Annotated in this window: 61 protein-coding genes and 1 tRNA gene (1 of these 62 running past the window's edge); 29 read left to right on the top strand and 33 right to left on the bottom strand. The window is 58.9% G+C overall.

What is annotated here, in order from left to right; all coding sequences use genetic code 11:
- Both minD and minC read right to left on the bottom strand, forming a co-directional pair.
- Positions 1-547, bottom strand: the 5' portion of a protein-coding gene (gene minD, locus N8H71_RS25795) for a septum site-determining protein MinD (protein WP_085690474.1). It extends 266 nt beyond the left edge of the window; 547 of the gene's 813 nt are visible here — the first part of the coding sequence; it begins with the start codon at positions 545-547; its stop codon lies off the left edge, out of view.
- A 169-nt stretch (positions 548-716) separates the two neighbouring features.
- A complete protein-coding gene (gene minC, locus N8H71_RS25790; RefSeq protein ID WP_262196156.1) occupies positions 717-1,454 on the bottom strand; it encodes a septum site-determining protein MinC in 738 nt (245 codons plus the stop codon).
- Between the two features lie 117 nt (positions 1,455-1,571).
- Here minC and N8H71_RS25785 point away from each other — a divergent pair, with 117 nt between their 5' ends.
- Both N8H71_RS25785 and N8H71_RS25780 read left to right on the top strand, forming a co-directional pair.
- Positions 1,572-2,504 (top strand): lipid A biosynthesis lauroyl acyltransferase, encoded by a 933-nt coding sequence (locus N8H71_RS25785; protein WP_262196155.1) that lies wholly within the window; start codon positions 1,572-1,574, stop codon positions 2,502-2,504.
- Between the two features lie 35 nt (positions 2,505-2,539).
- The gene (locus N8H71_RS25780) at positions 2,540-3,712 is read left to right on the top strand and encodes a patatin-like phospholipase family protein (RefSeq protein WP_262196154.1); all 1,173 of its coding nucleotides are present in this window, start codon (positions 2,540-2,542) and stop codon (positions 3,710-3,712) included.
- Between the two features lie 116 nt (positions 3,713-3,828).
- Here the strand turns inward: N8H71_RS25780 and N8H71_RS25775 are convergent, their stop codons facing one another.
- From N8H71_RS25775 to puuE, 8 genes are all read right to left on the bottom strand, one after another.
- On the bottom strand, positions 3,829-4,614 hold the full coding sequence (locus N8H71_RS25775) for an outer membrane protein OmpK (protein WP_102718282.1): 786 nt from the start codon (positions 4,612-4,614) through the stop codon (positions 3,829-3,831).
- Between the two features lie 372 nt (positions 4,615-4,986).
- A complete protein-coding gene (locus tag N8H71_RS25770; RefSeq protein WP_262196153.1) occupies positions 4,987-5,772 on the bottom strand; it encodes an outer membrane protein OmpK in 786 nt (261 codons plus the stop codon).
- A 151-nt stretch (positions 5,773-5,923) separates the two neighbouring features.
- Positions 5,924-7,282, bottom strand: a complete 1,359-nt coding sequence (locus tag N8H71_RS25760; RefSeq protein WP_262196152.1) for a nucleobase:cation symporter-2 family protein — start codon at positions 7,280-7,282, stop codon at positions 5,924-5,926.
- A 170-nt stretch (positions 7,283-7,452) separates the two neighbouring features.
- Entirely contained in the window at positions 7,453-8,766 is a 1,314-nt protein-coding gene (locus N8H71_RS25755) for a urate hydroxylase PuuD (protein ID WP_064378710.1), read from the bottom strand.
- A 51-nt stretch (positions 8,767-8,817) separates the two neighbouring features.
- Positions 8,818-9,321 carry an ureidoglycolate lyase gene (locus N8H71_RS25750; protein ID WP_027613342.1) on the bottom strand — a complete coding sequence of 168 codons (504 nt, stop codon included), beginning with the start codon at positions 9,319-9,321 and terminating at the stop codon, positions 8,818-8,820.
- 117 nt (positions 9,322-9,438) lie between these two features.
- Positions 9,439-10,434 (bottom strand): allantoicase, encoded by a 996-nt coding sequence (gene alc, locus N8H71_RS25745; RefSeq protein ID WP_007960036.1) that lies wholly within the window; start codon positions 10,432-10,434, stop codon positions 9,439-9,441.
- 87 nt (positions 10,435-10,521) lie between these two features.
- A complete protein-coding gene (uraD, locus tag N8H71_RS25740; RefSeq protein ID WP_262196151.1) occupies positions 10,522-11,037 on the bottom strand; it encodes a 2-oxo-4-hydroxy-4-carboxy-5-ureidoimidazoline decarboxylase in 516 nt (171 codons plus the stop codon).
- On the bottom strand, positions 11,034-11,960 hold the full coding sequence (puuE, locus tag N8H71_RS25735) for an allantoinase PuuE (RefSeq protein ID WP_262196150.1): 927 nt from the start codon (positions 11,958-11,960) through the stop codon (positions 11,034-11,036). The genes uraD and puuE overlap by 4 nt, the downstream gene beginning before the upstream one ends.
- A gap of 430 nt (positions 11,961-12,390) precedes the next feature.
- Between puuE and uraH the strand changes: the two genes are divergently transcribed.
- On the top strand, positions 12,391-12,744 hold the full coding sequence (gene uraH / locus N8H71_RS25730; protein WP_262196149.1) for a hydroxyisourate hydrolase: 354 nt from the start codon (positions 12,391-12,393) through the stop codon (positions 12,742-12,744).
- 104 nt (positions 12,745-12,848) lie between these two features.
- On the opposite strand, the gene N8H71_RS25725 is transcribed toward uraH, so the two are convergent.
- The 4 genes from N8H71_RS25725 to N8H71_RS25710 form a co-directional block, all read right to left on the bottom strand.
- Positions 12,849-14,489: a hypothetical protein gene (locus tag N8H71_RS25725; RefSeq protein WP_262196148.1), complete on the bottom strand. Its 1,641-nt coding sequence runs from the start codon at positions 14,487-14,489 to the stop codon at positions 12,849-12,851.
- Positions 14,490-14,647: 158 nt separating this feature from the next.
- The gene (locus N8H71_RS25720) at positions 14,648-15,277 is read right to left on the bottom strand and encodes a LysE family translocator (protein ID WP_262196147.1); all 630 of its coding nucleotides are present in this window, start codon (positions 15,275-15,277) and stop codon (positions 14,648-14,650) included.
- An 87-nt stretch (positions 15,278-15,364) separates the two neighbouring features.
- Positions 15,365-16,714: an NCS2 family permease gene (locus N8H71_RS25715; RefSeq protein ID WP_007960018.1), complete on the bottom strand. Its 1,350-nt coding sequence runs from the start codon at positions 16,712-16,714 to the stop codon at positions 15,365-15,367.
- Positions 16,715-16,910: 196 nt separating this feature from the next.
- Positions 16,911-17,354, bottom strand: coding sequence for a MarR family winged helix-turn-helix transcriptional regulator (locus N8H71_RS25710; protein WP_011333199.1), 444 nt, complete (start codon positions 17,352-17,354; stop codon positions 16,911-16,913).
- Positions 17,355-17,436: 82 nt separating this feature from the next.
- Between N8H71_RS25710 and N8H71_RS25705 the strand changes: the two genes are divergently transcribed.
- Positions 17,437-18,603: a PLP-dependent aminotransferase family protein gene (locus N8H71_RS25705; RefSeq protein WP_262196146.1), complete on the top strand. Its 1,167-nt coding sequence runs from the start codon at positions 17,437-17,439 to the stop codon at positions 18,601-18,603.
- A 33-nt stretch (positions 18,604-18,636) separates the two neighbouring features.
- Here the strand turns inward: N8H71_RS25705 and N8H71_RS25700 are convergent, their stop codons facing one another.
- The 7 genes from N8H71_RS25700 to N8H71_RS25670 all read right to left on the bottom strand — a co-directional run bounded on the left by N8H71_RS25700 (position 18,637) and on the right by N8H71_RS25670 (position 23,880).
- Positions 18,637-19,008 (bottom strand): glutathione S-transferase N-terminal domain-containing protein, encoded by a 372-nt coding sequence (locus N8H71_RS25700; RefSeq protein WP_007960011.1) that lies wholly within the window; start codon positions 19,006-19,008, stop codon positions 18,637-18,639.
- A 102-nt stretch (positions 19,009-19,110) separates the two neighbouring features.
- A complete protein-coding gene (gene folE, locus N8H71_RS25695; protein ID WP_010456659.1) occupies positions 19,111-19,656 on the bottom strand; it encodes a GTP cyclohydrolase I FolE in 546 nt (181 codons plus the stop codon).
- Between the two features lie 392 nt (positions 19,657-20,048).
- Positions 20,049-20,990, bottom strand: a complete 942-nt coding sequence (locus N8H71_RS25690) for an acyltransferase family protein (RefSeq protein WP_262196145.1) — start codon at positions 20,988-20,990, stop codon at positions 20,049-20,051.
- Positions 20,991-21,039: 49 nt separating this feature from the next.
- Positions 21,040-21,981: an acyltransferase family protein gene (locus N8H71_RS25685; protein ID WP_262196144.1), complete on the bottom strand. Its 942-nt coding sequence runs from the start codon at positions 21,979-21,981 to the stop codon at positions 21,040-21,042.
- Positions 21,982-22,206: 225 nt separating this feature from the next.
- A complete protein-coding gene (locus N8H71_RS25680; protein ID WP_039769915.1) occupies positions 22,207-22,764 on the bottom strand; it encodes a Smr/MutS family protein in 558 nt (185 codons plus the stop codon).
- A 73-nt stretch (positions 22,765-22,837) separates the two neighbouring features.
- Positions 22,838-23,158, bottom strand: coding sequence for a hypothetical protein (locus N8H71_RS25675; protein WP_007960009.1), 321 nt, complete (start codon positions 23,156-23,158; stop codon positions 22,838-22,840).
- A gap of 131 nt (positions 23,159-23,289) precedes the next feature.
- The gene (locus tag N8H71_RS25670; RefSeq protein WP_085690494.1) at positions 23,290-23,880 is read right to left on the bottom strand and encodes a cysteine hydrolase family protein; all 591 of its coding nucleotides are present in this window, start codon (positions 23,878-23,880) and stop codon (positions 23,290-23,292) included.
- A 239-nt stretch (positions 23,881-24,119) separates the two neighbouring features.
- On the opposite strand from N8H71_RS25670, the gene prmB reads away from it, so the two are divergent.
- Entirely contained in the window at positions 24,120-25,028 is a 909-nt protein-coding gene (gene prmB, locus N8H71_RS25665) for a 50S ribosomal protein L3 N(5)-glutamine methyltransferase (RefSeq protein WP_007960007.1), read from the top strand.
- A 124-nt stretch (positions 25,029-25,152) separates the two neighbouring features.
- Here the strand turns inward: prmB and N8H71_RS25660 are convergent, their stop codons facing one another.
- Together N8H71_RS25660 and N8H71_RS25655 are read right to left on the bottom strand one after the other, a co-directional pair.
- Positions 25,153-25,944 carry a hypothetical protein gene (locus N8H71_RS25660; protein ID WP_007960006.1) on the bottom strand — a complete coding sequence of 264 codons (792 nt, stop codon included), beginning with the start codon at positions 25,942-25,944 and terminating at the stop codon, positions 25,153-25,155.
- A gap of 96 nt (positions 25,945-26,040) precedes the next feature.
- A complete protein-coding gene (locus N8H71_RS25655) occupies positions 26,041-26,994 on the bottom strand; it encodes an alpha/beta hydrolase (RefSeq protein ID WP_262196143.1) in 954 nt (317 codons plus the stop codon).
- A 130-nt stretch (positions 26,995-27,124) separates the two neighbouring features.
- Here N8H71_RS25655 and aroC point away from each other — a divergent pair, with 130 nt between their 5' ends.
- The 5 genes from aroC to mtnC all read left to right on the top strand — a co-directional run bounded on the left by aroC (position 27,125) and on the right by mtnC (position 31,341).
- Positions 27,125-28,216: a chorismate synthase gene (aroC, locus tag N8H71_RS25650; protein ID WP_102718276.1), complete on the top strand. Its 1,092-nt coding sequence runs from the start codon at positions 27,125-27,127 to the stop codon at positions 28,214-28,216.
- A 31-nt stretch (positions 28,217-28,247) separates the two neighbouring features.
- Positions 28,248-29,393, top strand: coding sequence for an MFS transporter (locus N8H71_RS25645; protein WP_262196142.1), 1,146 nt, complete (start codon positions 28,248-28,250; stop codon positions 29,391-29,393).
- Positions 29,390-30,016, top strand: a complete 627-nt coding sequence (locus N8H71_RS25640; protein WP_262196141.1) for a methylthioribulose 1-phosphate dehydratase — start codon at positions 29,390-29,392, stop codon at positions 30,014-30,016. The genes N8H71_RS25645 and N8H71_RS25640 overlap by 4 nt, the downstream gene beginning before the upstream one ends.
- A gap of 91 nt (positions 30,017-30,107) precedes the next feature.
- A complete protein-coding gene (locus N8H71_RS25635; RefSeq protein ID WP_007959995.1) occupies positions 30,108-30,653 on the top strand; it encodes a 1,2-dihydroxy-3-keto-5-methylthiopentene dioxygenase in 546 nt (181 codons plus the stop codon).
- Between the two features lie 4 nt (positions 30,654-30,657).
- Positions 30,658-31,341 carry an acireductone synthase gene (gene mtnC / locus N8H71_RS25630; protein WP_262196140.1) on the top strand — a complete coding sequence of 228 codons (684 nt, stop codon included), beginning with the start codon at positions 30,658-30,660 and terminating at the stop codon, positions 31,339-31,341.
- A gap of 130 nt (positions 31,342-31,471) precedes the next feature.
- Here mtnC and N8H71_RS25625 read toward each other — a convergent pair whose 3' ends face one another.
- Entirely contained in the window at positions 31,472-31,750 is a 279-nt protein-coding gene (locus N8H71_RS25625; RefSeq protein WP_127797383.1) for a DUF3509 domain-containing protein, read from the bottom strand.
- A 389-nt stretch (positions 31,751-32,139) separates the two neighbouring features.
- On the opposite strand from N8H71_RS25625, the gene N8H71_RS25620 reads away from it, so the two are divergent.
- The 10 genes from N8H71_RS25620 (at position 32,140) to N8H71_RS25575 (ending at position 41,209) form a co-directional block, all read left to right on the top strand.
- A complete protein-coding gene (locus tag N8H71_RS25620; RefSeq protein ID WP_262196139.1) occupies positions 32,140-33,978 on the top strand; it encodes a long-chain-acyl-CoA synthetase in 1,839 nt (612 codons plus the stop codon).
- Between the two features lie 97 nt (positions 33,979-34,075).
- Positions 34,076-34,594, top strand: coding sequence for an ankyrin repeat domain-containing protein (locus N8H71_RS25615; RefSeq protein WP_262196138.1), 519 nt, complete (start codon positions 34,076-34,078; stop codon positions 34,592-34,594).
- 90 nt (positions 34,595-34,684) lie between these two features.
- On the top strand, positions 34,685-35,215 hold the full coding sequence (locus N8H71_RS25610; RefSeq protein ID WP_262196137.1) for a hypothetical protein: 531 nt from the start codon (positions 34,685-34,687) through the stop codon (positions 35,213-35,215).
- 71 nt (positions 35,216-35,286) lie between these two features.
- Positions 35,287-35,478 (top strand): PLDc N-terminal domain-containing protein, encoded by a 192-nt coding sequence (locus N8H71_RS25605; protein ID WP_007959984.1) that lies wholly within the window; start codon positions 35,287-35,289, stop codon positions 35,476-35,478.
- A gap of 253 nt (positions 35,479-35,731) precedes the next feature.
- The gene (gene speE, locus N8H71_RS25600; protein ID WP_007959983.1) at positions 35,732-36,607 is read left to right on the top strand and encodes a polyamine aminopropyltransferase; all 876 of its coding nucleotides are present in this window, start codon (positions 35,732-35,734) and stop codon (positions 36,605-36,607) included.
- A gap of 156 nt (positions 36,608-36,763) precedes the next feature.
- Positions 36,764-36,997: a hypothetical protein gene (locus tag N8H71_RS25595; RefSeq protein WP_262196136.1), complete on the top strand. Its 234-nt coding sequence runs from the start codon at positions 36,764-36,766 to the stop codon at positions 36,995-36,997.
- Between the two features lie 207 nt (positions 36,998-37,204).
- Positions 37,205-37,552: a ribonuclease E inhibitor RraB gene (locus N8H71_RS25590; RefSeq protein WP_169429533.1), complete on the top strand. Its 348-nt coding sequence runs from the start codon at positions 37,205-37,207 to the stop codon at positions 37,550-37,552.
- A 478-nt stretch (positions 37,553-38,030) separates the two neighbouring features.
- Positions 38,031-39,440, top strand: coding sequence for a circularly permuted type 2 ATP-grasp protein (locus tag N8H71_RS25585; protein ID WP_085690507.1), 1,410 nt, complete (start codon positions 38,031-38,033; stop codon positions 39,438-39,440).
- Between the two features lie 12 nt (positions 39,441-39,452).
- On the top strand, positions 39,453-40,403 hold the full coding sequence (locus tag N8H71_RS25580; RefSeq protein WP_007959974.1) for an alpha-E domain-containing protein: 951 nt from the start codon (positions 39,453-39,455) through the stop codon (positions 40,401-40,403).
- Positions 40,400-41,209 (top strand): transglutaminase family protein, encoded by an 810-nt coding sequence (locus tag N8H71_RS25575; RefSeq protein WP_007959971.1) that lies wholly within the window; start codon positions 40,400-40,402, stop codon positions 41,207-41,209. The genes N8H71_RS25580 and N8H71_RS25575 overlap by 4 nt, the downstream gene beginning before the upstream one ends.
- 144 nt (positions 41,210-41,353) lie before the next feature.
- On the opposite strand, the gene N8H71_RS25570 is transcribed toward N8H71_RS25575, so the two are convergent.
- Positions 41,354-42,133, bottom strand: a complete 780-nt coding sequence (locus tag N8H71_RS25570) for a c-type cytochrome (RefSeq protein ID WP_262196169.1) — start codon at positions 42,131-42,133, stop codon at positions 41,354-41,356.
- Between the two features lie 624 nt (positions 42,134-42,757).
- Between N8H71_RS25570 and N8H71_RS25565 the strand changes: the two genes are divergently transcribed.
- From N8H71_RS25565 to N8H71_RS25555, 3 genes are all read left to right on the top strand, one after another.
- A complete protein-coding gene (locus N8H71_RS25565; protein ID WP_127797387.1) occupies positions 42,758-43,963 on the top strand; it encodes an acetyl-CoA C-acetyltransferase in 1,206 nt (401 codons plus the stop codon).
- Positions 43,964-43,980: 17 nt separating this feature from the next.
- Positions 43,981-46,125, top strand: coding sequence for a 3-hydroxyacyl-CoA dehydrogenase NAD-binding domain-containing protein (locus N8H71_RS25560; protein ID WP_262196135.1), 2,145 nt, complete (start codon positions 43,981-43,983; stop codon positions 46,123-46,125).
- 96 nt (positions 46,126-46,221) lie between these two features.
- Positions 46,222-46,944, top strand: a complete 723-nt coding sequence (locus tag N8H71_RS25555; protein ID WP_262196134.1) for an amidotransferase — start codon at positions 46,222-46,224, stop codon at positions 46,942-46,944.
- A 42-nt stretch (positions 46,945-46,986) separates the two neighbouring features.
- Here the strand turns inward: N8H71_RS25555 and N8H71_RS25550 are convergent, their stop codons facing one another.
- The 3 genes from N8H71_RS25550 to N8H71_RS25540 all read right to left on the bottom strand — a co-directional run bounded on the left by N8H71_RS25550 (position 46,987) and on the right by N8H71_RS25540 (position 49,721).
- The gene (locus N8H71_RS25550) at positions 46,987-47,958 is read right to left on the bottom strand and encodes a magnesium and cobalt transport protein CorA (protein ID WP_011333223.1); all 972 of its coding nucleotides are present in this window, start codon (positions 47,956-47,958) and stop codon (positions 46,987-46,989) included.
- A 134-nt stretch (positions 47,959-48,092) separates the two neighbouring features.
- A complete protein-coding gene (locus tag N8H71_RS25545) occupies positions 48,093-48,815 on the bottom strand; it encodes a 1-acylglycerol-3-phosphate O-acyltransferase (RefSeq protein WP_262196133.1) in 723 nt (240 codons plus the stop codon).
- Between the two features lie 216 nt (positions 48,816-49,031).
- Positions 49,032-49,721 (bottom strand): crotonase/enoyl-CoA hydratase family protein, encoded by a 690-nt coding sequence (locus tag N8H71_RS25540; RefSeq protein ID WP_011333225.1) that lies wholly within the window; start codon positions 49,719-49,721, stop codon positions 49,032-49,034.
- Between the two features lie 297 nt (positions 49,722-50,018).
- Between N8H71_RS25540 and N8H71_RS25535 the strand changes: the two genes are divergently transcribed.
- A tRNA-Ser gene (locus N8H71_RS25535) sits at positions 50,019-50,108 on the top strand.
- 153 nt (positions 50,109-50,261) lie between these two features.
- Positions 50,262-50,582, top strand: a complete 321-nt coding sequence (locus N8H71_RS25530) for a YbjQ family protein (RefSeq protein ID WP_064594651.1) — start codon at positions 50,262-50,264, stop codon at positions 50,580-50,582.
- Between the two features lie 42 nt (positions 50,583-50,624).
- Here the strand turns inward: N8H71_RS25530 and N8H71_RS25525 are convergent, their stop codons facing one another.
- Positions 50,625-50,903: a hypothetical protein gene (locus N8H71_RS25525; RefSeq protein WP_262196132.1), complete on the bottom strand. Its 279-nt coding sequence runs from the start codon at positions 50,901-50,903 to the stop codon at positions 50,625-50,627.
- A 241-nt stretch (positions 50,904-51,144) separates the two neighbouring features.
- On the opposite strand from N8H71_RS25525, the gene N8H71_RS25520 reads away from it, so the two are divergent.
- The 4 genes from N8H71_RS25520 to N8H71_RS25505 all read left to right on the top strand — a co-directional run bounded on the left by N8H71_RS25520 (position 51,145) and on the right by N8H71_RS25505 (position 52,860).
- Positions 51,145-51,333, top strand: a complete 189-nt coding sequence (locus N8H71_RS25520; RefSeq protein ID WP_085690513.1) for a hypothetical protein — start codon at positions 51,145-51,147, stop codon at positions 51,331-51,333.
- Between the two features lie 310 nt (positions 51,334-51,643).
- Entirely contained in the window at positions 51,644-52,012 is a 369-nt protein-coding gene (locus N8H71_RS25515) for a glycine zipper domain-containing protein (RefSeq protein ID WP_039769955.1), read from the top strand.
- 137 nt (positions 52,013-52,149) lie between these two features.
- Complete coding sequence (locus N8H71_RS25510; protein WP_262196131.1) at positions 52,150-52,578, top strand: glycine zipper domain-containing protein; 429 nt, start codon at positions 52,150-52,152, stop codon at positions 52,576-52,578.
- Between the two features lie 123 nt (positions 52,579-52,701).
- Positions 52,702-52,860, top strand: coding sequence for a hypothetical protein (locus tag N8H71_RS25505; RefSeq protein WP_262196130.1), 159 nt, complete (start codon positions 52,702-52,704; stop codon positions 52,858-52,860).
- Positions 52,861-53,049: 189 nt separating this feature from the next.
- Here the strand turns inward: N8H71_RS25505 and N8H71_RS25500 are convergent, their stop codons facing one another.
- The 4 genes from N8H71_RS25500 to N8H71_RS25485 all read right to left on the bottom strand — a co-directional run.
- A complete protein-coding gene (locus N8H71_RS25500) occupies positions 53,050-53,454 on the bottom strand; it encodes an immunity 50 family protein (RefSeq protein WP_262196129.1) in 405 nt (134 codons plus the stop codon).
- Between the two features lie 127 nt (positions 53,455-53,581).
- Positions 53,582-54,010: a DUF6896 domain-containing protein gene (locus N8H71_RS25495; RefSeq protein ID WP_262196128.1), complete on the bottom strand. Its 429-nt coding sequence runs from the start codon at positions 54,008-54,010 to the stop codon at positions 53,582-53,584.
- Positions 54,011-54,075: 65 nt separating this feature from the next.
- Complete coding sequence (locus tag N8H71_RS25490) at positions 54,076-54,468, bottom strand: hypothetical protein (protein ID WP_262196127.1); 393 nt, start codon at positions 54,466-54,468, stop codon at positions 54,076-54,078.
- Positions 54,465-55,199, bottom strand: a 735-nt coding sequence (locus N8H71_RS25485; RefSeq protein ID WP_279309718.1) for an RHS repeat-associated core domain-containing protein, incomplete at its 5' end; no start/stop codon positions are given. The genes N8H71_RS25490 and N8H71_RS25485, both read right to left, overlap by 4 nt.

Here is a 55,199-nt window from a genome sequence, read left to right as displayed (position 1 = left end):
GGTAGCGAGTGATCAGCAGGTGTTCCTGGATCGGCTCTTCGCCTTTTTCGGCGCGACGGGACTTGCTGGCCAGCAGGCCGAGCATGCGGTCGGAGTCACGTACCGAGGAGACTTCCGGGTTGGTCACGACGATCGCTTCGTCAGCGAAGTACATGGCCAGGTGGGCGCCTTTTTCGATACCCGCCGGGGAGTCGCAGACGACGAACTCGAATTGCTCCTTGAGCTCCATCAGGACTTTTTCCACGCCTTCCTGGGTCAGCGCGTCTTTGTCGCGGGTCTGGCTGGCGGCCAGCACGTAGAGGTTTTCCAGGCGCTTGTCTTTGATCAGGGCCTGTTGCAGGTTGGCTTCGCCGTTCACCACGTTGACGAAGTCATACACCACGCGGCGCTCGCAACCCATGATCAGGTCAAGGTTACGCAAGCCCACGTCGAAGTCGACGATCACTGTTTTGTGGCCACGCAGAGCGAGGCCGGTACCGATAGCGGCGCTGGTGGTGGTCTTACCCACACCACCCTTGCCGGATGTAACCACGAGAATCTTGGCCAAGGTGTTTCACCCCTAAGGAAGAAGGACTGTTCAGCCCCTGAAAAACATCTCTTGAAAACTACTGCAGTCGGACAGCCTTGGCTGGAATTTGGCTTTTGGCCTTTTTCCTACTTCGTTTGAGCCGTTTTCGCTACGTTTTAGAGATGCTTGGAAAATGCGGCAGTATCCGTTAAAGCCGAATGATGTTCAACACGTCGCCCGACAGGCTGACCTGTACGCCCGAACCCCACATCGGATCGCGACGCAGGTCTTCGGAAACCTTGTAATGGCCTGCGATGGAGATCAGTTCAGCGCTCAATTGCTGACAGAAAATCCGCGCCTTGGTGTCGCCCTTGACCCCGGCCAGCGCACGACCGCGCATCGGGCCGTATACATGGATGTTGCCATCGGCGAGAAGTTCCGCCCCCGGACTGACCGAGGAAACCACGACCAGATCGCCACCTTGCGCATATATCTGTTGGCCACCACGTACTGGCGTGGTGATGACGCGGGTCGGTTTGACGGCTGGCTCCGGCGGCTTTTCCGGCTTCTTCGGTGCGACGGGCTCGGCAGTTTCAAGCGGTCGCTCACGGGCGCCGGACGGCGGCAGCACCGGGATATCGATGGCGATGGCGGCGGCGATGTCTTCAATGCGGCTGGCGCGAATCGCCAGGGTACGCAGGCCGTGCTGACGGCACACGCGCATCAGGCCCGGCAGGTCGACGGCGCCTTCGTTTGGCGGCAATTTGTCCAGCGCCAGAACCAGCGGCGCGTTGCTGAAAAAATTCGGTGCCTGGGCGACTTTGGCGGCCAATTGCCGATCGAGGCTGTCCAGGTCGTTGCGGGACAGCTCCAGCACTGTAATGGCGAGCATGCTGCCCTTCAGCTGGAACACGGGATCTTGGTCTTTCGGTTCGGTTTGGCTCATGTCGGCATACAACGGCTTGTCACTAAAAGTGCCGAGACTTATAACGAGAACGCCCGCAGGCCGCAAGCCGGGTCGAACGATGTAGAATGCGCGGCCACTGTATTTACGGAAGCTTTAATGGATCGCCCGCGTTTTCGAAAAGCATTTCTTGCCCCACGCTTCTGGCCGCTCTGGTGCGGCCTCGGGCTGTTGTGGCTGATCGTGCAGCTGCCGTATCCGGCCTTGCTGGCCATCGGTCGTTTTCTTGGTGCCTTGATGTATCGCTTCGCCGGCGACCGGCGGCGCATCGCCAAGCGCAATCTGGAACTGTGTTTCCCGGAAAAGTCCGCCGCCGAACGCAAGCGCCTGCTCAAGGAAAACTTCGCCTCCACCGGCATCGCCTTCTTTGAAATGGCGATGAGCTGGTGGTGGTCGCGTCAGCGCCTGGCGAAACTGGCCAACGTCGAAGGTCTTGAGCATTTGCAGAAGGCCCAGCGCGAGGGCAAGGGCGTGATTCTGATGGCGGTGCACTTCACCACCCTGGAAATCGGCGCGGCGCTGCTCGGCCAGCAGCACACCATCGACGGCATGTACCGCGAGCACAAGAACCCGCTGTTCGACTTCGTCCAGCGTCAGGGCCGCGAGCGGCACAACCTCGATTCGCTGGCGGTGGAACGTGACGACGTGCGCGGCATGCTCAAGCTGCTGCGCGCAGGCCGGGCGATCTGGTACGCACCGGATCAGGACTACGGCGCCAAGCAAAGCATCTTCGTGCCGCTGTTCGGCATTCAGGCCGCGACGGTCACCGCCACCAGCAAGTTCGCCCGACTGGGCAAGGCGCTGGTGGTGCCGTTCACTCAGGAGCGTCTGGCCGACGGCAGCGGTTATCGGCTGGTGATTCATCCGCCGCTGGAAGGTTTCCCGGGCGAGACCGAAGAAGAAGATTGCATCCGCATCAATCAGTGGGTCGAAGGCGTGTTGCGTGAGTGCCCCGAGCAATATCTGTGGGCACACCGGCGCTTCAAGAGCCGGCCACCGGGCGAGCCGAAGCTGTACGCCAAACGCGGTTGATTGACCCATCCCCACAAGCACCACGGAGCGTTGCGATGAGCCCAGCTGAACCGGTCACAGGTTTGATTCTTTCCGGCGGCGGGGCTCGGGCGGCGTATCAGGTGGGGGTGCTGGCGGCGATTGCCGAATTGCTGCCGCTGGGGGCGGACAATCCGTTTCCGGTGATCGTCGGCACCTCGGCCGGGGCGATCAACGCGGTGAGCCTGGCCAGCGGTGCGACGGATTTTCGCGCTGCCATCGAACGCCTTACGCTGTTCTGGCAAGGCTTTCGCAGCCATCGCGTGCTGCGCAGCGACTGGCCGGGGGTGATCCGCCAGGCCAGTCGTTTCGTCAGTCACAGCCTGCTGGGCATGGGCCGGCAAATGCCGGTGGCGCTGCTCGACAGTTCGCCGCTGCGTCATCTGCTCAATGAAAAACTGCACATACCCGGCATCGCCGAGTCCATTGCGCGCAAGCAATTGCACGCGGTGGCGGTGACGGCGTTCGGATACGAGTCCGGGCAAGCCGTGACCTTCTATCAGGGCGGCGGCACCATCGACTCATGGCTGCGTCACCGGCGCATCGGTGTGCCGACGCAGTTATCGGTGGAGCACTTGCTGGCCAGTTCAGCGATCCCGCTGCTGTTTGCGCCGGTGAAAATTGGCGATGAGTATTTCGGCGATGGCGCGGTGCGGCAATCGGCACCGATCAGCCCTGCGCTGCACCTGGGCGCGAGCCGGGTGCTGGTGGTGGGTGTCAGCGGCAACCCGCGCGGTTTCGATCCGGCGCAACCGCTGGAACGCACCTACACCGGGCAGCAGCCGACGCTGGCGCAGATCGGCGGGCACATGCTCAACAGTACGTTCATCGACAGCCTGGAAAGTGACATCGAGCTGCTTCAGCGTCTGAACCAGTTCAGCCGTCTGATGCCCGACGGAACGCCGACGCGTGCTTTAGGCGTGGCGCCAGTTGAAGTGCTGGTGATTTCGCCGAGTCAGCCGATCGATGAAATCGCGGCGCGGCATCGCCAGGAACTGCCGGCGGCGTTGCGGCTGTTTCTGCGCGGGCCGGGAGCAACCAAAACGAGCGGGGCAGGGGTGTTGAGTTACTTGCTGTTCGAGGCGGGGTATTGCAGCGAATTGATCGACCTTGGACGGCGCGATGCCCTGGCCAAGCGCGATGAGCTGTGCCGGTTTTTGGGGATTAACGAGGCGGTGGCTCCCGCTTGAGATTTGGGGTGCCGCCATTCGCGAGCAAGCCCGCTCCCACATTGGTTTTGTGAACGACACAAACCGAATGCGGGAGCGAGCTTGCTCGCGAAGGCGTCCCTGAGGACGCCGCCGGATCAGAAGTGGAACTTCACCAGGAAGCTGGTCACGTTCTGATTGGTGGTGAAGGCCTTGGTGTCGTCGATCCCGTACTTGTCTTTCCAGTAGTCGTATTCAACACCGACGTACAACTGCTTCTCGCCGAAATTCAGCGCCTTGCCCAAGTCGTATTTGACCTGCGGGTTGAAGTGCAGGTTGGCGTGGTATTCGCCTTTGTTGTTGACGTCGTTGTCGACCACCCAGTCCATGTAGCCGTCGATCAGGATGTTCGAGTCGCCCACCGGAATGGTGTAGGACCACACTGGCGTGATCTGCCAGACGTTGTCACCCGGACGCGAGCCTTCGGTGTGACGCTGGTAGAAGTTCAGCTGGAAGTAGTCGAAGCCCGGAATGGCCAGGTCGAAGCCCGGGCCGATCAGGTAGGACTCGGTGTCGCCCTCGCCGAACTCGTAGGTCATCGCCAGCAGGACATCCTTGATCGGACCGAACTCGATCTTCTGGTCAAGAACCTTGCCCAGCGAGATACGTGGCTGGAACTCGCCGTAGTAGGTGTTCGGACCATTGTTGAAGTCCTTGTCACCGTTGTAGAAAATCTTGTCGAGGAAGAAGAAGTTGTCCCCGTACTTCCACGCATCGGCGTGTTCGAAGGTCACGGTCTGCTGGATGGCCGGGTTGACCTTGAAGTCTTTACCGTAGAGGTAAGTCAGGCTGTTGTTCTGCCATTGCAGCAGGCCGTCGGCCATGGCCTGACCCCCTGCCAGCAGCGATCCCGCAAGCATCAGGCTGGTGCACATACGTTTCATTCGGTTGCTCCCAAAGTAGGTGTTCCACGTTTATTTTTTTGAGTCGGCGCTCTGGTGTGGCGCCTTTTTTCGTTGCTGCAAAAGTCATCCATCCGGTCAGCTTTCATGCTGTTAGCAAGAGCTGAGCCAAGGCTTTTCGAAAAGCAAAAAAACGCCCGTCGGCTGCTGAAAAACAGTCGATTGAGCGTGTTTTCGGGATGCCTCGGTACTGACCGCGGCCGGGATAAGTTGGCTTTTCGGTCAGGAATTAAATTCGGGCTTTTTTTTAGACCGAATTCAGGAGGCCGCGGAGAATACTGACTCAACGGCCAGGCCTCAAGTGCCCCGCAACAGAGCACCGACGACAGGTAGGGGGCACGGTTGCGGGTCATCTTAGAAGTGCACCTTCACCAGCAGGCTGGCGGTGTTCTGGTTGGTGTCGAAACTGTGGGTGCTTTCGACGCCGTATTTGTTTTTCCAGTAGCTGTATTCGGTGCCGACGTACAGCTGCTTCTGGCTCCAGCCGAGGGCTTTGCCCAGGTCGTATTTGATCTGCGGGTTGATGTGCAGGTTGGCGTGATAGGTGCCACGGGAGTTCTGATCGTTGTCGACCACCCAGTCCAGATAGCCGTCGATCAGCAGGTCGGAATTGCCCACGGGAATGCTGTAGGACCAGCCGGGGGTGATCTGCCATACGCCGTCGCCGGGGCGCGGGCCTTCGGTCTGGCGGCGATAGAAATTCAGGGTGAAATAGTTGAAGCCCGGCACCTTGAGGTCGAAGCCAGGGCCGATCAGATAGGCCTCGCTGTCACCTTCGCCGTACTCGTAGGTCATGGCCAGCAGCACGTCCCTGATCGGGCCGAACTCCAGCTTCCTGTCGAAGATCTTGCCAAACGACAGGCGCGGGCTGAATTCGCCGTAGAACGCGTGGGGGCCTTTGTTGCGGTCTTCCTGGCCGTTGTAGAAGATCTTGTCGACGAAAAGGAAGTTGTCGCCATACTTCCACTTGTCGGCGTGCTCGAACGTCACCGTCTGCTGGATCGACGGGTTGATCGCGAAGTTCTTGCCGTACAGGTAGCTCAGGCTGTTAGTCTGCCACAGCAATAAATCGCCGGCCATGGCTTGGGATGCGGCGAGCAGGCCGCCGCTCAACAATACGTTGGTTTGAGTCCGGATCATCTGTTGCTCCCTCTTGTTTTTATTGTTTGAGGCAGGGCGTCGCTGACCCCTGTGGGAGCGAGCTTGCTCGCGAAAGCGGTGGGTCATTCAACATTGATGGTGACTGATCCGGCCTCTTCGCGAGCAAGCTCGCTCCCACAGGGTTACTTCGTTAATGCGGGTGTGCGTGGCAGTCGTTGATCGCGGCGCGTTCGGCGCCGCCGAGAATGTTGAACAACAGGTTCAGCGTCAGCGCGCTGAGGGTGGCCATGGCGATCCCGCTGTGGGTGATCGGGCTCATCCACAATGGCAGGTGGGCGAAGAACTCCGGGCGCACCACCGGGATCAGGCCCATGCCGATGCTCACGGCTACCAGCAATTGATTGCGACGGTCGCCCATGTCGGCCTCTTGCAGGATCTTGATGCCGGTCGCCGCCACCATGCCGAACATCGCAATCGCCGCACCACCGAGCACCGCCGGTGGAATCGATGCCACCAGAAACGCCGCTTTCGGCAGCAGGCTCAAGACGATCAGCAAACCGCCGGCGACGATGGTCACCGAGCGGCAACGCACGCCGGTCATCTGCACCAGGCCGATGTTCTGCGCGAAGGAGGAGTGGGTGAAGGTGTTGAAGAATCCGGCAACGAACGAAGCGCCGGCATCACACAGCAGGCCGCGACGCAGCATGCGCGGGCAGACTTCCTGGCCGGTGATTTTGCCCAGCGCGAGGAACATCCCGGTGGACTCGACGAAGATGATCACCACCACCAGGCACATCGACAGGATGGGTGCCAGTTCGAACTTCGGCATGCCGAAATGCAGCGGGGTGACGAACTGAACCCACGGCGCGTTGGCCATGCCGCTCAGGTCGACCATGCCGATGGCGCCGCAGAGCACGTAGCCCAGGCACATGCCGATCAGCACGGAAATATTGACCCAGAAACCGCGCATGAAGCGGTGGATCAACAGAATGGTGGCCAGTACCAGTGCGGCGATGGCCAGGTAAATCGGTGAACCGAATTGAGCGGCGCCAGCGCCGCCACCGGCCCAGTTCACGGCCACGGGGAACAGCGACAGACCGATCGAGGTGATGACCGTGCCGGTCACCAGAGGCGGGAAAAAGCGTACGACCTTGGACATGAACGGCGCGATGATCATGCCGAAGAACCCGGCGGCGATGGTGGCGCCGAAGATTCCCTGCAGACCGATGCCGGGCATGCCGGCCATGGCGACCATGCTGCCGACGGCGGCGAAACTGGCGCCCATCATCACCGGCATGCGAATGCCCATCGGGCCGATCCCCAGGGATTGCACGATGGTGGCGATGCCGGCGACCAGCAGGTCGGCGTTGATCAGGAAGGCGATTTCTTCACGACTCAGGCCAGCGGCCTGTCCAATGATCAGCGGTACCGCGATGGCGCCGCCGTACATCAGCAGTACATGTTGCAAACCGACCAGGATCAGTTGCAAAAGGGGCAAACGCTGAATGGCGGGTGCGTCGGGGATGCGCGCTTTGGACAGCTCGGACATGCAACACCTCGGATCTTTTTTATTCTTGTGATGAACAGCGGCCGGGTTGCTTGCCGCTGTCCTCTTTGCATCAGGTAAACCGCGTTGCGGCGATTCGCGAGCAGGCTCGCTCCCACAGGTACTGCATGACCTGTGTGGGAGCGAGCTTGCTCGCGAAGCTTTTTTGCTGCTTAGTTGGTCTGGGCTCCCTGGGCGATCCATGCACCGATCAGGTCACGTTCCTGCTGGGTCATCTGTGTGATGTTGCCCAGTGGCATGATCTGCGTGGTGATGGCTTGCGCCTGGATCCGTGCCGCGTTCTGGCGGATCTGCTCGGGGGTGTCGAACATCACACCGGCCGGTGCAGCGCTGAACAGCGGGCTGGTCGGTTTGGCCGAGTGGCAGACCGCGCAGCGTTCCTGGATCACGTTGTGCACCTTGTCGAACGCAGGGCCGGCGTTGGACGCCTGGGCCGGAGCTGCGGCCGGTGCAGCAGGGGCGGCTGGTTGTGCTGCTTCAGCCGGTTTCGCGCCACCACCCAAAGCTGTTTCCGGCAGCGGCTGGTACTCGATTTTCGCAGGCGCCTTGGCCACGTCCGGAGCGGTCGACATCGGCGCAGGGCCGGTGACGTACGCCAGACTGATCATGCCCACCGCCGCCACTGGCAGGGTCCAGGCAAACTTGTGGCTGTCGTGACGGGTGTTGAAGTAGTGACGCACCAACACCGCCAACACCGCGATCCCGGCGAGGATCAGCCAGTTGTACTGGCTGCCGTAAGTGCTCGGGAAGTGGTTGCTGATCATGATGAACAGCACCGGCAGGGTGAAGTAGTTGTTGTGACGCGAACGCAGCAGGCCTTTGGCCGGCAGGGCCGGATCCGGCGTGCGGTTCTCGGCGATCGCGGCCACCAGTGCGCGCTGCGCCGGCATGATGATGCGGAACACGTTGCCGACCATGATGGTGCCGATGATCGCGCCGACGTGCAGGTATGCACCACGACCGCTGAACACCTTGCTGAAGCCATACGCCGCGCCGATGATCAGCACGAACAGGATGAAGCCGAGCAGGGCAGGTTTCTTGCCCAGAGGCGAATCGCAGAGGAAGTCGTAGATGAACCAGCCGGCGATCAGCGAACCGATGCCGATGGCCACGCCTTCAGGGCCGGTCAGGCCGCTGCCAGGTGCCACGAGGTAAAGCACGGGGTTGGAGTAGAACACCACGCAAAGGAGCGCGATCCCCGACATCCAGGTGAAATAGGCTTCCCATTTGAACCAGTGCAGGTTCTCCGGCATCGACGGAGGGGCCAGTTTGTATTTTTCCAGGTGATAGATACCGCCGCCGTGGATCGCCCACAGATCACCGGCAAGACCAGTTTTCGGGTTGACGCGGTTGAGGTTGTTCTCCAGCCAGACGAAGTAGAACGACGCGCCGATCCAGGCCACGCCAGTGATCATGTGAACCCAGCGCACGCTCAGGTTCAGCCATTCCAACAGATGTGCTTCCACAGTCTTTACCTCTCGCCTGTCACTCTTGTTGTCGAGTGATCAGACCTTCTCTTATTGGTGGGGGGCGAGGATCAAACGCTCATCCTCTTTGAAAAAATGCTCATCGCAGTTATTGCCTGTGCCACTGCGATCAACCACCAGGAAGTCATCCCGCTTTTCGATCGTCAGCACCGGGTGGTGCCAGACGCCGCGATGGTAATTGATGCCCTGCCTGCCGTTGGTGACGAAGGCGCGGACCAAGCCTGATACAGGTACATCGCCAAGTGGCGCGACCACGATCAGAAAGGGGTTGCCGAGCAGCGGAATGAAAGCCTGGCTGCCCAGCGGATGGCGTTCCAGCATGCTGACGGTCAGCGGCATGTCCTGCGCGTCGGCGCGGAAGATGCTGATGATCGCGTTGTCCTCAGGCGTCGCGGTTTCGACCGTCGCCAGTTTGTGGAAGCGCATGGTCGAACCGTTGTTGATCATGAAGTGATCGCTGCCGTCGGTTTCGATCACGTCACCGAAAGGGGCGAAGGCTTCTTTGGTCAGCGGTTCAATCGTCAGTGTGCGCATGCTGTTCTTCTTATCCGAATTCTGTGTTGTTTGATCTGACGCTTTCGCGAGCAAGCTCGCTCCCACAGGAATTGCGATCAATGTGGGAGCGAGCTTGCTCGCGAATGGTCGCGCCGCTTACTTCGCTACCTTGCCGAGAACGCGCAGGCGGCTCACACCACCATCCGGGAACACGTTCAGGCGGATGTGGGTGATCGGGCCCAGTGCCTTGATCTGCTCGACGAAGGTGTGTTCGGCGTGCATTTCCAGCTTCTGGCTTGGCAGCAGTTCGCGCCAGAACAGCGACTGGGTTTCGATCTGGCTGTCGGTGCCGCCCTTGACGAACGCGCCCTGGATCGAGCAGGTGTCCGGGTAGTTGCCCTTGAAGTGCAGGGTGTCGACGATGATTTTTTCGATCTCGCCCGGGTGGCCCAGTGCGACGATGACCCAGTCATTGCCCGGGGTACGACGACGTGCGGTTTCCCAGCCGTCGCCCATGTTGATGCCACGGCCCGGGTTGAGGATGTTACTCATGCGGCCGAAGTGTTCGTCGGAGCAGGCGAGGGCGCGGCCACCGTTGAGGGCTGCGGCCAGGTCGACTTGCTCGTTGTCGCCAACAGCCGACCAGTCGCGGAACGGAATGCCGTACACGCGCAGACGGGCCACGCCGCCATCCGGGTAGATGTTGAAGCGCAGGTGGCTGAACGCCTTGTCGTTGCTGATTTCGTGGTAGTGGTGGCTATTGCCTTGCAGCTCGACGGCCGACAGCACTTCAGTCCACTGGGTGTTTTCGTCCGGCTCGCCCGACGCCAGGAAGCAGGCTTCCAGCGAGGCCGATGGCGGGAAGTTGCCGGTGAAGAATGAAGTGTCGATGTCCACGCCTTTGATCGAACCCGGTACGCCCAGGCGGATCACCGCGCTGTCGTAGCCTTCGAAGCGCTTGCGGCGGGACTCCCAGCCGTCCATCCACTTGCCGTTGTCATCGAACACGCCCTCCTTCCACACGGCCGGGGTCGGCTGAAACAGACGATTGGCGTCTGCGAACCAGTCATCGGTGACCGAGATGATTTTGGTGCCCAGACGGGCATCGGCCAGGTTGACGAACTTCTCGAAAGGTACGGCGTAAGCTTTCATTCTTCTTGTCTGCCTTTAAATAAGTGGCTTGGGATGCTTGCAGGGCCCTGGGTGCTCTCCGCGTTTGATGCACTCGGGCCAGGCTTGCTAGAGAGTCAGTAATCGGAACAGGGCGATCTTGTTGATCTCCGCCAGCGCGCATTTGAACTCGGTGTCGACCGGGTTGTGAATGCGCGTTTCGAACGCCGCGAGGATCTGATGCCGGTTGCTGCCTTTTACCGCCATGATGAAGGGAAACTTGAACTTGGCTTTGTAGGCGTCGTTCAGCTCGGTGAAGCGCTGGAACTCTTCGGCCGTGCATTGGTGAATACCGGCGCCAGCCTGTTCATTGGTGCTGGCTTCGGTCAACTCGCCCTGGACGGCAGCTTTGCCGGCCAGGTCCGGGTGAGCGTTGATCAGTGCCAGTTGACTGGCGTGATCGGCGCTCAACAGGATGTCGCTCATGCGCTGGTGCAGGGTTTCGATCTGGTCGATCGACGCGTCCTGGCCCAGGTCGAAGGCCTTCTCGGCCACCCATGGCGAATGTTCGTAGATGTCGGCGAAGGCTTTGACGAAGGCGTCTCGGCTCAGGGTCGACGGTTTCAGGCTTTGAAAGGTGCTCATTTGGCAACCCCTTGGTACGGGTGGGTTTCGTGCCAGTGACGCGCGATGTCGACGCGACGGCTGAACCACACCTGTTCATGACTTTTAGCGTATTCGATAAAGCGCTTGAGCGACGCCAGACGCGCCGGGCGGCCTACCAGACGGCAGTGCAGACCGATCGACAGCATCTTCGGTGCTTCGGCGCCTTCGGCATAAAGCACGTCGAACGCGTCTTTGAGGTATTCGAAGAAATCGTCGCCCTTGTTGAAACCCTGGACCTGGGTGAAGCGCATGTCGTTGGTGTCCAGGGTGTACGGGATCACCAGGTGCGGTTTGCCGGTCGGGTTGTTCGGTTCCCAGTAGGGCAGGTCGTCGTCGTAGGTGTCGCAGTCGTAGAGGAAACCGCCTTCTTCCATCACCAGGCGACGAGTGTTCGGGCCGGTGCGGCCGGTGTACCAGCCCAGCGGGCGTTCGCCGGTGAGTTCGGTGAGGATGCGGATCGCTTCGAGCATGTGCTCGCGTTCCTGCGCCTCGTCCATGTACTGATAGTCGATCCAACGGTAGCCGTGGCTGCAGATCTCGTGACCGGCCTCGACCATCGCGCGGATCACGTCCGGGTGACGCTGGGCGGCCATGGCCACGGCGAAGATGGTCAGTGGAATGTCGAATTCCTTGAACAGTTTCAGGATCCGCCAGACACCGGCGCGGCTGCCATACTCGTAAAGCGATTCCATGCTCATGTTGCGCGCGCCTTGCAGAGGCTGGGCCGCGACCATTTCCGAGAGGAAGGCTTCCGATTCTTTGTCGCCGTGCAGAATGTTGCGCTCGCCGCCTTCTTCGTAATTGAGTACGAACGACAGGGCGATCCGGGCATTGCCCGGCCAGTGTGGGTGAGGAGGGTTACTGCCGTAACCGATCAGGTCGCGTGGGTAGTCAGCGCTCACTGCAGTCTTCCTTCTTATTCGTTGACAGATTGTGTGGCGCCCTGAAGTTTGGATGGCAGGCTGGCGTCACAGCGATGGGCTGATTGTATACAACTTTATTCTCAATTTGTAAGCCTGATTTTTCGCATTTTTCATCGGCTGTCATCTTTTGCTGTTATTGGCGTGAGCCTGCAAGAAACCTGCCTGACCAGTCAGCTAATGGATTGGGGGTTCAATGGATGCAAGGTTAAACGGCAAATCACCGGGAAATCGAAGGATGGCGGGGGTAGGAGGAAAAATGTCGTTTTTATTGTGTACAATTTTTTTGAAAAGTGTCTTAATCAATCGCTCGCCGCAACTTTTCGTGCTCCGAAACGGTGCGGTCTCCTTTTCAACTGACTTCGGGAGGCGCGAAGTCTGACTGCTCCACGCAGGCAGGCGCGCAGAATCAATGGGACGTTTGACAACACACGTTTTGGACGCTGCACACGGTTGCCCGGGCAGCTCGATCAAGGTCGAGCTGTACCGCGTTGAAGGTTCGCACCTGGAATTGGTCGCCAGTGCGCTTACCAACAGCGATGGTCGGGTCGATGCGCCGCTGCTGCAAGGCGATGACTATCGTACCGGTGTCTATCAGGTTCAGTTCCACGCCGGCGATTACTACCGCGCCTGTGGCGTCCAGTTGCCGGAGCCGGCATTCCTGGACGTGGTCGTGCTGCGGTTCGGTATCTCTGCCGAACAGGATCACTACCACGTACCGTTGCTGATCTCGCCTTACAGCTATTCCACCTATCGGGGCAGCTGACCCCCAAGCAGCTGCCCCTGCCGGGAAGCGACTGCGCATATAGCTTCTTTGGTCTTTCGCCCGCTCACACTGCGGGCTTTTTTTGGCCTCGCGCCTGCGAAGCCTCAAATCCTGGCGTAATCATCCCTGACAATGAAAAACGTATCCGGATAAGTGGCGAGTGTCTGTGCGCCTCCCCTGAGCCAGATCACCTTGTTCACTGCATGGGCCGCTTCTACGGCTTGCGCGGCGTCTGACCCCACCTGATCGATCAGCCTGATATTCGAGGCTTTCGGGTCCTGCTTCATTGGCTGAGGTATCTGGCGGCCTTTGATGCGATGCAGGCTGAGAAAAAAAACGAAATCGTGTCCAGTTCGCTTGAAGACCACTGCCGCAAAGCTTTGTGCAGGGCTGGGCTCGAAAACGCTGTAACCATTACGTGTCAGAAGCCCCGCTGCGAAGCGCTTTATATCGACCGCCGAATGGCTCGGCATGAAATAACTCCATTCCTGTCGAAACCGGGCCGGGTCGAAATCCAGTCGACGCAGGCCGTTTTTCACGCCGGCAACGGGCAGCTCGATTTTGCGGTTGATACTGGATCCGGCGCGCGGCAATGATTCGAGCATCAGCAGCGGGTCGATCAGCTCCGGACGCGGATTGACGGTGCCGGTTTTCCAGTCATTGAACGCTTGGCGCAACAGGGTCAGGCCGGTGCCGGTCGCCAGCTCGGAGCCATTGGCAAGCATGAATTGTCGTTTGGCGACGTTGTGCAGGGTGACGTCCGCCAGCTCGGGGAAGTAGGTCGCGACGGTATCCCTCATCGGTCTCTGGAATGGAAGGGTCGGATCGATTTCCCAGTGGAGTTCTGGAGGAACACGAATGGCGCCGCGAGGTTGCTGCAGTAAATCGACCCGCAATGTCCGATCCAGCGACGCATAGTCGTAGATCATGTGGTTCGGATGCTTGACGTAGACAATGGGATGATTGGGCTCGGTGCCGCGGGGCAGGGCCTTGTAATTGACCCCTTTGATGTTGATGTCGTCAGCTGAAACATGATGGGCGGTAATGCCCCAGGTCTTCCAGGGATCGTTCAAGGTATCAAACGCTGTGATCTGCTGTGCGCCGATGTCGGTAATCGTGCGGTCCGGGCCGATCGATTCGCCGCTCGGTTGTCCATCATTGGTCATGCGAGGACGTTTGGAGGGTGTGACGTGTGTGCGGTCATCGGATAGGGCGATGCGGGTGACAGACAATCGGGAGGCGTCAGTGTCCAGTGAACTCTCCGGTGCCACGGCGCGCCATTGTAGTGTGCCTGGCACCTGCTCGAGTCGAGGGCCGGACGCCCAGAGTTCGGTCGCCAACCGGGCTCTGAGCCGGCTTTGCAGATCCGTGCCGAGCAGAACGGTTCTGCCATCGGTCAGGTCGACGTAGGTGTGCGGCCCGGCCTTGCGAAACCCCGTCAGTAGATCGGGCTGGGGCAATCTGTCGACGATCCGCGGAGCAAGAAAGTAGTCCGTGACCGGACGCTCGTTTTCGATACGGGCAATATGGGTTTCGGCGGGTAGATCGGCTATCTGGAGTGGTGGCGGTGTGGAGGGGGGCGGATCGGTTTGTCCGGGATGCGGGGTGGCTGTCGGGTCGAGGTGCTGATAGTCGACATGCAGCGGCTGCCTGACGGATATTTCAGGCGTCGTGTCGCGCAGAGTCGGGGTGCTTTGGTCTGAAGCAGGTGGGGTTTTCGGGCGGATCGGCTTTTTCGGGCTCATTGATCGTTTTGCTCAGTGCATCCAGTTGATGGTGCGCTCGATCATCTTCAAGCCGGGGCTGTCCCGTGTAGTACATATGTTTATCGGCTGAGGCAGTTGATGCCGGGTGTTTCCGGTGCCGCCACTTCGACGGGAAATGGCGGCATGCCCATCGCAAATCAGTGGCTGCTCAGCAAGGAAGCTGCACCTGCACCACCAAACAATCCGGCGCTGATGCGGTTGAACCAGCTCTGACCCTTGCCGCTACGCAGGTAACGCGCTGCGCCGTGGGCTCCAAGTCCATAAGTCAGCTTGCACAGCAGGTCGAGGACGGTCCAGGTGGCGATCATCACCAACAACTGTGGCAGGAAAGGTTGTTCGGCGCTGAGGAACTGCGGCAGGAATGCGGCGAAAAACAGAATGTCTTTCGGATTGCTGGCACCCAATACGAAGGCCCGTCCGAACAGTGCGCGGAATCGCGGAACCGGCGCTGCTTGCGGTACCTCGGCACCCACCGATGGCTGGCGCGATTGCTGCCAGCTCTGCCAGGCAAGGTAGAACAGGTACAGCGCGCCGACGATTTTCAGCGCGCTGAACAGTTTTTCCGACGCCAGCAGCAGGGCGCCCAGCCCCAGCGCCGAAGCGCTAAGCAGGCAGATCGATGCGATCACTCCGCCGAGAAAGGCCGGATACGACCGGCGCAGACCGTAATTCAGACTGTTGCTGATCATCAGCAACGACAGCGGCCCCGGAATCAGGATCACCACCAGCGCAGCGCCGCTGAACAGCAGCCAGGTTTCCAGACTCATCACTTGCTCCTTTTTATCGTTATCAAGAATGTGCAAAAGCCCCACCCGGTGGGGTGAGGCTGTTTTGAAGCGTGAACCGCGTAGCGCTTACAGGAAGATGAACTTGGCGATGAAGATCGCGCAGAGCACCCACAGGCTGACGGAGATCTCTTTGTATTTACCGGTGCCGGCCTTCAGCGCGACATAGGTAATGAAGCCCAGCGCGATACCGTCGGCGACCGAGAAGGTGAGCGGCATCATGATCGCGGTGACGATGGCCGGAATGCTGTCGGTCGCTTCGTCCCATTCGATGTGCGCCATGCCGCCCATCATCAGCATCGCTACGTAAATCAGCGCACCGGCGGTGGCGTAAGCGGGAATCATGCCGGCCAGCGGTGCAAAGAACATCGCGGCTATAAATAGCACACCCACGGTGACTGCGGTAAGACCAGTCCGACCACCAGCGGCTACACCAGCGGCACTTTCCACATAACTTGTCACTGGCGGGACACCGACCACTGCACCGAAAACGCTGGAGGCGCTATCGGCCTTCATGGCGCGGGAAAGGTTTTCGATACGACCGTCAGCGTTCACCAGGTTGGCGCGCTGGGCGACGCCCATCAGGGTGCCGGCGGTGTCGAACATGTGCACGAACAGGAAGGCCAGGACCACGCTGATCATGCTGACGTTGAACACGCCGGCGACGTTCATGGCCATGAAGGTCGGCGCCAGGCTTGGCGGGGCGGACATGATGCCCTCGTAGTGCACCAGACCAATCCCCCAGCCGGCCAGGGTCACGGTGATGATGCTGATGAGGATCGCGCCGAACACTTTGTGGTAGCTGAGGATCGCGATCATCAGGAAGCAGATGGCGGCAAGCAGCGGACCGGGTTCACGCAGCGAGCCGAGCTTGATCAGGGTAGCCGGGCTATCGACGACGATGCCGGCGGTTTTCAGGCCGATCAGCCCGAGGAACAAACCTACACCGGCGCCCATCGCATAGCGCAGGCTGACCGGAATGCTGTTGAGCAGCCATTCGCGAATGCGCGAAAAGGTCAGGATCATGAACAGCACGCCCGAGACGAACACCGCACCGAGCGCGGTTTCCCAGTTGTAGCCCATGGTGCCGACCACGGTGTAGGTGAAAAACGCGTTGAGGCCCATGCCCGGCGCCAGGCCTACCGGCCAGTTGGCGTAGAGGCCCATCAGCAGGCAGCCCAGCGCAGCGGCGATACAGGTCGCGACGAAGGCTGCACCGTGATCGATCCCGGCATCGGCCATGATGTTCGGGTTGACGAAAATGATGTAGGCCATGGTGATGAAGGTTGTCAGACCGGCAATCAGCTCGGTCTTCACCGTGGTGCCATGCAAGCTGAGTTTGAAGATGCGCTCAAGCAGGCCATTGCGTAACGGCGGCGAGAGTTCCAGCGTCGATGCTTCGGATTTGCGGCTTTCCACAGCGAGTACTCCTCAAGAGTTTTATTGTTATTTCTAGGGCCGGACCCATGAGGGGTGGCAGCGGCCCTTTGAGGCATACGCGAATTTGTTGACCATGCGGTCAGGAACTCGCACGCTGTGGATTATGCTTTTGTGTACAAATAAAGCAAATATTGTTTTTGGTTTTGTGGACGAAAATACTGGCGATCAAGCTATATCACTCGTTCGGGCGGTTGGTTCCCAGCGCCAGATTCACCGCCAACCAGCCGTTTACCGCCGTTTCTCCAGCTTCGGCAAACACGCGTTCGAGTAATTTCACCTGTTCCCGGCGCAGCGCCTGTTCAAATTTCGCGCCTTCAACGGTCAGTTCCAGCAGGCGTTTACGCTTGTCGGTCTCCGACGCCACGCTGTCCACCAGATGCATTTCCTGCAGTTGCCGCAACGGCATGTTCAGCGCCTGCTTGCTGACGCCGAGCAGCGCGAGCAATTCCTTGACGCTCAGGTTCGGGTAGCGAGCGATGAAAAACACGATGCGTTGATGCACGCGGGACAAGCCGCGACGCTCAAGCATTTCGTCGGCCTTGGCAGTGAACGCCTGGTAACCGAAGAAAAACGCTTCCATGGCTTGTTGTTGGCTGGCGCAGTTTTTAAGGTCAAGCATATTGACGTTTCCAGAGAGGGTGTCGTAATTTCAGTCAACAAGTTTGACTCATATTTCCCATGCCTCGCTAGCGGTGACTTCCATGGCTTTTTCCGAACGTGTCTCACGCCTCAAAAGTTCTCTGATCCGTGAAATCCTTGCCGCGGCCCAACGCCCGGAGGTCATGTCTTTCGCTGGCGGTTTGCCTGCCGAAGCCATGTTGCCGAAGGTTGAATGGGCCGACATGCCGCTTTCTCTCGGCCAGTACGGCATGAGCGAAGGCGAGCCGGCATTGCGCGAAGCGCTGGCAGCAGAGGCGAGGGCGCTGGGTTTGCCGTGTGAGGCGAGTCAGGTGCTGGTGGTCAGCGGTTCCCAGCAAACCCTAGACCTGGCGGCCAAGCTCTACATCGACAAGGGCACCGAAATCCTGCTCGAAGCGCCGACGTATCTGGCAGCCTTGCAGATCTTCCAGCTGTTCGGCGCCGATTGCCTGACCGTGCCGCTGGAGGCTGACGGGCCGAACCTCGCCCAGTTGCGTCAGCGTCTGCAGCAGCACCGTCCTGCGTTCATCTATCTGATCCCGACCTTCCAGAACCCGTCCGCCGTGCGCTACAGCGAAGCCAAGCGCGCTGCCGTCGCGGCATTGCTCGACGAATTTGGCGTGACCCTGATTGAAGATGAGCCTTATCGCGAGCTGACCTTCGACGGCGGCAGCGCCCAGCCGATTGCCGGACGTTTGAAGAAATCCAGCTGGATCTACACCGGCACCGTGTCGAAAACCCTGCTGCCGGGCCTGCGTGTCGGATATCTCATCGCCAGCCCGGATCTGTTTCCGCATCTGCTCAAACTCAAGCAGTCAGCGGACCTGCACACCAACCGCATCGGTCAGTGGCAGGCGTTGCAGTGGATCGGCAGTGAGAAATATCAGCAGCACTTGAGTGAATTGCGCGGCTTCTACCGTCAGCGTCGCGATGCCTTTCAAGCAGCGCTGGAAACTCACTTCGGCGATCTGGCGGACTGGAACACGCCGCAGGGCGGGCTGTTTTTCTGGCTGACCCTGAAGCAACCGCTGGACACCCGCACGTTGCTGAACACCGCGTTGGCCAACGATGTGGCGTTCATGCCGGGCGAACCGTTCTTCCCCGAGCCGGATCGCAATCCCGGTCATCTGCGCCTGAACTTCAGTCACATCGATCCGGCACGACTGGACGAAGGGCTCAAGCGTCTGGCGGCGGTGGTGCGTCAGGCACAGGCAGCGCAGGCGGCATAAAAAAACCGGCCATCAGGCCGGTTTTTTTTTGAGTCAGACTGCGGCGAACCGCTTGTTCAGATATTCGATGATCGTGTTGGACTCGTACATCCAGGTGGTCTGGCCGTTCTCTTCGATACGTAGGCACGGCACTTTGATCTTGCCGCCCTGTTCCAGCAGGGTCTGGCGATCCTGTTCATTGTTTTTCGCATCCTTCAGGGCCACCGGAACGTTCAGGCGGCGCAGGCTGCGGCGGGTCTTCACGCAGAACGGGCAGGCGTGGAACTGATACAGGGTCAGGTCCTTGGCGGCGGCGTCAACCTGAGCCTGGGCAGCGGCGGGGCGCTGTTTCTTGCCCGGGCGGGTCAGGAAATCAACGAAGATGATCAGTTGGCCGAGGCCGACACGAAGCGCTTTGACGAACACGTTACAAGCCTCACAGGGACATTGAAGAAGGCGCGCAGCTTACCCGATTTTTCACGGACGAAAAAAAACCGGCGATCAACGCCGGTTTTTTTCTGTCACGAATTACTTGATCAGGCTGAGAAACTCGCTGCGGGTCGCTGCGTTTTCACGGAACTCACCGAGCATCACCGAGGTGATCATCGACGAATTCTGTTTCTCGACACCGCGCATCATCATGCACATGTGCTTGGCCTCGATCACCACGGCCACGCCCAGCGCGCCGGTGACCTGCTGGACCGCATCGGCGATCTGGCGGCTTAGGTTTTCCTGGATCTGCAGGCGGCGGGCGTACATGTCGACGATCCGCGCGACTTTCGACAGGCCCAGCACTTTGCCGCTCGGGATGTACGCGACGTGGGCCTTGCCGATGAACGGCAGCAGGTGGTGTTCGCACAACGAGTACAGCTCGATGTCCTTGACCAGCACCATTTCGCTGTTGTCGGAGCTGAACAGGGCACCGTTGGTGACCTCTTCGAGCGTCTGTTCATAACCGCGGCAGAGGTACTGCATGGCTTTGGCGGCACGCTTTGGCGTGTCGAGCAGGCCCTCGCGGGAGACGTCCTCGCCCAGTTGGCCGAGAATCGCGGTGTAATTCTGTTCCAGTGTCACAGAGGCTGATTCCATAAGGGTTTCAGGGGGAACTGTTTCTGTCTGTTCCAATTGTGTGCCACTCAAACGCTATCATTTTTCCGGATTCCACCCCCGAAACGAACTGGAGTGATCCATTGGGTTCTGGTCGATAGCGACATCTGAACGCCATGAGTGGATTGAGTGGCAATGATTGCAGGGTTCATACCCGCCGTGGGGCACATGGTAGCGTAACTGTGACGGCAGTTGTATTGCCGATGGTGAATCCGCGGTGCGGGTTGCTCAGCTTCGAGGTATTTACCAGTCACCGTTGAAGAGTCGTCCCTTCTTTTAATGCTGGAAAATGCGATCTGGAAGCTTTCTGCGGCGATCAGAGCCGTCGTCCGTGAGCGGCTCTGATCACCGAGTGCGGTTCAGGCTTGTTCCAGCTTACCGACGGGCACTTTTTTCTGGAGTATTTTGTTTTTCAGATCAAGCGCCGGCTTTTCGATGATGTACCACGCTGCATAGCTGATTGGAAGTGTCGTCAGCAAGGTGAACCAAAATATACGGTTACCCATTGGCACAAAATAATTGATTTGGGCCAGAACCAGGCAGTGAAGCAAGTAAATTGAGTAGCTCATGTCTACTTTGAGTCGTGGTAGTTGCGGCCCGGCAATGGCAAAAATCAACATTGCAAGAAAAGCCAGGAAGTCAATGTAAGTATCGGGGTAACGAAATGTCGACTGATACGGAAGATTGTAAACAGCAACTATCGACGCAATCAGCAGTCCAGTGGCTACCCATTTGTTCACATATTTGATAATCAGGTCGCGAGACTGATAAACAACGTTACCCAGAAAGAATGCCGAACCCAGCATGTACCATGGAGGAGGTAGAGCAATGAGTTTGAATGAAATGGACAAGCCCATGATCACGGCGCAGATGGCAATCGGTACTATCTTCTTCCGATAGACTCCAAGCGAGAACAGAATGGCGAGCAGTGCGTAAAAAGTTTCTTCGTAAATAAGCGTCCACACGACCGGGTTGGCGGGCGGGGTGCCAGTTGGCCACAGCCAAAACAGAATGTTCCTGTACATTTCTTCCGGGCTGAAGTAAATACCGACCGCCACGAATGATACAGCCAACAGCGGCAAGACTCGAAGCGCTCGGCTAATGAAGAAATGGCCGATGGGACGTCGCTCGATGCTTCCCAATACCACAAAGCCACTGATCGCAAGAAAGGCGGGCACCGGATTCATGAATACATTGGAGCCGACGCCTGTGTGAATCGCGACAACCTGAATCGCCAGCAAGAGGCGCAGCCAGTCAAAGTTTGGGTAATGTATTCCCTTTGTTGGTTCTGTTGCAGACATGATGTATCCCTAAGCTTAATGTGCGCAATTCTATCCGAAGGCAGCGGGGTCAGGCCGCTGACAAGCGAGCTTTGAGTAAAGAGAGTTCTGACAAGCGGCCCTTGAGTCTCATGGATGGTTTTTCGATGAGATACCAGGACGCATAGCAGATAGGTAATGCTGCCAGCATGACGAAGACAAATAGCCTTGCTCCGGTTGGTATGAAATAAACAAGTTCATTTCTAACCAGGCAGTGCAGAAGGTAAAGTGAATAGCTGATGTCGATTGTAAGTCGCGGCAGCTGCGGGCCGGCGATAGCAAATATCAGCATGGCAAGGAAGGCGGCAATGTCGATCCATATTTCCGGGCGCCAGCCTATGTTTATGTAAGGCATCTGATATATATAGGAAGTCAGAAGCAACAGTGGTGCGGTTGCCACCCACGGGTTCACGTACTGACGAATTTGATGGCGATAAAGGTAGGCGATGTTGCCCAGGAAAAAAGAAGTGCCGAGTATGTAAGAGGTAAAATTGAGAATTTTTAGTTCAAGCGTGATTGTAGTGAAAGTGATTGCTGCAAATATTAAAATCGGACCGATTTTGCTCCGATAAACTCCCAGCGAAAAAAGTATTGCAAGTAGCAGGTAGAAAGCTTCTTCGTAAATGAGTGACCAGGCTACGTTGTTTACTGGAACTGCGCCCGTAGGCCAAAGCCAATAAAGTATGTTTTTGAGCATTTCCTCCGGGTTGTAAAGAACCCAGATTGCAATGAAAGAGACAAATAGCAGGGGCAGGACTCGAAGGGCCCGGCCGATAAAGAACTGCCCTACCGATCTGCGCTCCAAACTGCCAAGCACTACAAAACCACTAATGGCAAGAAATGCTGGTACCGGATTGATGAAAACGGTTGGCGCTACACCGCAATGAATGGCGACTACTTGTATTGCGAGCAATAAACGTAGCCAGTCAAGATTCGGATAAAAATCGCTGTTGGTTTTTTTCGAGTTGTTCATGCCGGGGTCATATCCTTTGAGGGCGGCAATGCTACCCGAAAGCGCGCTCAAGCTCCATTGCGCCCAACTTTAAAGTTTTCCGGCGGGGGAGGCTCGAATCCAGGATTCTATCTACGTTTGACTGACCGAGGCGCGAGCCCTGGTAGGTAGGCTCACCCAGACAGCTTTTCGTCAAGGCATGCTGCGTAAGCAGATAAGCCCACCCAGGTTTTGGGTGTGACGGATTTATTCGTCGCGACCTTCCATCATGGTGCGTTTGAGCATCACGTAAACGGCGCCGGCACCGCCGTGTTTCGCCTGGCAGGAGCAGAAACCGAGCACTTGCGCATGCTGGCGCAGCCAGGTGTTGACGTGGCTTTTGATCATTGGCCGCTTGCCGTCCAGACGCACAGCCTTGCCGTGGGTGACGCGCACGCAGCGGATTTCGAATTTTGTCGCTTCGGCCAGAAATGCCCAAAGGGTTTCGCGAGCCTTTTCCACACTCATGCCGTGCAGGTCGAGGCTGCCTTCGAACGGGATTTGCCCGATCTTGAGCTTGCGCATCTGGCTTTCCTGCACCCCGTCGCGGGCCCACATCAACTCGTCTTCAGGACCGACGTCGATCACGAACTGATCGGACAGGCCGTCAACGGTAGTGGTGTCGGTGCGCACGGTGGCGGACTGGCGCAGCTTGGCGATCCGGTCACGGTCAGCCTTGGGTTTGCCGGTGTCGGCGCGGTCGTGCTTGATCGGCTTGACACCTTGGATCGCACTTTTGAACAGGGAAAAATCGTCGTCTTGCATGTCAGCCTCCGCGAAGGGCGGCCAGTTTACCCAAACAGACACAAAACGGCCCGGCAAAAAGCCAGGCCGTCGATCAATCGTGTTTTTTCATCAGATGCGGGGACATGTTCAGTTCCCGCGATTGCCGTGCGCGACGCCGGCAACGACGCCACAGGGCCACGCCGAAATACAGGAACAGCAGGCCGACCGCGAGAATGATCGCCGAGCCGAGCGGTGTTGCGTTCAGGTCGCCGAGCGCCGGCGGGCGCCCCAGCAGGCTGGCGGCCCCGGCCATCGCCAGCAGCACGCCGAACGTGGCCAGAATGGCCGCGATCGCCGCGCCGAATCGAAATCGCCAGTTGCTTTGGCCTTTGGGCCGCAAGCGGCGTGCGTCAAATCCATCGGATAACTTCATTCCGACCTTCCTCAATGGGTATCGGCCCTTCGACCGGGAGTTGACCGGGTTGTTCCTGAGGCTAGGGTAATTGAAGCAAATGCGAGGTTTTTGCAGATGAGCGGCGGGCTGAGCCGCTCATTTACGGTCGATCAGATCAGATCCTGGGTCAGCGCGAGGGTGGCGAAGTTGTCGGCCATGATCGCCATCTCCGCTTCCTGCACCTGTTCGGCGCTGAGCACGCGGCCCTTGAACGGCAGATCGCGGGTGGCGCAGGCGTCTTCGACCAAGGTGCAGCGGAAACCCAGGTTCTTCGCCGCGCGCACGGTGGTGCTGACGCTGGAGTGGCTCATGAAACCGCAGACGATCAGGTCCAGCGAGCCGATGGTTTGCAGACGATCGTAGAGTTCGGTGCCGTGAAAGGCACTCGGCAGTAGCTTGCCGATGATGGTTTCATCACCCTGGGGTTCCAGGCCGGGGATGAATTCGCCGCGTTCGCCTTGCGGGTCGAACAGACCGCCGACGGTTCCGAGGTGACGCACGTGCACGATCGGCCGACCGGCTGCGCGGGCAGCTGTGACCAGTTGTTTGATGTTCGCAACAGCTGCGTCCATGCCGCTCAGGGCCAGCGGGCCACTGAGGTACTCTTTCTGGGCATCGATGATGACCACGGTGGCATGGCTCAACGTGGCCGCTGCGTAACCGCGACCGCTGAGTTGAAACATCGTTTTTGGAACGGACATTCTGGGGCTCCTTCGGGTGGGGCTTTTGCGACATTGTCCTCTGGCTGAGCGGTTCTGTGAATCGCTACCATCGTAGGCACCGTCGTTGCTGGCCTGCAGCCTTGTCAAGTTACACGATCTGTTCAATAGCCGAGGGGAAAATCGGAAAAGTCCTACCGTCGCCCCGGAGTTTTTCCTGCGTCGTCGCGGCGCGTTTTGGCTGTTAGAATCGCCAGTCGTTTTTTCTGGAGTTCTGCCCCGTGATCACTTCCCGACTTCGTACCCTGCGCGACCACATCCGTTGGGCCGTCAGCCGCTTCCATGGGGAGGATCTGTTTTTCGGCCATGGCACCGACAATGCCTGGGACGAAGCCCGGCAGCTAGTGCTCGGTGCCTTGCACCTGCCATGGGAAATCGCCGACAGCTACCTCGATTGCGCACTGGAAGACGATGAACTGGTCAACCTTCAGCGCCTGCTCAAGCGCCGCATCGAAGAACGCATTCCAACCGCTTACCTGCTGGGCGAAGCCTGGTTCTGCGGCATGTCGTTCATTGTCGATGAGCGCGTGCTGATCCCGCGTTCGCCGATTGGCGAGCTGATCGAAAACCGTTTTGCCCCATGGATCGGTGACGAACCAGCGCGGATTCTCGACCTGTGCACCGGCTCTGGCTGCATCGGCATCGCATGTGCCTACGAGTTCCAGAACGCTGAAGTGGTGCTGGCGGATCTGTCGTTCGAAGCGCTGGAAGTGGCGAACCAGAATATCGAGCGTCATGGCGTCGATGAGCGTGTGTTCACCGTGCAGGGCGATGGTTTTGATGGTCTGCCGGGTCAACGTTTCGACCTGATCGTGTCGAACCCGCCCTACGTCGATGCGGAAGATTTCGCCGACATGCCGGACGAATACCAGCACGAGCCAGAGCTGGGCCTGGCCTGCGGCGATGACGGTTTGAACCTGGTGCGCCGGATGCTCGCCGAAGCGGCGGATCACCTGACCGAGAAGGGTTTGCTGATTGTCGAGGTGGGCAACAGCCAGGTACACGTTGAGGCGCTGTACCCGGAAGTCGATTTCGCCTGGCTGGAGTTCGAGCGCGGCGGGCACGGTGTGTTCATGTTGACCGCCGAACAGTGCCGCGCCCATCAGGCACTGTTCGCTTCCCGCGTCTGACCCTTAAAAGCTTCGCGGGCAAGCCCGCTCCCACAGTTTCCGTGTGTGCCGCAACGCCCGGATACGACACAAAACCTGTGGGAGCGTGGCTTGCCCGCGATGGGGGCGCCTCGGTCTGAAGTCTTTACCGGTGCGTAGCAATCCAGATCAGCAACCCGGCCTGAAACACCGCAAACGCCACCAAGCAAGTAATGGTGAACCGCAGCCCGGCGTCTTCACGCTTGAACTTGCTGACCTTGTCTTCCTGCTTCTTCAGCTTCACTTCCTGCTCGGCCAGGTTCTGCTCGGCCTGCTGCAACATCTGCGCGGCTTCAAGAATCTCGACGATCTGCAGCTTTTCGCTGTTCCAGTCGCCCAGCAAATCACCGACCTGCACTTCCTTGACGCTGCCCTTCAAATGCTGGGCGTCGGCGTAAACCACATCAAAGCCGTGCACCCGCAGAAAGTGATCGCGGCGCAGGCGAGTGTCTTCGTTCAGCGCGTCCTTGTTGTTCAAGTCCATGCCGTCGACGGTGTAGGTGGGCCAGCGTTTTTTCGCCCAGTTGATGCCTTGGGCTGCCATGAAACGGCCGATGCCACGGTTCATCGGTTCGATCTGCAAACCGCTGTCCGGGCCGAAATGCACGCGTTTGGTCGTGTGGTCGACCCACACGTCCAGGTGATTCTGTTCTTTACGCACGCGCTGAGCGGGCAACTTGATCGCCATGCGCATCAGGCTGTGTTCTTTTCCGTTGCGCTCGGCGTAACCGAATTCAACGAAGCGCAGTGGCCGCCCGCCGGTATTGCGGTCGGTCTGCAACGGCGCCAGGCGGAGCATCTTGTGGTGCTCGACGTGGACATCCGCCCATGGCAGCTCGACCGCTGGCGGTGCGTCTTTTTCAGCGGTGGTGTCGGGTGAAGTCTGGGTATCAGTCATAACGGCGAGATCCTGTCCAAGCTGCTTGTCGCCAGCCAGTACGCTGGCGACAAAGGCTTATCGGCCGTTTTCTGCAAGACTGGAGGGTAAAAGAGCTTAACGGGTGCGAAGTCCGTCAATAAATTCAAGGACGCGTGTCCCCAGTTCCGCCGCCAGGGGCAAATTCGGGTCCTTATAGGAGGCCAGTTGCCGCTTCACGTCGTTGGGCACAATGCGCAACACGTGGTTCATGCCTTCGATCAGCGCCAGTTGCGCGTCCGGTTTGGCGGCCTTGAGCAATTTCGCATCATCGACCTGAACCTGGATGTCGTTGCTGCCTTGCACGATCAGCGCCGGCATTTTCAGTTGAGCGAAGGCCGCCGCCGGATCCTGACGCAACAGCGATATCAGGTACGGCTGCACACTCGGACGGAAAATCACCTGCAACGGCGCGGGCACATTATCGTCGGTGCGCCCGGCCTTGAGGCTGTCGAGCAGCTCGTTGCTGCGCAGCATCAGCGGAGGAGGGAGGCTGCGGGCCAGTTGCCGGCGCAGCACCTGATCGATCGGTCGGGCCGTGCCGGAGAGCGAAATGACCGCCGCCGCGTCGACCTTTGGCGCCGCCAGGCTGGCAATCAGCGCGCCTTCGCTGTGTCCGAGCAGGATCAACGGGCCGAAGCGCGGATCGGCTTTCAGCTTCTGACCCCAGGCCACGGCGTCCGCCACGTAGGCTTCCACCGACAGGTTTCGCTCGTCCGGGGTTGCCGCGAGGCTAGCCGCCACGCCGCGTTTGTCGAAACGCACACTGGCGACGTTGTGTTTGGCCAGCACCCAGGCCAGTCGCTTGAGGCTGTCATTGCGCCCGCCGTCGGGGTTGTTTCCGTCACGATCAGTAGGACCCGAGCCAGAAAGGATCAGGACAACCGGCACGGGGTTGTCGGATTTCGGCAGCAACAGCGAGCCGAAAAGTTCGCCGTTGTCGGTGGTCAAAGTGACCGGACGTTGCAGGACGGTTGCCTGAACGAAGCCGGTAAACAGGGAAAGGCTCAAGATCAAAACTCGCAGCATCATCACGCCATCATTTGCCAAGGTGCGGGTTGGACTCACCCACACCGCTAAGGTTCGAGGATGAACTACTCGGTTAGCCTGCGTATACTGGCGCGCATCACGAATTTGGGTTCGATTTCACGGAGCGTCCTGCATGTCCGGCAATACCTACGGCAAGCTGTTCACTGTCACCACCGCGGGCGAAAGCCATGGTCCGGCGTTGGTCGCCATTGTCGACGGCTGCCCGCCGGGCCTGGAGATTTCCCTTGAAGACCTGCAACGCGATCTCGACCGTCGCAAGCCGGGCACCAGCCGCCACACCACCCAGCGCCAGGAAGCCGACGAAGTCGAAATCCTTTCCGGCGTGTTCGAGGGCCGCACCACCGGCTGCTCCATCGGCCTGCTGATCCGCAACACCGACCAGAAGTCCAAGGACTACTCGGCGATCAAGGACCTGTTCCGCCCGGCCCACGCCGACTACACCTACCACCACAAATACGGCGAGCGCGATTATCGCGGCGGCGGTCGCAGCTCCGCGCGGGAAACCGCCATGCGCGTCGCGGCCGGCGCCATCGCCAAGAAATACCTGGCCAGCCAAGGCATCGTCATTCGCGGCTACATGAGCCAGCTCGGCCCGATCGAAATCCCGTTCAAGACCTGGGAGTCGGTTGAGCAGAACGCTTTCTTCAGCCCGGACCCGGACAAAGTGCCGGAGCTGGAAGCCTACATGGACCAGCTGCGTCGCGATCAGGACTCCGTCGGGGCGAAGATCACCGTGGTTGCCGAAGGCGTGATGCCGGGTCTGGGCGAGCCGATCTTCGACCGTCTCGACGCCGAACTGGCCCACGCACTGATGAGCATCAACGCGGTCAAAGGCGTGGAAATCGGCGCCGGTTTCGCCTGCGTCGCCCAGCGCGGCACCGAACACCGTGACGAGTTGACCCCGGAAGGTTTCCTCAGCAACAACGCCGGCGGCATTCTCGGCGGAATCTCTTCAGGTCAGCCGATCGTCGCGCACCTGGCCCTGAAACCGACCTCGAGCATCACCACCCCGGGCCGTTCGATCGACATCGACGGCAACCCGGTCGAAGTGATCACCAAGGGCCGTCACGATCCGTGCGTCGGCATCCGCGCCACGCCGATTGCCGAGGCGATGATGGCCATCGTGCTGATGGATCACCTGCTGCGTCACCGTGGCCAGAACGCCGATGTGCGCGTGAGCACCCCGGTGCTGGGTCAGCTTTGATGGGTGATCTCAAAGCCGCCGCGGTCTGACCGTGGCGGCGCTCCCGTACTGGCGGCTGTCCAGTTTCTATCTGTTCTACTTCGCCTTGCTCGGTTCGACGGCGCCGTTTCTGGCGCTGTACTTCGATCACCTCGGATTCAGTGCTGCGCGCATCGGCGAGCTGGTGGCGATCCCGATGCTGATGCGCTGCGTGGCGCCGAACATCTGGGGCTGGCTTGGCGATCACACCGGTAGACGCCTGGCCATCGTGCGCTTTGGCGCGGTGTGTACGCTACTGACCTTCTCGCTGATCTTCGTCAGCAAGACCTACGCCTGGCTGGCGATGGTCATGGCCTTGCACGCCTTCTTCTGGCACGCGGTGCTGCCGCAGTTCGAAGTCATCACCCTCGCGCATCTGCAGGGCCAGACCTCCCGCTACAGTCAGATCCGCCTGTGGGGCTCGATCGGTTTCATCATCACCGTGGTCGCCCTCGGTCGCCTGTTCGAATGGCTCAGTCTCGATATCTACCCGGCGGCGCTGGTGTTGATCATGGCCGGCATCGTGCTCAGCAGCTTGTGGGTGCCGAACGCTCAACCGCCTCAGGGCAACCGGCCGACGGGTGAGGGCTTTCTCAAGCAATTGCGCAATCCCGGGGTGCTGGCGTTCTACGGTTGCGTGGCGCTGATGCAGATGAGCCACGGGCCGTATTACACCTTTCTGACATTGCACCTCGAACGACTGGGTTACAGCCGTGGCGTGATCGGCATGCTCTGGGCGGGCGGCGTGGTGGCGGAAGTGCTGATGTTCATGGCGATGAGCCGGATCCTCGCGCGTTTTTCCCTGCGACGGGTGCTGATGGCGAGTTTTCTGCTGGCGGCGTTGCGCTGGTTACTGCTAGGTTCGTTCGCCGAGTTCCTCTGGGTCTTGCTGTTTGCCCAGGTGCTGCATGCGGCGACGTTCGGCAGCTTTCATGCGGCTGCCATCGCGTTCGTGCAACGTAGCTTCGGCGCGCGCCAGCAAGGGCAGGGCCAGGCGTTGTATGCCGCGCTGGCCGGCACTGGTGGCGCGCTCGGCGCGTTGTATTCCGGTTACAGCTGGAATGCCCTCGGCGCGACATTGACCTTTAGTATTGCCAGTCTCGCAGCGCTCGCCGCTGCCGTTATCATTGCCATTCGAATGCAAGAGGACAGGCCATGAGCCTTACCCGTGAACAGCTTGCCCAGCAAATTGTCGACGCCGGGCGTTTTCTTTATGGTCGCGGCTGGTCGCCGGCCACCAGCAGCAATTACTCGACGCGCCTGTCGCCGAGCGAAGCGCTGCTGACCGTGTCCGGCAAGCACAAGGGCCAGTTGGCCCTGGACGATGTACTCGCCACCGACCTGTCCGGCAACAGTCTGGAACCGGGCAAAAAACCGTCCGCCGAAACCCTGCTGCACACCCAGCTCTACAGCTGGCGCCCGGAGATCGGCGCGGTGTTGCACACCCACTCAGTGAACGCCACGGTGCTGTCACGCCTGACGCCGCAAGATTTCATCGAGTTCGAAGACTACGAACTGCAAAAGGCCTTCAGCGGCATCTCGACCCACGAATCCCGGGTGCGCGTGCCGATCTTCGACAACGATCAGGACATTGCGCGCCTCGCCGCCAAGGTGCAGCCTTGGCTCGACGCCCATCCAGATTGCGTGGGTTATCTGATTCGCGGCCACGGCCTCTACACCTGGGGCGCGCAGATGAGCGATGCGTTGCGCCAGATCGAGGCCTTTGAATTCCTGTTTGAATGCGAGTTGAAGACCCGCAGCGTCATGAACCGCCAAGGCTGACTTCACCAGAACCAGCCCATTTGCCTGATGAATGCAGTGCCCGACCGGTCTGAAAGAACCGGACGGCAAGGCCGATACCGAGGAATGCCCCATGAGCAGCCTGTCCGTCTATCACGTTTCCAGCCCCGAGATTCCGAACAAGGTGCTGACCCATTTCGAAGACATCGCCTCGACCCTGGCCGAGCAGGGCGTGCGCTTCGACCGCTGGCAAGCCGCCGCAAAGATCCAGCCGGGCGCCAGCCAGGAAGAAGTGATCGGTGCCTATAAAGAGCAGATCGACAAACTGATGACCGAGCGCGGCTACATCACGGTCGATGTGATCAGCCTCAACAGCGATCACCCGCAAAAAGCCGAATTTCGCGCCAAGTTCCTCGAGGAACATCGGCATGGCGAAGACGAAGTGCGCTTCTTCGTCGCCGGTCGTGGCCTGTTTACCCTGCACATCGACGATTACGTCTACGCCGTGCTGTGCGAGAAGAACGATCTGATTTCGGTGCCGGCCGGCACCAAGCACTGGTTCGACATGGGCGAGAACCCGCACTTTGTGGCGATCCGCCTGTTCAACAACCCTGAAGGCTGGGTTGCCAACTTCACCGGCGAAGATATCGCCGGCCGCTTCCCGCGTCTGGAGGACTGAGCCGATGTCGATCAAGGTCATTCTCACCGACATCGAAGGCACCACCAGCGCGGTGAGTTTTGTGTTCGACGTGCTGTTCCCGTACGCAGCGAAACATCTGCCGGACTTCGTTCGCCAGAACGCCCGGCGCGCGGACGTTGCCGAGCAACTGGACGCTGTGCGCCGCGACAGCAGCGAACCGCAGGCTGATGTGGAGCGGGTCGTGGAAATACTGCTGGCCTGGATCGCCGAAGACCGCAAGGCCACGCCGCTGAAAGCGTTGCAGGGCATGGTCTGGGAGCAGGGTTATCAGGCAGGGCAGTTGAAAGGCCATGTTTACCCGGACGCCGTTGAGGCGCTTCAGCGCTGGCATCAAGCCGGTTATCAGCTGTTCGTTTATTCGTCCGGTTCGATTCAGGCGCAGAAGCTGATTTTCGGCTGCTCGGAAGCAGGGGATCTGACGCCGCTGTTCAGCGGCTATTTCGACACCACGTCGGGCCCGAAGCGCGAAGCGCAGTCGTACAGCAATATTCAGCAAGCCATCGGTGTCGAGCCGCAGGAAATCCTGTTCCTGTCCGACATCGTCCAAGAACTCGACGCCGCCCAGGCCGCCGGCCTGCAAACCTGCGGCTTGGCCCGTGAGGGCGGGGAGCTGGAAGGTCACGTGACTGTCGACAGCTTTACCGGGATCGAACCGGAAGCGTTCTGAAACCTCTTTTCAGGAAAACAAATGTGGGAGCCAGCCTGCTGGCGATGGCGGTAGTTCAGTCAAATAGATTTTGCCTGATACACCGCTATCGCCAGCAGGCTGGCTCCCACACGTTTGTGCGTGTGTGAAATTACATCGAGTGATAGGTCGGCAGGGCAAAACGCTGCTGACTTTGCAGCATGCCGATTTGCGGCAGCTCGCTGGCTTGTTCCGCCAGATCACGACGGATCGCGCTGATCGCCCACGACAGTTGGTCGGCGGCGTGCAATTGCTGATAGGTCAGCGCGCGTTTGAACACTTTGCCGTCGGCACTCTTCAGCGTCAGCAGAATCCCGCCATCGGGACGTGGCGCAGTGGTGACGTTGAAGTTGGAGAACAGGGAGGTAAATTTTTCTTGGATCAGGCTCATGTCTTTCAGCTCCGTATGCACTTGAATGGCAAGCATGCGTAGGGAGTTGCAGCGATTGTGCCAGCATTTCATTTTTTTTAAAATCGTTATAAATCAACAAGTTATAAAATTTGTTTATTTCGGCTGTCGTGCAATCTGCATGAATGGCCATCGTGCATCCTGCATTTTGCGGGATCGCTGTCGATCCGATGGAACCATTCCATCGGGCCGCAATCCCGCTTCGTCTTGTAACGCTGGCGGATACAAAACATTGCAAAAACCGCGTGTACAGCCCGCGAAGCCCTGACGTATTTTCGGCCTCGACCCTCGCGCAAGAAGCGCCGGTTGCGTCACCCGATTGCCCGACAATAAAAATCCGGCCTGCACGTCAAGGTCGAACGGGAGCTGCCATGCGCCACGCGCCGAGCGACACGATTACCTGGGGCATGATGCTCCGCAAACTGCCGATGATTGCCAAAGCCATCCCACGGGTGGTGAAAGGCATGAAGGTGGCCAACGTCAAGGATCCGACCCAAACCTGTGGCCTGGGCTGGACATTCGAGCAAGCGACCCTGCGCAATCCCGAAGGCCCGGCGCTGCTGTCGGGCGAGGTGGTGCTGAGTTATTCACAGGTCAATCAGTGGGCCAACCGTATCGCTCACTATCTGATCGGGCAGGGCATCGGAAAAGGCGATGTGGTGGCGGTGTTCATCGAGAACCGCCCGGAACTGCTGGTGACGATTCTGGCCCTGGCCAAAGTCGGCGCGGTCAGCGCGCTGCTCAATACCTCGCAGACCCGCGATACGCTGATCCACAGCATCAATCTGGTGACGCCGGCGGCGATTGTCGTCGGTGAAGAATTGCTTTCGGCATTTGCGGCGGTACGCGAGCAAGTGTCGATCCCGGCAGCGCGCGCCTGGTTCGTTGCCGATCAGGATACGTTCAGCCATCCGGGCATTGCGCCCGAGGGCTACATCAACCTGATCAGCGCCAGTGCCGACGCTTCGGGCGACAACCCGGCCAGCAGCCGGCAGATTTTCTTCGACGACCCCTGTTTCTATATCTACACCTCCGGTACCACCGGTTTGCCGAAAGCAGGCGTGTTCAAACACGGACGCTGGATGCGCAGTTCGGCGAGCTTCGGCATGATCGCCCTCGACATGCGCCCCGACGACATCGTCTATTGCACCTTGCCGCTGTACCACGCCACCGGGCTTTGCGTGTGCTGGGGTTCGGCGGTCAATGGCGCGTCGGGTTTTGCTATCCGCCGCAAGTTCAGCGCCCGGCAGTTCTGGAGCGATGTGCGCCGCTACCGCGCCACCACCATCGGTTACGTCGGCGAGTTGTGCCGGTATCTGGTGGATCAGCCGCTCAGCGCCGACGACAGCCGTCACGATGTGCGCAAGATGATCGGCAACGGTCTGCGTCCCGGCGCGTGGGCCGAGTTCAAGACCCGTTTCGGCGTGAATCACATTTGCGAGCTGTACGCCGCCAGCGACGGCAATATCGGCTTCACCAACATTCTCAATTTCGACAACACCATCGGTTTCTCGCTGATGGCCTGGGAACTGGTCGCCTACGATCAGGACAGCGGCGAACCGATTCGCGGCGCTGACGGATTCATGCGCAAGGTCGGCCGGGGCGAGCGAGGCCTGTTGCTGGCGCGGATTGACGACAAGGCGCCGCTGGACGGCTACACCGATCCGCAGAAAACCGCCAAGGTCGTGCTGCAGGACGTGTTCACCAAGGGTGATCGCTTCTTCAACACCGGGGATCTGCTGCGCAACATCGGATTCGGTCATGCGCAGTTTGTCGATCGCCTCGGCGACACCTATCGCTGGAAGGGCGAGAACGTCTCGACCACCGAGGTCGAAAATCTTCTGCTCCAGCACCCGCACATTTCCGAAGCCGTGGCCTATGGCGTGGAAATCCCCAACACCAATGGTCGCGCCGGGATGGCGGCAATCACCCCGGCCGAGTCCCTGGCGACCCTTGATTTCGCCGAGCTGCTGGCCTTCGCCCGCCAGCGTATGCCCGCCTATGCGGTGCCGTTGTTCCTGCGGGTCAAGGTGAAAATGGAGACCACCGGCACCTTCAAGTACCAGAAGACCCGCCTGAAAAACGAAGGCTTTGACCCCGGCCAGACAGGCGATGACCCGATTTATGCCTGGCTGCCGGGGACCGAAACCTACGTGCAGGTCACGGATGAAATCCTTGCGGATATCCGGGCAGGCAAGTTCCGTTATTGATATTGGCTATCGGCGGTCTTGGAAAAAAGGGGATGACAGCTATCGCCGCGCTCGGGAAACTATCGGCTTTCCGATTGACCGAAAGTGGAGTTGCCCCATGTCCGACCAAAGCCGCCAGATGACCCCCGAAGAAGCTGCCGAATTCACCGAGCAGGTATTCAACAAGGCGCGCGAGGGCGATGCGGTGATGCTGGATCGCCTGATCACGGCCGGTCTGCCGGTAAACCTGACCAACAGCAAGGGCGATACTCTGCTGATGCTCGCCAGTTACTACGGGCATGTGGACGCGGTGCAAGTGCTGCTCAAGCACAAGGCCGACCCGGAACAACGCAACGGCAACGGCCAGAGCCCGATTGCCGGCGCTGCGTTCAAGGGTGATCTGGCCGTGGTCAAGGCATTGGTCGCCGGTGGGGCGCAGATCGAAGGCGCTTCCTTCGACGGCCGCACGGCGCTGATGATGGCGGCGATGTTCAACCGCGTTGAAATCGTCGATTTCCTGATCGACCAGGGCGCCGACCCGAAAGCCAAGGACGCCAACGGCGTCACCGCGCTGGACGCGGCCCGCACCATGGGCGCCGTGGACACCACCGCGCAGCTGGAAAAACTGTTGGGCTGACACCGCTGGCCGGAACCCGCTCTGTGGCGAAGGCGAGAATGCGCTATCCTTCGCGCCCTCAAAATTCCCTTCGCCACAGGATCCGCACCCATGAAAGCCGCACTCGCCGAACTTATCAGCAAAATCAGCTCCGGCTGCATGGGCGAAGACGAGATCCTGAAGGTCGCTGACGAAGCGGCGCAGGCCTACGCCGATGCCGACGCTTTTCTGACCGCCAACCCGGACATCAACTACGACGACACTTTCCCGATTCCGCTGGGCGAGTGGGTCGTGGTTGGCAATCTGCCGGAGACCGTGCTGTTCCAGGCGGATACTTACGCCGACCTGTTCGCGCAGATCGTTGCCTCGTTCGGCCCGGGCGTCGACTTCAACCTCAAGCCCAAGCAACTGGCCAAGACCGAAGCGCTGACCGCGCTTAACCGCATCCAGGTGCAGATGAGCAGCCTGAACAAGGAAAACGGCGGTTACACCCTGATGAACTTCAGCCAACTGCTCGATGATGAGCTGCAAGTGGTGCTGGTCTACGGCAACGACGTGCCGCGCGTACTGGAACTGTGCGCCGAAGTCGGCATTGCCGCCGCGCCGTCGCTGGAAGCGCTGAAGGTCGCGGTTCACGTCTGAACGCAATAAAAGGGAACCCTGTGCGCGGCCGTCTATCCTAAAAGTGCATGCCACTATTCTGGAGCGACACCATGGGTTCCACGTTCAACGGCCTGGTCGGCCTGATCATTCTTGCGCTCGACATCTGGGCGATCATCAATGTGCTGAAAAGCGGCGCCGAGACCGGGATGAAAATCCTCTGGGTGCTGCTGATCATCCTCCTGCCGGTGCTGGGCCTGATCATCTGGGCGATTGCCGGGCCGCGGGGCAATGTGCGGATCTAGTTTCACAGCTGAACTGGTTCTTTCCTGTGGGAGCGAGCTTGCTCGCGAAGGCGATTTTTCATTCAGCAAATGTGTTGAGTCGGATGGCCTCTTCGCGAGCAAGCTCGCTCCCACATTTGCCTTTCTGCGGCTTCAAAATGTCGTCTGTCAGCGGAAGGTTCGACCTGTCATCTTCGGCAACGTAGAATGCGCGCCTTTCCCGGGCAATCGAACCTGACGATTGGCGCCCGCGCATTCATCGGAGCACTTCACCATGACCGTCACCAAGACCAGCGAATACCTGGAAACCCTCTACGAAGGCTACGGCCAGCGTTTTCGCATGGAAAAGCTGCTGCACGAAGTGCGCACCGAACACCAGCATCTGGTGATCTTCCAGAACCCGCGCATGGGCCGGGTGATGGCGCTGGACGGCGTGATCCAGACCACCGAAGCCGATGAGTTCATCTACCACGAAATGCTCACCCACGTACCGATCCTCGCCCACGGCACCGCCAAGCGCGTGCTGATCATCGGCGGCGGCGACGGCGGCATGCTGCGCGAAGTAACCAAACACGCCAGCGTCGAGCACATCACCATGGTCGAGATCGACGGCACCGTGGTCGACATGTGCAAGGAATTCCTGCCGAACCACTCCAAGGGCGCCTACGACGATCCACGCCTGAACCTGGTGATCGACGACGGCATGCGTTTCGTCGCCACCACCACCGAAAAGTTCGACGTGATCATTTCCGACTCCACCGACCCGATCGGTCCGGGCGAAGTGCTGTTCTCGGAAAACTTTTACCAGGCCTGCCACCGCTGCCTGAACGAGGGCGGCATCCTCGTGACCCAGAACGGCACGCCGTTCATGCAGATCGAGGAAGTGAAAACCACCGCCGGTCGCCTGCGCAGCCTGTTCCCGGACTGGCACTTCTATCAGGCGGCCGTGCCGACCTACATCGGCGGTTCGATGACCTTCGCCTGGGGCTCGACCAACCCGGCGTACCGCAAGCTGAGCCGCGAAGTTCTGCAACAGCGCTTCATCGGCAGCGGCATCGTCACCCGCTACTACAACCCGGAAATCCACATCGGTGCTTTCGCCCTGCCGCAATACGTGTTGCAAGCGGTGAACAAGCCAAGCAACGACTGATCGTTTGCAGGTACGAAAAAGCCGAGGTCGGTGTGCGAAAACACACCGGCCTCGGCTTTTTTTCATGTTGAAGGCGCCAATCCACGGGAACGATCAATCCTGACAAAAGTCGAGATAGATGTAAGCCCATTTGCGGGTTTGATCGAGGAGGCTCCGATGTCAAAGTGGAAAGTCACTTTCGTGGACGATCATGGTGAAACGGTCGACGAAGTCTTCGAGTGCGAGGAATGCCCCAGTCACGAACGGGCAGCCCGTCTCATCAAGGAACGATTCCTGCCGGTCGCCGCCGAGCTTGACCTGAACGACCTGGAAGGGCGCACCGCCGATGCCGGCGTTAAAAGCCTGAAAACCCAGAACAGCATCGAAATCCGCAGCATCACCCCAATCTGAAACTTCCTTTACATTGCTTACCAGGCCTTGGCAGCGGCTCTATCTTGGGGCTACTCTGCAAGCGAGATCAGCGAACGGATCGCTAAGGTCTGGTCTTGTCAGCTACATGCTTGTTTCCCGCCGGCAACGCGGTTGCCGTAGCACTGGGCCCTTGGGTCGGTGCAGGGAATACGGAAAGTCTATCCATCTATGCGAGGGGGACGATTCATGAGCACAGCCTATCAAGAAGACATCAGCAGCAACGTGCTGCGCCGCATGAAAGAAGGCGGTTTCGATTTTTCCCGATTCCATCCCATCGAGTTCTACGCCATTTTCCCGGACGAGGAGCGGGCGCGCAGGGCGGCAGGCAAATTTCGCGGTGAATCCATCAATGCCCAGGTCAGTGCACGCGACGACGGTGCCTGGTCTCTGGAGTTGAGCAAGGTGATGTACGCAACCTACGACGACATTGGCGATTTCGAGCAGGGCTTTTCGGCGGTGGTCGAGCCCTTGGGTGGCATCATCGAAGGCTGGGGCGTGAAACAGGAGATCCGCAACCGGCACCGTTTGAACTGATAACTTTCGCAACACGTCGAGCTACGGCTGACCTTCGGGTCGGCCGTTGTCGTTTCTGCCCCCCGAACGGCGCATGGCAAAACCCTGAAACAAGAAACCGGCGCAAAAAAAAAGCCACCTCAAGAGGTGGCTGAAAGGGAAGACCGGAAGGAGAGGAAACCGGTCAGGGTTACGGCCGGGAGGGCTGCCGGGGCAAGCCGGATCAGTGGGGCTGCGTGCTTCGTCAGCGACGTTTTTGCAGCGGATGCGCGGATTATCCGCAGCCATCGGCGGGCAGTGAAATCAACTCTGACTATGCTGGTGATAGGCGACGGGACTGCGTCGCAATGAAGCGGGGGCGATCAGGTTGGGGCAATTGCCGCACAGGAATGGTGCGGGGTTTGTGGCGTGAATATCCAACCGATTGAAATCAAAGCGTTTATGCCGATGGCACGGGCCTTGCGAAGGCCCGTATGTCCGGAGTGACAAGGAGTACGGCATGATCCGCACCTATTTTGATGAAATGTACGATGCCGGCGGCCAGGTCCGCCCGCATTACCGGGAGTTTGCCCGCTGGCTGGCCGAGACACCTGACGAGCTGCTGGCCCAGCGGCGACGCGAAGCCGATCTGCTGTTCCACCGGGCCGGGATCACCTTCACGCTCTACGGGGACGAGCAGGGTACCGAGCGCCTGATTCCTTTCGACACCATCCCGCGCAGCATTCCCGCCAGCGAGTGGCGGATCGTCGAGCGCGGCTGCATCCAGCGGGTCAAGGCGTTGAACATGTTCCTCGCCGACCTCTACCACGAGCAACGCATCATCAAGGCCGGGATCATTCCCGCCGAGCAGGTGCTGGCCAACGAGCAATACCAGTTGGCGATGCAAGGGCTGGATCTGCACCGCGATATCTATTCGCACATCTCTGGTGTCGATCTGGTGCGCGACGGCGACGGCACGTATTACGTGCTCGAGGACAACCTGCGCACACCGAGCGGCGTGAGCTACATGCTCGAAGACCGCAAGATGATGATGCGCCTGTTCCCCGAACTGTTCGCGGCCCAGCGCATTGCCCCGATCGACCATTACCCGAACCTGCTGCTCGACACGCTGAAAAGCTCAAGCCCGATCGACGACCCGAGTGTGGTGGTGCTGACACCGGGACGGTTCAACAGCGCGTTTTTCGAGCATGCGTTTCTCGCCCGGGAAATGGGCGTGGAGCTGGTGGAGGGCGCGGATCTGTTCGTGCGTGACGACAAGGTCTTCATGCGCACCACCGACGGCCCGAAAGCGGTGGACGTGATCTACCGCCGGCTCGACGACGCGTTCCTCGATCCGTTGGCGTTTCGTCCGGATTCGATGCTGGGCGTGCCGGGGCTGCTGTCGTCGTATCGCTCCGGCAACGTGGTGCTGGCCAATGCCATCGGTACCGGCGTGGCTGACGACAAATCGGTGTATCCGTTTGTCACCGAGATGATCCGTTTCTACCTCGACGAAGAGCCGATCCTGAAGAACGTCCCGACCTGGCAATGCCGCAATCCGTCTGAACTTTCCCATGTACTGGCCAATCTCCCGGATCTGGTGGTCAAGGAAACCCAGGGCTCCGGCGGTTACGGAATGCTTGTGGGGCCGGCGGCGACGACCGCGGAAATCGATGCGTTCCGCGAGCGGATCAAGGCCAAGCCCCACGCGTACATCGCACAACCGACGCTGTCGCTGTCGACCTGTCCGACCTTTGTCGAAAACGGCATTGCGCCGCGCCATATCGACCTGCGTCCGTTCGTATTGTCCGGCCGCGAAACCCGGGTCGTGCCCGGCGGTTTGACCCGTGTCGCCCTGCGTGAAGGCTCTCTGGTGGTGAATTCATCCCAGGGCGGCGGAACCAAGGACACCTGGGTGGTCGAGGATTGAAGGAAGCCTGCCATGTTAAGTAGAACTGCCTCGGATCTGTACTGGATGTCGCGTTACCTGGAGCGGGCGGAAAACCTCGCACGGATGCTCGACGTCAGCTATTCGCTGTCGCTGATGCCGCAGGACGGCCGTGGCGACGGTCTGCACGAACTGGCGATGCCGCTGCTGATCACCGGCACGCTGGACGATTACCTGGAACGCCACGGCGAACTGCATGCCGAGCGCTTGCTGCACTTCTTCGCCCTCGACGCGGCCAACCCGGCGAGCATCTACAGCTGTCTCGGTGCGGCGCGGGCCAGCGCCCATGCCGTGCGCGGGCGAATCACCGCGGACATGTGGGAGAACATCAACGCCACCTGGCTGGAGATTCGCGGGATCGCCAATCAGGGCCTCAGCCGTTATGGCATGAGTCGCTTCTGCGAGTGGATCAAGGAACGTTCGCACCTGTTTCGGGGGGCGTCCTACGGCACCATCATGCGCAACGATGCGTTTCGTTTCATTCGCCTGGGTACGTTCATCGAGCGGGCGGACAACACGTTGCGCCTGCTCGATGCCCGATACGAAATGGCTGGCGATCAGGCCGAAGCGGTCAGCGACGGCACTGCCCACGCCTATTACCAGTGGAGTGCCTTGTTGCGGGCCTTGTCATCGTTCGAGGCCTACACCGAGATCTATCGCGATGCGCCGGGCGCCCGGCATGTCGCCGAACTGTTGTTGCTGCGCGCCGACGTGCCGCGTTCGCTGCGGGCCTGCACCGAGGAGATCGACCAGATTCTCGCGCAACTGCCGGGGGCCAACGGCCGTCCCGCGCAACGGCTGGCGGCGGAAATGGACGCGCGTCTGCGCTACACCGGCATTCAAGAGATTCTCGAGGAAGGGCTGCACGCCTGGCTCACCGAATTCATCCCGCTGGTGCGCCAGTTGGGCAACGCCATTCACAGTTCCTACCTGGAGGCCGCATGAGACTTTCCATCAGCCACGAGACCACCTATCACTATGAAGATCAGGTGCGCGCGAGCATCCAGTACCTGCGCCTGACACCCCACGACAGCGAGCGTCAGCATGTATTGAGCTGGCAGCTCGACCTGCCGCGCCCGGTGCGCGCACAGCTCGATCCGTTCGGCAACATCCTGCACGTGCTGACCATGGACGAACCTCACGAGGCGATCATCATCGGCGCCCGGGGGCAGGTCGATATCGACGAGCTGCGCGAGGCGGAGCACGAGAGTCAGTCGGCGTTGCCGTTCCTGCGTTTCACCCGGCTGACCGAGGCTGACGAGGCACTGCGGGCGTTTGCCGAGAAATCCTGCAAACAACGGCGTGATCGCAACGCACTGATCGACTTGATGCACGGGTTGAATCAGCACATGACTTACAAACCGGGCGCCACCGAAGTCGACACCAGCGCCGCCGAGGCTTTTGCCGGCCGGGCGGGTGTTTGCCAGGACCACGCCCACGCGTTTCTCGCCTGCGCGCGCAGCCTCGGGGTGCCATCGCGGTATGTGTCGGGCTATCTGTACAGCGAGGATTGCGAGCATCTGGCCAGTCACGCCTGGGCCGAAGCCTGGATTGATGACGCCTGGTACAGCTTTGACGTGACCAATGAGCTGGCGCGGCCGGAGCGGCACTTGAAACTGGCGGTGGGTCTGGATTATCTGGATGCCTGCCCGGTGCGTGGCATGCGCCGGGGCGGCGGGTCAGAGCAGATGCACGCGAAAGTGCTGGTGTCGCCGACACCAGCGCCAATCATCTCGGTGCAGCAGCAGTAAGATCCGGGATACCGTCTCGCTGGCAAGTCGAGTCGTCGCACCGCCGCTCCCACCGGTTATGCGCTGATGTTGACTCGGCGCTGATCCTGTGGGAGCGGGCTTGCCCGCGAAGAGGCCAGTGAGAGCACTGCAAGACTCAAGTGATCAAGGCTTAACCTTGCGCCCGGCCATGTGCTGCAAATACCCGATTAGCTTCTGCAGATCCGCATCCGGCAACACCTCGGCGGAAAACCCCGGCATCTTCGCCTGCGGCCATTGACGCAGACTCTGCGGATCGCGGATATAGCGCTTGAGGAAGTCCGCGCCGAAGTACTCGGTCGGGTTGTACGGAATATTCAGGTCCGGCCCGAACTGCGCATCACCCGCGCCATTCAGGCGATGGCAGGCCAGGCAGTTTTTCTGGAACAGCGCAAACCCCTGATTCACCGGGTCATCGGCTTTCAACGCAGGATCCGGCAACAGGGCAGGGAAGCGCTCGGCCACCGGCGCCATGCGCTTGATGCTCGCCACTTCGAATGGCCATTGTTCCGGGCTGATATTGCCGGCCTGCGGATCGGTCCACACCAGATAGAACGGCCCGGCGCTGTGCTTGCCTTCCGACAGCGGCGGCCAGGGCTGCGCCGGATCTTCGATGGCGAGCCAGGCGCGTGAACCTTTGCTGTTCAATAGCGGCGCGGCGGACAGCTCTGCGGCAAAACCGTCCAGCGCTACGGCTTGCAGGTGATCGTCCGGTCTGATGCCGGTCAGCAGTGCGGCCATCGGCACGGCGCGATAAGTCATGTCCTTCTTGTAGGACACATCATTCTTGACCGTGAGGGTTTGTACCTGAGGATGCTTGAGCAATTCCTCGGTCTGCCAGGTGCGGCTGTTCGCGCCCAGCTCCAGGTTCAGCTGCGCGGCAGACAGGGGCATGCTCAGCAGCATGGCCCCGAACAGAATGAGCGTTTTCAAGTGATCGCCGTCCGTGTCGTGGAAGTGCGCAAAGGTTGGCACAGCCACGCTGGCCCGGGTAGCGGGCCAGTCACATTTTCAGTGGCGATGAACAATACCTGCCGCTTGAATCAGCCGATGACCTTGGTCAGGTTCGGCAGAATCAACAACAGCGTCGTGGCGAAAAGAATGAGCCCTGCTTGCCGTACTTTCGGTTGTTTGAACATGGCTTGACCGCCTTTTTTGTTATTTCCTGATGCCTGCCTGCATATCCATGATGGCAAGCGCTGCACTTCCTGTAGCGAACGCCTGTCTCGGCAAAACCCGACGACAACGACGTACATCTTCACCTTAGGGCCCGCGTCACGCTTCGCTTAGATCCATTTCGTATGTATTTACCACCTGTCGCGATTAAAAAGGCATGAGGCCCATTGCCAGCTTCTTTGCCGCCCGTTTGCTAGACAGCTCGCGCACCTGAACCGGTTAATCAAGCCATGGATGACCGTCCGTCTGAGCGTGCGCGTCAACGTCATTGAGCGCTGTGGTCATTGAATCCATGGGCTGTGAAGACAACAGTGGCAGCACGAATTTCACTCACCGCACAGGTTCGAGGACGTCATGACCCAAGCTTTGATTTTCGACGCGTTACGCACGCCCCGTGGCAAGGGCAAGGCCGACGGTTCGCTGCACAGCGTCAAACCGGTGAATCTGGTGGCAGGGCTCTTGACCGCTTTGCAGGCACGTACGGAGCTGGACACCAGCCAGGTCGATGACGTGGTGCTCGGTTGTGTCACGCCGATTGGCGATCAGGGCTCGGACATCGCCAAGACCGCCGTGCAAGTGGCCGATTGGGACGTCAGCGTCGCGGGCGTGCAGATCAACCGTTTTTGCGCCTCCGGGCTGGAAGCGGTGAACCTGGGGGCGATGAAAGTGCGCTCCGGGTTCGAGGACCTGGTGGTGGTTGGTGGCGTCGAATCCATGTCCCGTGTACCGATGGGCAGCGACGGTGGCGCCTGGGCGCTGGACCCGCAGACCAACCTGCACAGTCACTTTACCCCTCAAGGTGTCGGCGCCGACCTGATTGCCACCCTTGAAGGCTTCAGCCGACAGGACGTCGATGCCTACGCGCTGCACTCGCAGCAGAAAGCCGCGCGCGCCCGGGCCGACGGTTCGTTCAACAAGTCGCTGGTGCCGGTGCAGGATCAGAACGGCATCATCCTGCTCGATCACGATGAGTTCATTCGCGCCGAGTCGACTCTTGAAGGCCTGGGCAAGCTCAAGCCGAGTTTCGAGATGATCGGCCAGATGGGCTTCGACGCCACGGCGCTGCGGGTCTACAGCCATGTCGAGCGCATCAATCATGTACACACGCCGGGCAACAGCTCGGGGATCGTCGATGGCGCGGCGCTGATGCTGATCGGCTCCGAGGCCAAGGGGCGCGCGTTGGGCCTGCAACCCCGGGCGCGGATTGTCGCCACGGCGGTCACCAGCACCGACCCGACCATCATGCTCACCGGCCCCGCGCCGGCCACTCGCAAGGCGTTGGCCAAGGCCGGGCTGCGGGTGGAGGACATCGACCTGTTCGAGGTCAACGAGGCGTTCGCCTCGGTGGTGCTGAAATTCATCAAGGACATGGCCGTCGACCCGGACAAGGTCAACGTCAATGGCGGCTCGATCGCCATGGGCCACCCGCTGGGCGCCACCGGTTGCGCGATCCTCGGCACCTTGCTCGATGAACTGGAAGCCCGGCGCCTGCGTTACGGCCTCGCGACGCTGTGCGTCGGCGGCGGCATGGGCATCGCCACCATCATCGAACGCCTCTGACCCCAAGGAATCCTGTCATGACCCAAGCCATTCGTTACGAAAAAGGCCAGGACGGCATCGTCCTCCTGACCATCGACATGCCGGGCCAGAGCGCCAACACCATGAACGCGGTGTACCGCGAGGCCATGGCTGAAAGCGTCGCCCGTTTGCAGGCGGAAAAAGATGACATCGCCGGGGTGGTCATCACCTCGGCCAAGAAAACCTTCTTCGCCGGCGGCGACCTGAATGAACTGATCAAGGTCGGCAAGCCCGAAGCCAAGGCGTTCTACGACATGGTGCTGACCCTCACGGGCCAGTTGCGCACCCTGGAAACCCTCGGCAAACCGGTGGTCGCGGCGATTAACGGCGCGGCGCTCGGCGGCGGCTGGGAAATCTGCCTGGCCTGCCACCACCGCGTGGCGCTGGACGATGCGTCGGTGCAGCTCGGTTTGCCGGAAGTGACCCTCGGCCTGTTGCCGGGCGGCGGTGGCGTGGTGCGCATGGTGCGCATGCTTGGTATTGAAAAGGCCCTGCCATATTTGCTCGAAGGCAAGAAAGTCCGTCCGCAGCAGGCGTTGCAGGCGGGACTGATCGATGAGTTGGCGGCGGATCGCGATGAGCTGCTGGCCAAGGCCCGGGCCTGGATCCTGGCCAATCCTGCGGCGGTGCAGCGTTGGGACGTGAAGGGCTATCAGATTCCCGGCGGTACGCCATCCAACCCGAAAGTCGCACAGATGCTGGCGATTGCGCCGTCGATCCTGCGCACCAAAACCCAGGGTACGTTGCCGGCGCCGGAGAAGATTCTGTGCGCGGCGGTGGAGGGCGCGCAGGTGGATTTCGACACGGCGCACCTGATCGAAACCCGCTATTTCACGGAACTGACCACCGGCCAGATCTCGAAAAACCTGATCGGCACGTTCTGGTTCCAGCTCAATGAAATCAATGCCGGCGGTTCACGTCCGCAGGGTTTTGCGCCTTACGTGACGAAACGCGTGGGTGTACTCGGCGCGGGCATGATGGGCGCCGGGATCGCCTATGTCAGCGCATCGGCCGGGATCGACGTGGTGCTCAAGGACATCAACCTCGCGGCTGCGGAAAAGGGCAAGGCGCATTCGGCAGCATTGCTGGACAAGAAAGTTGCTCGCGGGCAGATGACTGCACAGCAGCGTGAAACGGTTTTGGCGCGTATCCAGCCGACCGAAAGCGATACCGATCTGGCAGGCTGCGATCTGATCATCGAGGCGGTGTTCGAGGATCGTGATCTCAAGGCCAAAGTCTCAGCAGCAGCGCAACAGGTAGTCGGCGCCGACGCTGTGATTGCTTCCAACACGTCGACCTTGCCCATCACTGGCTTGGCGACCGCAGTGCCGCATCAAAGCAAGTTCATTGGCCTGCACTTCTTCAGCCCGGTGGAAAAGATGCCGCTGGTGGAAATCATCAAAGGCGCGCAAACCAGCGAAGAAACCCTCGCGCGCGGGTTCGATTTCGTACTGCAAATCAAGAAAACCCCGATTGTGGTCAATGACAGTCGCGGCTTCTTCACGTCGCGGGTGTTCGGCACCTTCACCAATGAAGGCATTGCCATGCTCGGCGAGGGCGTCAGTGCGCCGATGATCGAGACCGAAGCGCGCAAGGCCGGCATGCCTGTCGGACCGCTGGCGATCTCTGACGAAGTTTCCCTCAGCCTGATGAGCCATATCCGTCAGCAAACGGCCAAAGACCTTCAAGCAGAAGGGAAACCGCTGATTGAGCACCCGGCGTTCGCCGTGATTGACTTGCTGCTCAACGAATACAAGCGGCCGGGCAAGGCAGCGGGAGGCGGTTTTTATGAGTACCCGGCGGATGGGCAGAAACATCTGTGGCCCGAACTGAAAACCCGCTTCGAGAAAGCCGACGGGCAGATTTCGCCGAAGGATGTGCGTGATCGACTGCTGTTCGTGCAGGCCATCGAAACCGTGCGTTGCGTGGAGGAGGGCGTACTGACGTCGACGGCGGACGCCAACGTCGGCTCGATTTTCGGCATCGGCTTCGCGGCCTGGACGGGCGGTGCGTTGCAGTTCATCAACCAATATGGCGTGAAGGACTTTGTCGCGCGGGCACAGTATCTGGCGGAACAGTACGGCGAACGTTTTGCACCGCCAGCGCTGCTGCTGGAGAAGGCTGCGAAAGGCGAGTTGTTCTAACGGGCTGGGGACGCATTTCGGGGCTTGCCTTGCCGGGTGGTTTCAGGGCAGGCTCTGGGTGTGTGCATTATTCCCATCACGTGTCAGGAATTTTTTATGTCGCTACGCATCTGCATTCTGGAAACCGACATCCTGCGTCCGGAACTGGTCGATGAATATCAGGGATACGGGCAGATGTTTCAGCGCCTGTTCTCGCAACAGCCCATTGCCGCCGAGTTCACGGTGTACAACGTGATGCAGGGCGAGTATCCGAGTGATGACCTGACCTTCGATGCGTACCTGGTCACCGGCAGCAAGGCCGACTCGTTCGGCACCGATCCGTGGATCCAGACCCTCAAGCAATACCTGCTGACCCGCTACGAGCGCGGCGACAAACTGCTCGGTGTTTGCTTCGGCCATCAGCTGCTGGCACTACTGCTGGGCGGCAAGAGCGAGCGCGCTACGCAGGGTTGGGGCGTCGGCATTCATAACTACAAACTGGCGGCCAAGGCGCCGTGGATGAGCCCGGTGCGCGAGGAACTGACGCTGTTGATCAGCCACCAGGATCAGGTCACGGCGCTGCCGGAGAATGCGACGGTGATTGCTTCCAGCGATTTCTGCCCGTTCGCCGCGTACCACATCAACGATCAGGTGCTGTGCTTCCAGGGGCATCCGGAATTCATCCACGACTATTCGCGGGCGCTGCTGGATCTGCGTCAGGAAGCGTTGGGTGAGCAGGTGTACAGCAAGGGCGTGGCCAGCCTGGAGCATCAGCACCACGGCACCACCGTCGCGGAATGGATGATGCGTTTCGTGGCGCACAAGCCGAACGCCGCTTGAATCCGAACGCCCTCGTGCCTTGCACGGGGGCGTTTTTTTAACTTACAGCCAGCCGGATTTCTTGAAGCTCGCCCACAGGCTCACGCAGCCGACCGTGATAAAGCCCAGCACGCCGAAATAGCCGTAATGCCAGCTCAGCTCCGGCATGTTCTGGAAGTTCATTCCGTAGATCCCGGCCACCGCCGTCGGGAACGCCAGAATCGCCGCCCATGCAGCGAATTTACGTTGCACCACGCTCTGGCGTGACGCCTCCAGCAGCACGCCGATTTCGATGGTCTGGCTGGCGATGTCGGCCAGGGTGGTCAGATCTTCCATCTGCCGGTTCACGTGTATCTGCACATCGCGAAAATACGGGCGCATGTTCTTGTCGATGAAGGGGAAGCTCAGCTTCTGCAGTTCCTCGCCGATTTCCACCATGGGCGCCGCGTAACGACGCAATCGCAGCACATCGCGGCGCAGGCCATGGAGTTTCTGGATGTCGTGCTCATTCAGTGCGCTGCACAACACGTTGCGTTCCAGTTCATCGATCTCGGCGTGGATCGCTTCGCCCACTGGCTGATAGTTTTCGATCACGAAATCCAGCAGCGCATACAGTACGAAATCTTCCCCGTGTTCCAGCAACAGTGGCCGCGCCTCACAGCGCTGGCGGACATGGGCGTAGGAGGCCGAGTGACCGTTGCGGGCGGTGATGATGTAGCCCTTGCCGGCAAAGATGTGGGTTTCGATGAACTGCAGAATCCCGTGTTCGCGCACCGGCGAGTAGGTGACGATGAACAGCGCGTCGCCAAACGTTTCCAGCTTCGGCCGGCTGTGTTTTTCCAGGGCGTCTTCGATGGCCAGTTCGTGCAGGTTGAACTGGCGTTGCAGGTTGGAGAGTTCCTGGGCGTTCGGCTCTTCGAGGCCGATCCAGACGAAGTGGCCGGTCTTGGCGGCCCAGGCCGCGCCTTCGTCGAGGGAAATATTGGTGACTTTCTTACCGGCGCTGTAAACCGCAGCAGCAACAACTCGACCCATGGTGGTGATTCACTTCTTCTTGGCAGATGGCAGGGGAGACATGGCTTCAGCTTAGCCGTGTCGCTGCTTGAGAGTCAGTGAAATCTGCACAGTTCACCGGGCAAAAGAAAACCCGCACGGGGCGGGCTTCTTTTTCACGCGGCTTGCAGCTGCCGATCCATCGCATCGATGCATTCGCGCATCTGCTCGCGGCACTGGTTGATGAGCATGGGCATGTCGTCCATGGTCAGGCCAGCGGTAGGAATTGCTGGCAGCGAGCGTATGAGAATTTTCCCGCTGTGCCAGCGGTTCAGACGCATGTGCTTGATGTAGCTGCTGACACACACCGGAACGATCGGCACCCCGGCGGCAATGGCCATCTGGAACGCGCCTTTCTTGAACGGCAGCAGTTCTTTACCCAGATTGCGGGTGCCTTCCGGGAAGACCCAGATCGAGGTGTCTTTGTGTTGCAAAGTGTCAGTGGTGGTCAGCATCGACTGGCGCGCCTTATGCGCGTTCCCACGATCGATCAACACATTGCCAGCCAGCCAGAACAGCTGTCCGAACAGCGGGACCCACTTCAGGCTCTTTTTGCCGATGCACACGGTACGACGCGGTACCACATTACCGAATACGAACAGGTCGTAGTTGGACTGATGGTTGGCGATGATCACGCAACTGTCGGGTTTGTTCATCAGAGGGCCGACATCGGCCTTCACCCGCAGACGCAAAATGCACATCGCTGGCAGTGCATAGAGGCGAGCACACAGGCGACTGTTGTCCGGATTGAACGGGCGGCACAGCCCGAGGATCACTCCGAGGATCCCCGCCAGAATAAAGTGCAGGCCCATCAATAACATACGAAACACAAACAGCATTTTCAGGCCCATCGGGACAAAAGGTGGCGCAGTGTACGGATGTGCACTGTTTTCGGCAATTGTCGCTATAGAGTCCGGAGATGGGCGATGTTTAAGCGCATGTTTCCGACTTGTTGGTCAGAGGCGTCCTAGAGCTGCTGCGGAGTTTTCAACGGGTCGCGTAAGAAAAAGCCCGACACGACGGTCGGGCTTTTCTGAAACGGTGCGAGCCGGGTATCAGCCCAGATGCTCCTGATCCTGGATGATGGCGTTGTCCAGGGTTTCCAGCAGCGCCTTGCGCACTTTCAGCTTGGTGTTCTTGTGCGCGGTCATGTTGATCTTTTTCAACTGACGCGCGGCGGCGAGGGCGGCGCCTTGCAGTTCTTCGGCCGCGACCACTTTGTCGAGGAAGCCGGCATCCACTGCGCTTTGCGGATCGAACATCTCGCCGTTGATCACCGAGCGATGGAAGGCCGAGCGACGCAGGCGATCACGGGCCAGCTCGATGCCGGCGTGGTGCATGGTCATGCCGATCTGCACTTCGTTCAGACCAATGCTGAACGGGCCGTCGACACCGATCCGGTAATCGGCGGACAGCAGAATGAATGCGCCTTTGGCCACGGCATGCCCCGGGCAAGCAACGATCACCGGGAACGGGTGCGACAGCAGGCGACGGGCGAGAGTCGAACCGGCGGTCACCAGCGACACGGCTTCTTTAGGGCCGGCGGTCATCACCTTCAAGTCGTAGCCGCCGGAGAGAATGCCCGGCTGGCCAGTAATGATCACAATGGCGCGATCCGCCACCGCCTGATCCAGCGCCGCGTTGAAGGCCGCGATCACGTCCGGGGAAATGGCGTTGACCTTGCCGTTGCTCAGGGTCAGGGTCGCGATACCGTCTTCGAGGTGGTAGGCAATCAGGTCGCTCATGGCGCAATTCCTTATAAGAAAGATGGGCAGACGTTACCCACCGTCGCCGGTCAGGTAAAGCACTGTGACTGACCCGCCGGTCACCGTTTACTGGCTGACGCGGCGCGCGGCTGACGCCTTCGCGTCTATATAGAAGGGCTGCGCTCACCGAAGATTGGCCGGATTGCCATGGCCCATCGACGGTGGTAACGACTTTTTCTCTTAACCGCATGAAAATTCTAAAAAAAAGTTTGCCATCGGAAAAGCTTTCGACTACATTAGCGCGCCTCGACAGACAGAACATGTTTGAAGAGATACGGTGAAGTGTCCGAGTGGCTTAAGGAGCACGCCTGGAAAGTGTGTATACAGGAAACTGTATCGAGAGTTCGAATCTCTCCTTCACCGCCAAATTCGATGTAAACAAAACCCCTGGTTTCGAAAGAAGCCAGGGGTTTTGTGCGTTCTGGCGTCCGGATTTTTTTGGTCACAGAGATCGGTTCGGCTTTTTTTTCCAGGGTATTACAATCGCGGTTTTATCCGGCATGTAAAAGGACGACCTCCATGATCATTTCCACCACCCAATCCATCGAAGGCCGGCAGATTACGGCGTATCTGGACATTGTCAGTGCCGAGTCGGTGCAGGGCGTGAACGTGATACGCGATATGTTCGCGGGCATGCGGGACTTTTTCGGCGGGCGTTCGCAGACACTGGAGCGGGCGTTGAAGGAGGCGCGGGTTCAGGCGACTGACGAGATCAAGGAGCGGGCGCGGGCCTTGCAGGCGGATGCGGTGGTCGGGGTGGATTTCGAGATCAGCATGCCGGCGGGGAAGGGAGGCATGGTTGTGGTGTTTGCGACTGGCACGGCGGTCAAGTTGCGCTGAGGCTTGTGAGCCCATTCGATGGAATGGGCTCTTGGCTGACAATCAGCCCTGTGGTTTGAGCAGGACAGTGCCTTTCGAATCGTAGGTCAGCGGCGTATCGATCGCGACGAGAGGCGGGGTATCGCCTGGTTGAGCGGGCTGAACCGGGTCTGGGTGGTAGATGACGCCGGGCTGCAACGGACTCGGTCCGGTTGGCTGCTTGATGACGATTTCACCTGAAGCGATCTTTTCCTTGAGTTTTTCCGCCCCGGCTTTACCGGCGGCGATCTGTTCGTCCGTGAGCTTTACAACGGGCAGTGTCGGGAATCCTTTGATTTCCATGTTCTCTCCTTGAGATTTATTGCGTAGGAAAAAGGGCAGCGGCCGGTCGCCGGGAATCTTTAGCCGCGCGGGACCAACGGTTCGTCGTTGTGTTTAATTTCCGTAGGCCATTCGTCGGGCTCAGGGCGATCTGAATCACAAGTCCAGGAATGACCGGCTAGTCTCAAAAGCCTTGGAGGTCGATATTTTTTCAGGCAAAAGGTCTTGCCGGTATCGACCCGCTTTTGAAAGGGGTGAAGAGATGACTGATCCGTACATCGAAGACGACGGGGCTGAATTTCCATTCAACAATTGCGTGCGCTGCGGCCAGACCGAGTATCAGGCGGGTTTTGGCGAAGATCCGGTGCAGACCGGCAAGATCAAGTCCACAGCACCCAAGGGGCCCAAAGCCAAATTTCTGCCCAAGGTGACGGCACGTTCCAGGAAGTAACCCGGATGCCACACAGCCCCGCCATTGAGCGGGGTTTTTTGTCTCTGTTTTTTGGGATGCGTCCTACAGAAATTGATGATTTGTCTGGTTTCTTTCACAAACTTTTCACACCCGTCTACGTAGGGTGAAGCCATCCGTTAGAAAGCAAGTCTCCAGCCCGTCTCCCCAGCGGGCTTTTTTTTGCCCGTCATAAAACCTTTTCCGTATTCGCTGTCCAATCGGCGCCAAGTACGCTGCAACGCTGGACATTGCCGCGACAACAGCATTCAATCTGCGCCCTTTTTTATTCCTTCTGTTGAGGTTTTTCGTCATGCGTTTAACTCTGCCTGCTCTGGTTCTGGGGCTTCTGGTTGCTCAAGGTGCAATGGCTGGCGACGGTACCGCCGCACTGGGCGGCGGTCTGGGCGGTGCGCTGGGTAACGTGGTTGGCCAGAAAATGGGCGGCAGCACCGGGGCAGCGATTGGTGCTGGTGTAGCGGGTGCTGCCGGCAGCGCATTGGCTGCCAAGAAAGGTGCTCGTACCAAAGCGGCCATCGGCGGCGGCGTCGGCGCGGCAGGTGGTTCGGTGATCGGTAACAGCCTGGGCGGCAAGACTGGCGCCACCATCGGTGCTGGCCTGGGCGGCGCAGCCGGCGGCGCGGTGGGCAGCAATCTGTCCAAAGGTCACAAGCGTCACTGATTGCCAACGCGTGACTGAAAAGGCCCGGCTTTATGCCGGGCCTTTTCGTTGCTGAACGTTTTTCCCTTGAACGGCTCCAATGGCACATAGCCCCCTCCGTGGGCATGCCGTCCCGATCCGGGACCTGTGAGGTCTTTATGCGCTCGACTTTAACTGCAACTGCGTTGGTTTTGGGATTGCTCATGGCTCAAGGTGCCATGGCTGCCGGCGATGGTTCTGCGGCCGTCGGTGGTGGGCTGGGCGGTGTGCTGGGTAACGTGGTTGGTGGGCAACTCGGCGGCAGCACCGGTGCGGCGGTAGGTGCTGGCGTGGGTGGTGCGGCCGGCAGCGCTGTCGGGGCGAATAAACACAATCGTACTGAAGCCGCCATTGGCGGTGGCCTCGGCGCCGCAGGCGGTTCAGTAGTCGGCAACAGCCTCGGCGGTTCCACCGGTTCGACCATCGGCGCAGGATTGGGCGGCGCGGCGGGTGGCGCGGTCGGTAATAACCTGGGTGACGATGGCGGCAAGTCGCACTCCGGGAGCGGCCACAAGCACAAGAACAAACACAAGAACCGTCATCGTTGAGTGATGGGTTCTACGGAAACCCGGCTTTATGCCGGGTTTTTTGTACCTGCGCGCCATGCGCAGGAACGAATTGCGGCCATACTTTTCGAACGTCCTATACGAATGCGATTGACGAGGTGCGCTATGACTCCCGAAACCGAAGGCAAGGAAGAAAAAGGCCCGAGCGGATTGCCGTTTATCAATGATCCGGGGAATGAAGATCCGGGGTCGTTGATGGATGATGCGACGGTTCCGCTTTTGGAGGGTGAGGAGGAGTATGAGGATTTTGATGATGATGAGTGATGGGGTGCATGCATTAATTTTCGTGCAGCAATTTTCGTCTTTTGTTCGTTTAGATTTTGGTAATCGACTTGGCTAATCTGATCTGAAATCAAATAAAGTAATCGAGTATATCTCTTGATAAAAAATCGTAAATTTCACAAGTGAAAACTTTCGCGATGGAAGTTTGAATGTCAGGTCTTCAAATTTTCATCATGTTTCATGGAAAGGAATGCTGGTTAGATAAACGGTAGGTTCGCGAAGGCTTATAAAAGCTGTCGTGAAGTGTATCGATGAGTCGTCAGAAATGGCCGAAACTCTAAATCGTGAACCAGTATTGTTGATGGTTAATCTCAGGTTTTTGTTTGTAGGTAGATTGTGTAATGCTAAATCCTCTATTTCGCTGCATGTTATACCTATGCGGCAAGCGTTAAATCCCATGGTTTCCCATTTTTTCGGAGGAGTGTCCGGGATTTCAGGTATGTCGAAACCTAAGGTGACGGTCGAGTAATTGTTGTCGATATTTAAGGTGAAAAGTTTTATTTCTCCAATGGCTATTGGTGAGCTAAAAATCATGTTGACAAAAGTACTTTCTGCTATATCGGTCCAGTGCTTCATGGTCCTTTCCTAAAAGGATAGTGCTCGTCTGTATTTTTGACTTTTCAGCTCATGGGGTGGCCGCTGGGCGCATGTCGAAATGGGGAGGTAGGGGCCTGAGTGAGCAGGCCATTTTTTGTAGTTTCGCCTAATCTATATCTCGTAGGTCAGTCAATATATAAAGATTGCTTATGGCTGACATTTTTTTGATTTTATTTAGATTTATATATTTTTTGAATTCTTTTTCAACAGTTTCTTTGTCGCAATATTTTTTATGCTTGGATGGTCTATCACAAGCAAAGTTGTATAGGCGCCAAATATCAAATCCATTAATTTCACCGTTGGGGCCATAGTCAAAATCTACGGTTTCTTTCGGTAAGTGGATGAAGCACCCGATTCCATGTAATTCATACCTGACGCCTCCAGTAATTTTCCCGCATCGCTTTATTGCCTTGGTGTGCCAAAGCCTTCGAATGTCTCGAGTGCCAAAGTACTCCTCTAGTAGTCTTGTTCCAATGTCTACTTTGGTGAGGAAGTCGGTTATCAAGTCTTCAAGTGTATTCTCGTCTTTGATCATTATCTTCTACAGTTGGTGATACAGTGGTGGCTTTAGTCGAATTTCATGTTTGAAAGTTTTTTGCTCTATGGTTTTACTGTAATCCAGTTGAAATAAAAATCGCGTTGGTCTTTTGGGTTGTTTGTCAGGTTTTTATCTTCGTAATCAAATATGAATACGACGTCATCTAGAGAGGGCGCTTTCCCGATGGTGAGTTCATAGGCTTTCAGCCCAAGCGACATCTGTGATGACATGCTTGATGGGTGGACATTGATCTGTGAGCCTTTGCAAAGAAACTGAATATTTGAGTTGTCTTCTCTTAGCTGACCGAAACATTTATAGAAATCAGTGCTTTTGTAGGTTTTTTCTTTATCGTTGGGTAGCTTTAGTGTGATGCTGATTTCGTCGTCGTTACAAACTAGATCGATATATTGTTTTGCACTATTTACTATGGCTGATATCGTAATTTTTGTGTTCATTTGTCTATTTTTCTATGAGGGTTTGGTATGGAGTAGCCGAATTCTCGACCGTCATCAATTATCAGTGTTGCTCCTAGGATATCTTCATTTTTTATATGGCCTTGTATTGCGATTTCTCCCTCCTTGTCGAATTTGTATGCGGTCCCAAGCTCCTTTTTAAGATCTAGGCCAGGCAGTTTTTTTAGCGTGTAAAGATAGCCGATTTTTGTGAAGTATCTAGTGGCAAATGCTTTTCCTACGTCTCTGGAAGGTGATGTACTTATGAAGTTGCTTGGTGGGAAGTCGCTATCAATAGAGTGTAATAGTAGGTCGTTACTGTCTCCTTTACTGGTAAAACCGTTCAGGAAAACATCTTCAGGGTCCCTACGGTCTCCTCGATACAAATACTCCTGTTTTTTCTGGGGGGCGGGAAGTTCAGGTTCCTGCTCATTGTGTTTTGATTGTTCTGTCGGATCCTTTTTAGGTGACTGTGGTTGTTTGCACTTGTCTGTGCCGGGGCATTCGCTCAACCCCAACGGATCCACCCACCCCGTCGGATTCGGCACGTACCGGTACTGGTTCAGCCCGCCCGCCAACTTCACCGGATCCGGCGTCAGATACCGTCCCACCTCCGGGTCGTAGTACCGGTGCCGGTTGTAATGCAGCCCGCTTTCATCATCGAAGTACTGCCCCTGAAAGCGCAGCGGCTGGTTCAGGTAGTCCTCGGTCGCCAGTTCCAGCGAGGTAACCTT

This window comes from Pseudomonas koreensis, from assembly GCF_025447595.1.
Classification (GTDB): domain Bacteria; phylum Pseudomonadota; class Gammaproteobacteria; order Pseudomonadales; family Pseudomonadaceae; genus Aquipseudomonas; species Aquipseudomonas koreensis_H.
The sequence above is the reverse complement of the archived record's forward strand: the minus strand, read 5'-3'. Positions and strand labels throughout refer to the sequence as shown.

Bases quoted from the DNA above. Each gene is read 5' to 3' on its own strand.
- N8H71_RS25585 (WP_085690507.1), top strand. From the start codon at position 38,031: ATGATCCGCACCTATTTTGATGAAATGTACGATGCCGGCGGCCAGGTC.
- N8H71_RS25670 (WP_085690494.1), bottom strand. From the start codon at position 23,880: ATGTCCGTTCCAAAAACGATGTTTCAACTCAGCGGTCGCGGTTACGCA.
- N8H71_RS25595 (WP_262196136.1), top strand. From the start codon at position 36,764: ATGTCAAAGTGGAAAGTCACTTTCGTGGACGATCATGGTGAAACGGTC.
- minC (WP_262196156.1), bottom strand. From the start codon at position 1,454: ATGAGCCAAACCGAACCGAAAGACCAAGATCCCGTGTTCCAGCTGAAG.
- N8H71_RS25565 (WP_127797387.1), top strand. From the start codon at position 42,758: ATGACCCAAGCTTTGATTTTCGACGCGTTACGCACGCCCCGTGGCAAG.
- N8H71_RS25570 (WP_262196169.1), bottom strand. From the start codon at position 42,133: ATGCTGCTGAGCATGCCCCTGTCTGCCGCGCAGCTGAACCTGGAGCTG.
- N8H71_RS25510 (WP_262196131.1), top strand. From the start codon at position 52,150: ATGCGCTCGACTTTAACTGCAACTGCGTTGGTTTTGGGATTGCTCATG.
- N8H71_RS25520 (WP_085690513.1), top strand. From the start codon at position 51,145: ATGACTGATCCGTACATCGAAGACGACGGGGCTGAATTTCCATTCAAC.
- N8H71_RS25515 (WP_039769955.1), top strand. From the start codon at position 51,644: ATGCGTTTAACTCTGCCTGCTCTGGTTCTGGGGCTTCTGGTTGCTCAA.
- N8H71_RS25490 (WP_262196127.1), bottom strand. From the start codon at position 54,468: ATGAACACAAAAATTACGATATCAGCCATAGTAAATAGTGCAAAACAA.
- N8H71_RS25770 (WP_262196153.1), bottom strand. From the start codon at position 5,772: ATGATCCGGACTCAAACCAACGTATTGTTGAGCGGCGGCCTGCTCGCC.
- N8H71_RS25685 (WP_262196144.1), bottom strand. From the start codon at position 21,981: ATGAACAACTCGAAAAAAACCAACAGCGATTTTTATCCGAATCTTGAC.
- speE (WP_007959983.1), top strand. From the start codon at position 35,732: ATGACCGTCACCAAGACCAGCGAATACCTGGAAACCCTCTACGAAGGC.
- N8H71_RS25615 (WP_262196138.1), top strand. From the start codon at position 34,076: ATGTCCGACCAAAGCCGCCAGATGACCCCCGAAGAAGCTGCCGAATTC.
- N8H71_RS25775 (WP_102718282.1), bottom strand. From the start codon at position 4,614: ATGAAACGTATGTGCACCAGCCTGATGCTTGCGGGATCGCTGCTGGCA.
- N8H71_RS25495 (WP_262196128.1), bottom strand. From the start codon at position 54,010: ATGATCAAAGACGAGAATACACTTGAAGACTTGATAACCGACTTCCTC.
- N8H71_RS25555 (WP_262196134.1), top strand. From the start codon at position 46,222: ATGTCGCTACGCATCTGCATTCTGGAAACCGACATCCTGCGTCCGGAA.
- N8H71_RS25635 (WP_007959995.1), top strand. From the start codon at position 30,108: ATGAGCAGCCTGTCCGTCTATCACGTTTCCAGCCCCGAGATTCCGAAC.
- N8H71_RS25640 (WP_262196141.1), top strand. From the start codon at position 29,390: ATGAGCCTTACCCGTGAACAGCTTGCCCAGCAAATTGTCGACGCCGGG.
- N8H71_RS25760 (WP_262196152.1), bottom strand. From the start codon at position 7,282: ATGTCCGAGCTGTCCAAAGCGCGCATCCCCGACGCACCCGCCATTCAG.
- N8H71_RS25525 (WP_262196132.1), bottom strand. From the start codon at position 50,903: ATGGAAATCAAAGGATTCCCGACACTGCCCGTTGTAAAGCTCACGGAC.
- uraD (WP_262196151.1), bottom strand. From the start codon at position 11,037: ATGAGCACCTTTCAAAGCCTGAAACCGTCGACCCTGAGCCGAGACGCC.
- N8H71_RS25680 (WP_039769915.1), bottom strand. From the start codon at position 22,764: ATGCAAGACGACGATTTTTCCCTGTTCAAAAGTGCGATCCAAGGTGTC.
- mtnC (WP_262196140.1), top strand. From the start codon at position 30,658: ATGTCGATCAAGGTCATTCTCACCGACATCGAAGGCACCACCAGCGCG.
- N8H71_RS25725 (WP_262196148.1), bottom strand. From the start codon at position 14,489: ATGAGCCCGAAAAAGCCGATCCGCCCGAAAACCCCACCTGCTTCAGAC.
- N8H71_RS25605 (WP_007959984.1), top strand. From the start codon at position 35,287: ATGGGTTCCACGTTCAACGGCCTGGTCGGCCTGATCATTCTTGCGCTC.
- N8H71_RS25655 (WP_262196143.1), bottom strand. From the start codon at position 26,994: ATGATGCTGCGAGTTTTGATCTTGAGCCTTTCCCTGTTTACCGGCTTC.
- N8H71_RS25675 (WP_007960009.1), bottom strand. From the start codon at position 23,158: ATGAAGTTATCCGATGGATTTGACGCACGCCGCTTGCGGCCCAAAGGC.
- N8H71_RS25575 (WP_007959971.1), top strand. From the start codon at position 40,400: ATGAGACTTTCCATCAGCCACGAGACCACCTATCACTATGAAGATCAG.
- N8H71_RS25710 (WP_011333199.1), bottom strand. From the start codon at position 17,354: ATGCTTGACCTTAAAAACTGCGCCAGCCAACAACAAGCCATGGAAGCG.
- N8H71_RS25550 (WP_011333223.1), bottom strand. From the start codon at position 47,958: ATGGGTCGAGTTGTTGCTGCTGCGGTTTACAGCGCCGGTAAGAAAGTC.
- uraH (WP_262196149.1), top strand. From the start codon at position 12,391: ATGGGACGTTTGACAACACACGTTTTGGACGCTGCACACGGTTGCCCG.
- N8H71_RS25505 (WP_262196130.1), top strand. From the start codon at position 52,702: ATGACTCCCGAAACCGAAGGCAAGGAAGAAAAAGGCCCGAGCGGATTG.
- N8H71_RS25750 (WP_027613342.1), bottom strand. From the start codon at position 9,321: ATGCGCACACTGACGATTGAACCGCTGACCAAAGAAGCCTTCGCCCCT.
- N8H71_RS25500 (WP_262196129.1), bottom strand. From the start codon at position 53,454: ATGAAGCACTGGACCGATATAGCAGAAAGTACTTTTGTCAACATGATT.
- N8H71_RS25540 (WP_011333225.1), bottom strand. From the start codon at position 49,721: ATGAGCGACCTGATTGCCTACCACCTCGAAGACGGTATCGCGACCCTG.
- N8H71_RS25530 (WP_064594651.1), top strand. From the start codon at position 50,262: ATGATCATTTCCACCACCCAATCCATCGAAGGCCGGCAGATTACGGCG.
- N8H71_RS25690 (WP_262196145.1), bottom strand. From the start codon at position 20,990: ATGTCTGCAACAGAACCAACAAAGGGAATACATTACCCAAACTTTGAC.
- N8H71_RS25580 (WP_007959974.1), top strand. From the start codon at position 39,453: ATGTTAAGTAGAACTGCCTCGGATCTGTACTGGATGTCGCGTTACCTG.
- N8H71_RS25705 (WP_262196146.1), top strand. From the start codon at position 17,437: ATGGCTTTTTCCGAACGTGTCTCACGCCTCAAAAGTTCTCTGATCCGT.
- N8H71_RS25625 (WP_127797383.1), bottom strand. From the start codon at position 31,750: ATGAGCCTGATCCAAGAAAAATTTACCTCCCTGTTCTCCAACTTCAAC.
- N8H71_RS25610 (WP_262196137.1), top strand. From the start codon at position 34,685: ATGAAAGCCGCACTCGCCGAACTTATCAGCAAAATCAGCTCCGGCTGC.
- N8H71_RS25720 (WP_262196147.1), bottom strand. From the start codon at position 15,277: ATGAGTCTGGAAACCTGGCTGCTGTTCAGCGGCGCTGCGCTGGTGGTG.
- N8H71_RS25590 (WP_169429533.1), top strand. From the start codon at position 37,205: ATGAGCACAGCCTATCAAGAAGACATCAGCAGCAACGTGCTGCGCCGC.
- N8H71_RS25785 (WP_262196155.1), top strand. From the start codon at position 1,572: ATGGATCGCCCGCGTTTTCGAAAAGCATTTCTTGCCCCACGCTTCTGG.
- N8H71_RS25560 (WP_262196135.1), top strand. From the start codon at position 43,981: ATGACCCAAGCCATTCGTTACGAAAAAGGCCAGGACGGCATCGTCCTC.
- N8H71_RS25780 (WP_262196154.1), top strand. From the start codon at position 2,540: ATGAGCCCAGCTGAACCGGTCACAGGTTTGATTCTTTCCGGCGGCGGG.
- N8H71_RS25620 (WP_262196139.1), top strand. From the start codon at position 32,140: ATGCGCCACGCGCCGAGCGACACGATTACCTGGGGCATGATGCTCCGC.
- alc (WP_007960036.1), bottom strand. From the start codon at position 10,434: ATGAAAGCTTACGCCGTACCTTTCGAGAAGTTCGTCAACCTGGCCGAT.
- N8H71_RS25660 (WP_007960006.1), bottom strand. From the start codon at position 25,944: ATGACTGATACCCAGACTTCACCCGACACCACCGCTGAAAAAGACGCA.
- aroC (WP_102718276.1), top strand. From the start codon at position 27,125: ATGTCCGGCAATACCTACGGCAAGCTGTTCACTGTCACCACCGCGGGC.
- N8H71_RS25545 (WP_262196133.1), bottom strand. From the start codon at position 48,815: ATGCTGTTTGTGTTTCGTATGTTATTGATGGGCCTGCACTTTATTCTG.